52 protein-coding genes and 1 pseudogene (2 of these 53 running past the window's edge) are annotated in these 57,671 nt (G+C 65.6%); 10 read left to right on the plus strand and 43 right to left on the minus strand.

All coding sequences use genetic code 11. The annotated features are described in order from the left end of the window. The 7 genes from E3N85_RS10320 to hrcA all read right to left on the minus strand — a co-directional run. Positions 1–1,038, minus strand: the 5' portion of a protein-coding gene (locus tag E3N85_RS10320) for a hemolysin family protein (protein WP_134462890.1). Its footprint begins 300 nt before the window's first position; 1,038 of the gene's 1,338 nt are visible here — the first part of the coding sequence; the start codon lies at positions 1,036–1,038; its stop codon lies beyond the left edge, outside the window. Beyond that, complete coding sequence (ybeY, locus tag E3N85_RS10325) at positions 1,038–1,502, minus strand: rRNA maturation RNase YbeY (RefSeq protein ID WP_134462892.1); 465 nt, start codon at positions 1,500–1,502, stop codon at positions 1,038–1,040. The genes E3N85_RS10320 and ybeY overlap by 1 nt, the downstream gene beginning before the upstream one ends. Beyond that, positions 1,499–2,515, minus strand: a complete 1,017-nt coding sequence (locus E3N85_RS10330) for a PhoH family protein (RefSeq protein ID WP_134463160.1) — start codon at positions 2,513–2,515, stop codon at positions 1,499–1,501. The genes ybeY and E3N85_RS10330 overlap by 4 nt, the downstream gene beginning before the upstream one ends. Positions 2,516–2,621: 106 nt before the next feature. After that, positions 2,622–2,999 (minus strand): HIT domain-containing protein, encoded by a 378-nt coding sequence (locus tag E3N85_RS10335; protein ID WP_134462894.1) that lies wholly within the window; start codon positions 2,997–2,999, stop codon positions 2,622–2,624. 35 nt (positions 3,000–3,034) lie between these two features. Then, positions 3,035–3,775 carry a 16S rRNA (uracil(1498)-N(3))-methyltransferase gene (locus E3N85_RS10340; RefSeq protein ID WP_134462896.1) on the minus strand — a complete coding sequence of 247 codons (741 nt, stop codon included), beginning with the start codon at positions 3,773–3,775 and terminating at the stop codon, positions 3,035–3,037. Position 3,776: 1 nt separating this feature from the next. Continuing rightward, positions 3,777–4,880 (minus strand): molecular chaperone DnaJ, encoded by a 1,104-nt coding sequence (gene dnaJ / locus E3N85_RS10345; RefSeq protein WP_134462898.1) that lies wholly within the window; start codon positions 4,878–4,880, stop codon positions 3,777–3,779. Positions 4,881–5,004: 124 nt separating this feature from the next. After that, positions 5,005–6,024 carry a heat-inducible transcriptional repressor HrcA gene (gene hrcA / locus E3N85_RS10350; protein WP_134462900.1) on the minus strand — a complete coding sequence of 340 codons (1,020 nt, stop codon included), beginning with the start codon at positions 6,022–6,024 and terminating at the stop codon, positions 5,005–5,007. A gap of 226 nt (positions 6,025–6,250) precedes the next feature. Here hrcA and E3N85_RS10355 point away from each other — a divergent pair, with 226 nt between their 5' ends. Then, positions 6,251–6,736, plus strand: a complete 486-nt coding sequence (locus tag E3N85_RS10355) for a DUF4870 domain-containing protein (protein ID WP_174722477.1) — start codon at positions 6,251–6,253, stop codon at positions 6,734–6,736. A 91-nt stretch (positions 6,737–6,827) separates the two neighbouring features. Next, positions 6,828–7,199: a DUF4870 domain-containing protein gene (locus E3N85_RS10360; RefSeq protein ID WP_241978431.1), complete on the plus strand. Its 372-nt coding sequence runs from the start codon at positions 6,828–6,830 to the stop codon at positions 7,197–7,199. A gap of 18 nt (positions 7,200–7,217) precedes the next feature. Here E3N85_RS10360 and hemW read toward each other — a convergent pair whose 3' ends face one another. The 3 genes from hemW to lepA are packed head-to-tail and all read right to left on the minus strand — an operon-like array spanning position 7,218 to position 11,000. Further along, the gene (gene hemW / locus E3N85_RS10365; protein ID WP_134462904.1) at positions 7,218–8,441 is read right to left on the minus strand and encodes a radical SAM family heme chaperone HemW; all 1,224 of its coding nucleotides are present in this window, start codon (positions 8,439–8,441) and stop codon (positions 7,218–7,220) included. A 52-nt stretch (positions 8,442–8,493) separates the two neighbouring features. Continuing rightward, positions 8,494–9,144 carry a DUF1990 family protein gene (locus E3N85_RS10370; protein ID WP_134462906.1) on the minus strand — a complete coding sequence of 217 codons (651 nt, stop codon included), beginning with the start codon at positions 9,142–9,144 and terminating at the stop codon, positions 8,494–8,496. 5 nt (positions 9,145–9,149) lie between these two features. Beyond that, entirely contained in the window at positions 9,150–11,000 is a 1,851-nt protein-coding gene (lepA, locus tag E3N85_RS10375) for a translation elongation factor 4 (protein WP_134462908.1), read from the minus strand. A 198-nt stretch (positions 11,001–11,198) separates the two neighbouring features. Here lepA and E3N85_RS10380 point away from each other — a divergent pair, with 198 nt between their 5' ends. Beyond that, positions 11,199–11,924: an alpha/beta fold hydrolase gene (locus tag E3N85_RS10380; RefSeq protein ID WP_134462910.1), complete on the plus strand. Its 726-nt coding sequence runs from the start codon at positions 11,199–11,201 to the stop codon at positions 11,922–11,924. A 224-nt stretch (positions 11,925–12,148) separates the two neighbouring features. Then, positions 12,149–12,412, plus strand: coding sequence for a 30S ribosomal protein S20 (gene rpsT, locus E3N85_RS10385; RefSeq protein WP_092339797.1), 264 nt, complete (start codon positions 12,149–12,151; stop codon positions 12,410–12,412). 225 nt (positions 12,413–12,637) lie between these two features. Here the strand turns inward: rpsT and holA are convergent, their stop codons facing one another. From holA to E3N85_RS10410, 5 genes are all read right to left on the minus strand, one after another. Beyond that, the gene (gene holA / locus E3N85_RS10390) at positions 12,638–13,693 is read right to left on the minus strand and encodes a DNA polymerase III subunit delta (protein ID WP_134462912.1); all 1,056 of its coding nucleotides are present in this window, start codon (positions 13,691–13,693) and stop codon (positions 12,638–12,640) included. A gap of 68 nt (positions 13,694–13,761) precedes the next feature. Next, entirely contained in the window at positions 13,762–16,185 is a 2,424-nt protein-coding gene (locus E3N85_RS10395) for a ComEC/Rec2 family competence protein (RefSeq protein ID WP_134462914.1), read from the minus strand. Beyond that, positions 16,182–16,901 carry a helix-hairpin-helix domain-containing protein gene (locus E3N85_RS10400; protein ID WP_134462916.1) on the minus strand — a complete coding sequence of 240 codons (720 nt, stop codon included), beginning with the start codon at positions 16,899–16,901 and terminating at the stop codon, positions 16,182–16,184. Before E3N85_RS10400 ends, E3N85_RS10395 begins: the two co-directional genes overlap by 4 nt. A gap of 139 nt (positions 16,902–17,040) precedes the next feature. Further along, positions 17,041–19,641, minus strand: coding sequence for a leucine--tRNA ligase (leuS, locus tag E3N85_RS10405; RefSeq protein ID WP_134462917.1), 2,601 nt, complete (start codon positions 19,639–19,641; stop codon positions 17,041–17,043). Between the two features lie 82 nt (positions 19,642–19,723). Beyond that, entirely contained in the window at positions 19,724–21,157 is a 1,434-nt protein-coding gene (locus E3N85_RS10410) for an anthranilate synthase component I family protein (RefSeq protein ID WP_134462918.1), read from the minus strand. A gap of 99 nt (positions 21,158–21,256) precedes the next feature. Here E3N85_RS10410 and E3N85_RS10415 point away from each other — a divergent pair, with 99 nt between their 5' ends. Then, the gene (locus E3N85_RS10415; protein WP_134462919.1) at positions 21,257–21,892 is read left to right on the plus strand and encodes a DedA family protein; all 636 of its coding nucleotides are present in this window, start codon (positions 21,257–21,259) and stop codon (positions 21,890–21,892) included. Positions 21,893–21,961: 69 nt separating this feature from the next. Here the strand turns inward: E3N85_RS10415 and cydC are convergent. The 4 genes and pseudogenes from cydC to E3N85_RS10435 form a co-directional block, all read right to left on the minus strand. After that, positions 21,962–23,623 (minus strand): annotated as a pseudogene (cydC, locus tag E3N85_RS10420) (thiol reductant ABC exporter subunit CydC); the annotation flags it as partial. Next, positions 23,616–25,307 carry a thiol reductant ABC exporter subunit CydD gene (gene cydD, locus E3N85_RS10425; RefSeq protein ID WP_134462920.1) on the minus strand — a complete coding sequence of 564 codons (1,692 nt, stop codon included), beginning with the start codon at positions 25,305–25,307 and terminating at the stop codon, positions 23,616–23,618. The gene cydD and the pseudogene cydC, both read right to left, overlap by 8 nt. Positions 25,308–25,311: 4 nt before the next feature. Then, entirely contained in the window at positions 25,312–26,316 is a 1,005-nt protein-coding gene (gene cydB, locus E3N85_RS10430; protein WP_134462921.1) for a cytochrome d ubiquinol oxidase subunit II, read from the minus strand. A 23-nt stretch (positions 26,317–26,339) separates the two neighbouring features. Next, positions 26,340–27,752 carry a cytochrome ubiquinol oxidase subunit I gene (locus E3N85_RS10435; RefSeq protein WP_134462922.1) on the minus strand — a complete coding sequence of 471 codons (1,413 nt, stop codon included), beginning with the start codon at positions 27,750–27,752 and terminating at the stop codon, positions 26,340–26,342. Between the two features lie 107 nt (positions 27,753–27,859). Here E3N85_RS10435 and E3N85_RS10440 point away from each other — a divergent pair, with 107 nt between their 5' ends. Together E3N85_RS10440 and E3N85_RS10445 are read left to right on the plus strand one after the other, a co-directional pair. Next, entirely contained in the window at positions 27,860–28,246 is a 387-nt protein-coding gene (locus E3N85_RS10440; protein WP_134462923.1) for a BlaI/MecI/CopY family transcriptional regulator, read from the plus strand. 18 nt (positions 28,247–28,264) lie between these two features. Further along, positions 28,265–29,254: a M56 family metallopeptidase gene (locus tag E3N85_RS10445; RefSeq protein WP_134462924.1), complete on the plus strand. Its 990-nt coding sequence runs from the start codon at positions 28,265–28,267 to the stop codon at positions 29,252–29,254. An 11-nt stretch (positions 29,255–29,265) separates the two neighbouring features. On the opposite strand, the gene E3N85_RS10450 is transcribed toward E3N85_RS10445, so the two are convergent. The 5 genes from E3N85_RS10450 to E3N85_RS10470 all read right to left on the minus strand — a co-directional run bounded on the left by E3N85_RS10450 (position 29,266) and on the right by E3N85_RS10470 (position 33,368). After that, positions 29,266–30,189 (minus strand): ABC transporter substrate-binding protein, encoded by a 924-nt coding sequence (locus E3N85_RS10450; protein WP_134462925.1) that lies wholly within the window; start codon positions 30,187–30,189, stop codon positions 29,266–29,268. Next, entirely contained in the window at positions 30,173–30,928 is a 756-nt protein-coding gene (locus E3N85_RS10455; protein ID WP_134462927.1) for an ABC transporter permease, read from the minus strand. The genes E3N85_RS10450 and E3N85_RS10455 overlap by 17 nt, the downstream gene beginning before the upstream one ends. Then, positions 30,925–31,611: an ABC transporter permease gene (locus E3N85_RS10460; RefSeq protein ID WP_134462929.1), complete on the minus strand. Its 687-nt coding sequence runs from the start codon at positions 31,609–31,611 to the stop codon at positions 30,925–30,927. Before E3N85_RS10460 ends, E3N85_RS10455 begins: the two co-directional genes overlap by 4 nt. After that, positions 31,608–32,516 (minus strand): ABC transporter ATP-binding protein, encoded by a 909-nt coding sequence (locus E3N85_RS10465; RefSeq protein ID WP_134462931.1) that lies wholly within the window; start codon positions 32,514–32,516, stop codon positions 31,608–31,610. Before E3N85_RS10465 ends, E3N85_RS10460 begins: the two co-directional genes overlap by 4 nt. Before the next feature lie 174 nt (positions 32,517–32,690). After that, on the minus strand, positions 32,691–33,368 hold the full coding sequence (locus E3N85_RS10470; protein ID WP_134462933.1) for a TetR/AcrR family transcriptional regulator: 678 nt from the start codon (positions 33,366–33,368) through the stop codon (positions 32,691–32,693). A gap of 148 nt (positions 33,369–33,516) precedes the next feature. Here E3N85_RS10470 and E3N85_RS10475 point away from each other — a divergent pair, with 148 nt between their 5' ends. Continuing rightward, positions 33,517–34,539, plus strand: a complete 1,023-nt coding sequence (locus tag E3N85_RS10475) for an App1 family protein (RefSeq protein ID WP_134463164.1) — start codon at positions 33,517–33,519, stop codon at positions 34,537–34,539. A 27-nt stretch (positions 34,540–34,566) separates the two neighbouring features. On the opposite strand, the gene E3N85_RS10480 is transcribed toward E3N85_RS10475, so the two are convergent. From E3N85_RS10480 to hisD, 3 genes are read right to left on the minus strand one after another with little or no spacing between them, the layout of a single operon-like run. Next, positions 34,567–35,604, minus strand: coding sequence for a quinone-dependent dihydroorotate dehydrogenase (locus E3N85_RS10480; RefSeq protein ID WP_134462935.1), 1,038 nt, complete (start codon positions 35,602–35,604; stop codon positions 34,567–34,569). A gap of 6 nt (positions 35,605–35,610) precedes the next feature. Further along, positions 35,611–36,141: a transcriptional regulator NrdR gene (gene nrdR / locus E3N85_RS10485; protein ID WP_134462937.1), complete on the minus strand. Its 531-nt coding sequence runs from the start codon at positions 36,139–36,141 to the stop codon at positions 35,611–35,613. A gap of 12 nt (positions 36,142–36,153) precedes the next feature. Next, positions 36,154–37,482: a histidinol dehydrogenase gene (gene hisD, locus E3N85_RS10490; RefSeq protein ID WP_134462939.1), complete on the minus strand. Its 1,329-nt coding sequence runs from the start codon at positions 37,480–37,482 to the stop codon at positions 36,154–36,156. A 130-nt stretch (positions 37,483–37,612) separates the two neighbouring features. On the opposite strand from hisD, the gene E3N85_RS10495 reads away from it, so the two are divergent. Both E3N85_RS10495 and E3N85_RS10500 read left to right on the plus strand, forming a co-directional pair. After that, positions 37,613–38,134 carry a flavin reductase family protein gene (locus E3N85_RS10495; protein WP_370289238.1) on the plus strand — a complete coding sequence of 174 codons (522 nt, stop codon included), beginning with the start codon at positions 37,613–37,615 and terminating at the stop codon, positions 38,132–38,134. A 446-nt stretch (positions 38,135–38,580) separates the two neighbouring features. After that, on the plus strand, positions 38,581–39,147 hold the full coding sequence (locus E3N85_RS10500; RefSeq protein ID WP_241978443.1) for an alpha/beta fold hydrolase: 567 nt from the start codon (positions 38,581–38,583) through the stop codon (positions 39,145–39,147). Positions 39,148–39,228: 81 nt separating this feature from the next. On the opposite strand, the gene E3N85_RS10505 is transcribed toward E3N85_RS10500, so the two are convergent. From E3N85_RS10505 to murF, 16 genes are all read right to left on the minus strand, one after another. After that, positions 39,229–40,011 (minus strand): 1-acyl-sn-glycerol-3-phosphate acyltransferase, encoded by a 783-nt coding sequence (locus E3N85_RS10505; protein WP_134462945.1) that lies wholly within the window; start codon positions 40,009–40,011, stop codon positions 39,229–39,231. 98 nt (positions 40,012–40,109) lie between these two features. Beyond that, positions 40,110–43,577 carry a DNA polymerase III subunit alpha gene (gene dnaE, locus E3N85_RS10510; protein ID WP_241978444.1) on the minus strand — a complete coding sequence of 1,156 codons (3,468 nt, stop codon included), beginning with the start codon at positions 43,575–43,577 and terminating at the stop codon, positions 40,110–40,112. Between the two features lie 111 nt (positions 43,578–43,688). After that, complete coding sequence (locus tag E3N85_RS10515; RefSeq protein WP_241978432.1) at positions 43,689–44,639, minus strand: RluA family pseudouridine synthase; 951 nt, start codon at positions 44,637–44,639, stop codon at positions 43,689–43,691. Further along, positions 44,636–45,265, minus strand: a complete 630-nt coding sequence (lspA, locus tag E3N85_RS10520) for a signal peptidase II (protein WP_134462949.1) — start codon at positions 45,263–45,265, stop codon at positions 44,636–44,638. Before lspA ends, E3N85_RS10515 begins: the two co-directional genes overlap by 4 nt. Further along, positions 45,255–45,872 (minus strand): DivIVA domain-containing protein, encoded by a 618-nt coding sequence (locus tag E3N85_RS10525; RefSeq protein WP_134462951.1) that lies wholly within the window; start codon positions 45,870–45,872, stop codon positions 45,255–45,257. Before E3N85_RS10525 ends, lspA begins: the two co-directional genes overlap by 11 nt. A 156-nt stretch (positions 45,873–46,028) precedes the next feature. Next, on the minus strand, positions 46,029–46,322 hold the full coding sequence (locus tag E3N85_RS10530) for a YggT family protein (RefSeq protein WP_241978433.1): 294 nt from the start codon (positions 46,320–46,322) through the stop codon (positions 46,029–46,031). Between the two features lie 8 nt (positions 46,323–46,330). Then, entirely contained in the window at positions 46,331–46,888 is a 558-nt protein-coding gene (locus E3N85_RS10535; RefSeq protein WP_134462953.1) for a cell division protein SepF, read from the minus strand. Between the two features lie 32 nt (positions 46,889–46,920). Continuing rightward, positions 46,921–47,628, minus strand: a complete 708-nt coding sequence (locus E3N85_RS10540; protein ID WP_134462955.1) for a YggS family pyridoxal phosphate-dependent enzyme — start codon at positions 47,626–47,628, stop codon at positions 46,921–46,923. A gap of 108 nt (positions 47,629–47,736) precedes the next feature. Beyond that, a complete protein-coding gene (gene ftsZ, locus E3N85_RS10545; protein ID WP_134462957.1) occupies positions 47,737–48,945 on the minus strand; it encodes a cell division protein FtsZ in 1,209 nt (402 codons plus the stop codon). A 169-nt stretch (positions 48,946–49,114) separates the two neighbouring features. Further along, on the minus strand, positions 49,115–50,122 hold the full coding sequence (locus E3N85_RS10550; RefSeq protein WP_241978434.1) for an FtsQ-type POTRA domain-containing protein: 1,008 nt from the start codon (positions 50,120–50,122) through the stop codon (positions 49,115–49,117). Positions 50,123–50,222: 100 nt separating this feature from the next. Continuing rightward, entirely contained in the window at positions 50,223–51,632 is a 1,410-nt protein-coding gene (gene murC / locus E3N85_RS10555) for a UDP-N-acetylmuramate--L-alanine ligase (protein WP_134462959.1), read from the minus strand. Between the two features lie 88 nt (positions 51,633–51,720). Beyond that, complete coding sequence (locus tag E3N85_RS10560) at positions 51,721–52,794, minus strand: glycosyltransferase (protein WP_134462961.1); 1,074 nt, start codon at positions 52,792–52,794, stop codon at positions 51,721–51,723. Continuing rightward, positions 52,791–54,002, minus strand: coding sequence for a putative lipid II flippase FtsW (ftsW, locus tag E3N85_RS10565; protein WP_241978435.1), 1,212 nt, complete (start codon positions 54,000–54,002; stop codon positions 52,791–52,793). The genes E3N85_RS10560 and ftsW overlap by 4 nt, the downstream gene beginning before the upstream one ends. 164 nt (positions 54,003–54,166) lie before the next feature. Continuing rightward, positions 54,167–55,681, minus strand: coding sequence for a UDP-N-acetylmuramoyl-L-alanine--D-glutamate ligase (murD, locus tag E3N85_RS10570; RefSeq protein ID WP_134462965.1), 1,515 nt, complete (start codon positions 55,679–55,681; stop codon positions 54,167–54,169). Beyond that, positions 55,681–56,772, minus strand: a complete 1,092-nt coding sequence (mraY, locus tag E3N85_RS10575; protein WP_134462967.1) for a phospho-N-acetylmuramoyl-pentapeptide-transferase — start codon at positions 56,770–56,772, stop codon at positions 55,681–55,683. Before mraY ends, murD begins: the two co-directional genes overlap by 1 nt. Next, positions 56,769–57,671, minus strand: the 3' portion of a protein-coding gene (gene murF, locus E3N85_RS10580; RefSeq protein ID WP_134462969.1) for a UDP-N-acetylmuramoyl-tripeptide--D-alanyl-D-alanine ligase. The gene runs 507 nt beyond the window's last position; the window shows 903 of its 1,410 coding nt (coding positions 508–1,410); the start codon falls outside the window, past its right edge; its stop codon occupies positions 56,769–56,771. The genes mraY and murF overlap by 4 nt, the downstream gene beginning before the upstream one ends.

The following is a 57,671-nucleotide window of genomic DNA, read 5'->3' on the forward strand; positions in this document are numbered from 1 at the left end:
CACCCGAAAATGCCCGTCACCGAGGTCTTCGAATTCGACCACGTCGCGGTCGTATTCGTCGGAGATGTCGCCGACGAGCTCCTCGATCAGGTCTTCGAGGGTGACCAGTCCGGCGATGCCGCCGTACTCGTCGACGACCATGGCGAGGTGGTTGGACTCGAGTTGCATTTGCCGCAGCATGGCGTCGGCTTTTTTCGACTCGGGCACGAAAACGGCCGGTCGGGCCAGATCGGCCACGGTGAGTTGGAGGGCGTTGATCGGCCGTTCGAAGACCAGCCGGGCCACGTCGCGCAGGTACAGAATGCCGGCGACGTCGTCGACCTCACCGTCCAGCACCGGAACGCGGGAGGTGCCACTGCGCAGGAACAATCCCATGGCCGCGTCGATGCTCGCGTCGGCGTCGATGGTGATCATGTCGGTGCGGGGAATCATCACCTCGCGCACCACCGTTTCGCTGAACTCGAAGATGGAGTGGATGAGTTCGCGGTCGTCTTCTTCGATCACGTCCAGCTCTGTAGCCTCGTCCACCATGCTCAGTAGCTGGTCTTCGGAGGTGAAGGTGGCGAGTTTGGTGCGGCCGGGAGTGACCCGGTTGCCGAGGGCAACGAGGGCGTTCGCGATCGGGCCGAGCAATACGCGCACGAAGTGCACGAGCAGGGCGGTCGCTGTCAACAAGTTGACCGGGTGGGCACGGCCGACGCTGCGGGGGCTTGCGCCGACCAGCACAAACGAGACCGAGGTCATGATGAGTGCCGAGAGCAGAAGGGCCAGCCAGGGAGCGTCGATCGTGGTTGCGAAGACCAGGGTCACCAGCACGGCGGCCGTGGTCTCGGCGGTGATTCGGATGAAGTTGATCGCGTTCAGGTGTGCGCCGGTATCGTCGGCGATGGCCTGCAGGGACCGTTTAGCCCGATGACTCCCGGCCAGACTCGCGATGTCGGCGCGGGACTGAGTGGTGATCGCCGCGTCGACGGCGGCCATCAGCCCGGCGAAAACGACCAGAATCACGGCCGCATAAATAAACCCTACGCTGAGCATCAGTGGCGTTGTCGTTCCTGCATGGTGAAGCCGATGAGAATATCGCGCTGGATGCCGAACATTTCTTTTTCTTCGTCCGGCTCAGCGTGGTCGAAACCGAGCAGGTGCAGCACGCCGTGGGTGGTCAGGAGCAGCAGCTCATCGAGGGTGCTGTGGCCGGCGGTTTCAGCCTGCTCCTTGGCGACCTGTGGGCACAGCACGATATCGCCGAGCAGGCCGGGCGGGGTCTCCTGCTCCTCGGTGCCGGGGCGCAGTTCATCCATCGGAAAGCTCAGCACGTCGGTGGGGCCGGGCTCATCCATCCACTGCACGTGCAGCTGCTCCATAGCGCCCTCGTCGACGAGAACGATGGCGAGCTCGGCGTCGGCGTGCACGTGCATGGTGTCGAGCGCGAAAGCGGCCAGGCGCAGAATGGCGGCCTCATCGACCGGGATGGCCGACTCGTTGTTGATTTCGATGCTCAACTGGAACTCCGTTTCGGGTTGCGGCCGGGCGCATTGCCGGTGCGTTGGGGGCCACGGGTGGCAAATTCACGGGCTTCGGCACTCTCCTGTCGAAGGGCCTGCTTCTGCGCGTCGTACTCGGTGTAGGCGTCGACGATGCGGGCAACGAGCGAGTGCCGCACCACGTCGGCACTGGTCAGATAGGCAAAGTGAATGTCGTCGATCCCGTCGAGCACGCGGGTGACCAGTTTGAGGCCGCTCGAACCGGCTGGCAGGTCGACTTGGGTGACGTCGCCGGTGATGACCATCTTCGAACCGAACCCGAGACGGGTCAGGAACATCTTCATCTGTTCCGGCGTGGTGTTCTGCGCTTCGTCGAGCACGACGAAGCTCGCGTTGAGGGTGCGTCCGCGCATGTAGGCGAGCGGGGCCACCTCGATCGTGCCAGCGGCGAGCAGCTTCGGGATCAATTCGGGGTCGAGCATCTCACCGAGCGCGTCGTAGAGCGGTCGTAGGTAAGGGTCGATCTTGTCGGTGAGCGTTCCGGGCAGAAAACCGAGCCGCTCGCCGGCCTCGACGGCCGGGCGGGTCAGGATGATGCGCTCGACCTCTTTGTTCTGCAGGGCGCGCACCGCCTTCGCCATGGCCAGGTAAGTCTTGCCGGTCCCGGCCGGTCCGATCCCGAACACGATCGTGTTCACGTCGATCGCATCGACGTAGTCTTTCTGGCCGATCGATTTCGCTCGGATGCTCTTGCCACGGGCGGTCAGGATGGGGGCGCCGAGCTGGGCGGAGGGACTCACGGAGCTGTCAGCGGCGAGCATCCGTGCCGCCGTTGCGACCTCGGTCTCACCGAGGTCATGGCCGGTGCGCAGGGCTAGCTGCAACTCCTCGATCAAGCGGCGCACGGCCTCCACATCGTCGGCGCTGCCGCCGAGGCTGACATCGTTGCCGCGCACGTGCACGTCGACGTTCGGGTAGGCACCCTCGATGGTGCTGAGGTAGCGGTCATCGGGGCCGAGCAGGCGCACCATGGCGACGCCGTCGACGGTGAAGCGCAGCTCGGTGTTGGTGCTGGGTCCAGCGTTGCCGGGTTGAGCGTTGCCGGGTTGAGCGTTGCCGGGTTGAGCGTTGCCGGCTTTAGAGGGCGCCAAGCGAGTCCTCCCCCATCGAGTCGGAAGGTTCCTGGCTGCCCAGTACGTGGGCGTGCACGTGGAACACGGTCTGGCCGGCGGCCGCACCGGTGTTGAAGACGAGGCGGAACTGCCCGTTGGTTCGTTCGACGGCGATGCGCTCGGCTACCGCCACGAGTTCGGCCAGGAGGGCCGGGTTGCCCGCAGCGAGCTCTACGACGTTCTGAAACTGCGGGTCTTTGGTGGTCACGACCACGTGCACCGGCGCTTTGGGGGCGATGTCCAGAAACGCGATGATGTGTTCGGTCTCAGCCACGATCGTCGCCGGAATTTCCCGCGCGATGATGCGGCTGAAAATGGTCGGCTGGCCGCTGGTTGAAGACATGCCTCTATCTTAAGCGGCGCTACCAGCGGCACGCACTACCAACGGCCCAGGGTCGCATTGAGAATTGCGAGGGCGGCCGGTCCGGCGGTCGACGTGCGCAGCACGGTGTCGCCGAGGCGCACTGATCTCGCGCCGGCGCGCTCGAGCAGCAACAGTTCGGCCGGGGAGATTCCACCCTCTGGGCCGACGACGAGCAGAATGTCGCGGTCGTCGGTGGGCGCGGCCACCTCGGTGAGGCGACCGGTCGCGGTCGGGTCGAGCAGCAGCATCCGGGTGGCGGCGGCCAGCACGGCCAGTTGCTTCGTGCTGGCGAGAGGGGCGACGTCGGGCAGCCAGGCCCGAATCGACTGCTTGCTGGCCTCACGCACGATGCTGCTCCAGCGTTCGTGACCCTTGGCGATCTTGGGGCCCTCCCACCGGGTGATGGAGCGCGCGGCAGTCCAGGGGATGACGCCGTCAACGCCGAGTTCGGTGGCGGCCTGAATGGCCAGCTCGTCACGGTCACCCTTGGCGAGGGCCTGCACCAGGCGGATGCGCGGCGTTGCCGCCGCCGCCTCGCTCGCGTCATCGACGCGCACGGTCAACACCGCGGCCTCTGCCGACAGCACCGTACCTTCCAGGAGCAGCCCGGCCCCATTTCCCAGGCGGAGCCGGTCCCCGGGACGAACCCGGCTGACCGTGACCGCGTGGCGCGCCTCGGCACCGTCAACGACCACGACCTGCCCCGGACGACACTCGGCCGTCCGGAGCGTTTCCTGCAGGTAGAAATGGGCCACGTTAGCCGAGGAACCGGTCGCGCAGTTTGGCGAACAGTCCCTGCTGGTACTGGCTCAGGGTGGGCGCGGCGGTCGTATAGCGGGCGGCGAACTGTTCGATCAGGTCGCGTTCCTTATGGTCGAGTTTGCTCGGAGTGACCACGTGAATGCCGATCTTGAGGTCGCCACGACCGCTGCCGCGCAGCTTGGTGATGCCGCGGTCCCTGATCGTGAGGACCTCGGAACTTTGCGCGCCGGGGCGGATCTCCACTTCGATGTCGCCGTCGAGGGCCTTCACGGTGACGCTCGTGCCGAGGATAGCGCTGGTCATGGGCACGTCGAGGGAGCACATCAGGTCGTCGCCGTCGCGGCTGAACACGTCGTGGTGGCGCACCTTCATCTCGAGGTACAGGTCGCCGTTGGGGCCGGCGGCCGGGCCCGCCTCGCCGCTGCCGGGCATCTGCAGCCGCAGGCCGGTGTCTACGCCGGCGGGAATGTCGACCGGAACCGTGCGGCGGGCGCGCACGCGGCCCTGGCCAGAGCAGGTCATGCACGGCGTCGCGATGATGGTGCCGAAGCCGCGGCAGGAACCGCACGGGCTCGACGTCATGACGTTGCCGAGCAGCGAGCGCACGGCGCGCTGGATGCTCCCGGTGCCGTGGCAGATATCACAGGTGACCGGCGAGGTGCCGGGTGCACAGCAGGAGCCCTTGCAGGTGTCGCAGACGATCGCGGTGTCGACCTCAAGGTCGCGGTGCGTGCCGAAGATGACCTCGTCGAGGTCGAGCTCCACCCGGAGCAGTGCGTCCTGGCCGCGTTCGCGGCGTGAGCGCGGGCCGCGGGTGCTACCTCCACCGCCACCGAAGAACGTTTCGAAGATGTCACCGAAATTGCCGAAGTTCTGCTCGGAGAAGCCGCCGTTCTGGCCACCCTGGTCGTACTTCTGGCGCTGTTTGGCGTCGCTCAGCACGTCGTAGGCGTGGGTGATGCTCTTGAACCGTTCCGACGCTTCGGCGCCGGGGTTCACATCGGGGTGCAGTTCGCGAGCCAGGCGGCGGTATGCCTTCTTGATTTCGTCGGTGGTCGCGTCGCGGCCAACGCCGAGCGCTTCGTAGTGGTCAGCCAAAGGTGGCTCTCCTTGAGTTTTTGATGATTCTGGTTCTGATGATTGATCTGATGATGAGGTCTCTACCGCGGAGGCGGCAACAGGTTTAGGTCTCGCCCAGCAGGCGGGAGAAGCGGCAACAGGTTTAGGTCTCGCCCAGCAGGCGGGAGAGGTAGCGGGCGACGGCGCGCACGGCCGCCATGTTGTTGGAATAGTCCATGCGGGTTGGTCCGAGCACGCCGAGCCGGGCCAGGTTGCCGTTGGCGGTGTATCCGCTGGTCAGCACGCTCGCCTCGGGCAGTCCAAACGCCGCGTTCTCGCGGCCGATGCTCACCGAGACGCCGTGCTGGTCGGTTTCCATCTCGCCGAACAGGCGCAGCAGTACTACCTGCTCTTCGATGGCTTCGAGTACCGGGTAGATGCTGCCCGAGAAATCCTCTTCCGTGCGCACCAGGTTCGCAGCTCCGGCCATGACGAGTTTGTCCTGGCGGTTGGCGCCGACCTGTTCGGCGAGGGTACTCATGACCAGGTCGACAATCGGCTGCAGCGCGGGCGAGCCCGGCCAGACGATTGCGGCGAGGGCCACGGATGCCTCGGCCATGCCGAGCCCCACAACCGCCACATTGAGGCGGGCGCGCACCTCGCCGAGCGTCTGCTCATCGAGCGCACGGGGCAGGTCGATCACCCGCTGTTCCACCCCGCCGGAGTCGGTGATCAGCACCGACAGAATGCGTGTCTCGGTCAGCGGCACGAACTCGATGTGGCGCACCTTGGCGCGCGACAGCGACGGGTACTGCACGAGCGCGACCTGATGGGTGAGCTGCGAAAGCAGTCGCACGCTGCGCACGAGCACCTCGTCGAGATCGGCGGAATGGCCGAGAAAAGTTTCGATCGCCTGACGCTGGGCGGGAGTGAGCGGGCGCAGGTCGGCGAGGTGATCGACGAAAACGCGGTATCCCTTGTCGGTGGGAATGCGCCCAGACGAGGTGTGCGGCGCCGCAATCAGCTCTTCCTCTTCGAGCAGGGCCATGTCGTTGCGAATAGTGGCGGCGGAGACGCCGAAGGAGTGCCGGTCGACGATGGATTTGGAGCCGACGGGTTCGCGAGAGGCGACGTAGTCCTGCACGATGACGCGCAACACATCGAGGCCACGGTCGGAAACCATTGCGCCGCCTTCCTGATTCTCCGGTACAGCTATGGTCGAGCGGATGCCGCTCCCCTGGCGCGCCGGTGGGCACGCTCGAACGCAGGTTTGCCGGTGCGTCGTTGGCACTCGCATCCGCTGACTGCCAATACTATCGCGGCCGACTGTGAACGCCCATTGCCAGTATCGCGATGCAAGCGTTTAATTGTCGCTATACGCTCCACCATTTTGAGCGAAAGGCATGATTATGACCGATCCACAGGCGCAAGCACCCGGTGAGCCGAACTACCGTGAGCCGAATGTCGGCCAGCCGGCGAACGGCCAACAGCCAGGGACGGGGCAACCCGCCGGCAGCCCGTACGCCAACCCGGTGGTCGCGGCCCCCCTCTCGGAGGCCGATGACCGACAGTGGGCCTCCCTGGCGCACCTCGGCGGTATTTTGAGCTTTCTGCCGTCCCTGATCATTTGGCTGGTGTTCAAGGATCGCGGGCGCTTCACCAACACCGAAGCAAAAGAGGCGCTCAATTTTCAGATCACCTTGCTGATCGGTTATGTGGCGATCAATGTGATCTCGCTTATTCTCGCGATCGTTACTTTCGGAATCGGCGGGATGTTGGTCAGTCTGTCCTGGCTGCTCTGGGTGGCGGGTGTGATCTTTTCGATCATGGGCTTCCTGAAGGCCAAGGATGGGCAGAACTATCGGTACCCGTTCGCCCTTCGTCTGATCAAGTAGCCAGCACGCAGGTCACTGCAACCCGGGACGATTAGTCTGGAGGTCACTGGCACTGCCGTGCCAGTGACCGGCCGTACACCAGGAGGCCCCCATGTCTGAGCAGAACCCGTACCAGTCAACGTCCGCCACCCCGATGAGCCCCGCCGACGAGAAATTGTGGGCGACACTGATCCACGTCGGCGGCATCATCTTCAGCTTTCTGCCGGCGTTGATCGGCTACCTCGTGCTGCGTGACCGTGGCCCGTTCATTCGCGCGCACACCGCGACCGCGCTGAACTTTCAAATCTCGCTCTACATCTACGCGGCCGTTCTGGTTCCCATCACTATCGTCACGATCGGCTTCGGTGGCATTCTGTACCTACCGTTGGCCATCATCGCTCTCGTATTCATGATTCTGGCGGCCCTGGCCGCCAACCGTGGCCAGGGCTACAGCTACCCGCTGACGATCAAGTTCGTCAGCTGAGCACCGGTCGCCCGAGCACTAGTCACTCAGGCGCCGCACCACGGCGTCGGCCAGCAGCCGTCCGCGCAGGGTCAGTTCGATGGATCCGGCGAGGGCGGCTTTCGCATTGATGAGCTCGTCGGCGATGAGCCCGGCAACCTCGATGCGGCCCGCCGGCGACAGTGACGCCACCGGTATGCCGGTGCGGATGCGGCTCTGCAGCAGAATACGCTCGAGTTCGAGGGTCGGCGCGTCGAGCGTCTCACGGCCGGCCGCCGGCGACAGGCCGCCGAGCATCCGTTCGGCGTACGCGGCCGGATGCTTGACGTTCCACCACCGCACGCCGCCGACATGGCTGTGTGCGCCGGGGCCGACGCCCCACCAATCCTGGCCGGTCCAGTAGGCGAGGTTGTGTCGCGAACGGTGCGCGTCACTCGCGGCCCAGTTGCTGACCTCGTACCAGTGGTACCCGGCGGCGGCGAGGAGTTCGTCGGCCAGCTCGTAGAAATCGGCCTGCTGATCGTCGTCGGTCGGCGCGATCTCGCCGCGGCGAATCTGCCGGGCCAGCTTGGTGCCGTCTTCGACGATGAGCGAATACGCACTCAGGTGGTCGGGGTGCAGGCTGAGGGCCTGCTCGAGGCTCGTGTGCCAGTTTGCGAGGGACTCCCCCGGCGTCCCGTAGATGAGGTCGAGGCTCACGTCGAGCCCGGCGGCGCGGGCCCACTCCACGACGAGCGGTACCCGCTCGGGATCGTGGGTGCGTTCGAGCGTCGCGAGCACGTGCGGCACCGCGGACTGCATGCCGAACGACACCCGGGTGAATCCTCCCGCCGCGAGGGCACCGAGGTAGGCGGCGTCGACCGAGTCGGGATTCGCCTCGGTGGTCACCTCGGCGCCGTCTTGCAAGCCCCACTGCTCTCGCACGGCCCCGAGCATGCGGGTCAGGTCGGTGACCGGCAGCAGCGTCGGAGTGCCGCCCCCGAAGAACACCGTCGACACAGGGCGATCGGGCACGCCCGACGCGGTGAGGATGCGCGCGGCCGCCTCGACCTCGAGCACGGCCTGGCTGGCGTAATCGCTCTGTTTGACGCCGCGCAGCTCGGTTGCGGTATAGGTGTTGAAGTCGCAGTAACCGCAACGCACCCGACAGAACGGGACGTGCAGGTAGACGCCGAAATCGCGTTCGCCAGCGTCAACGGCCGCTGAGGCCGGCAGGAGGCCGTCGTCGGGTGCTGGGTCGCCGACGGGGTGGGGTCCGGCCATGGGAAATGCTCCAGTACGTTGAAAAATTGTTGATCAGTGGCGGATCGCGCCGCTAGTTGATGGCACCAACGGGGTGCAGGGCCCGCAGGTACAGCCTGGTGAACTTGGCCTGCTGAAAGCGCAGTACCGGCCAGGCCAAGCGGTAATACCAGGTGCTGGCCCGTGAGAACGAGCGAATCGTCAGCCAGACCGAGTCATCCTCGCGGTGTTCGACGATGAAGGATTCTTCGCCGCTTTCCGGGTGGCCGGCCATGGTGCCGTAGGCGAATCCGATGCGGGCGACCTCGTCGATCACGTAGACGACGCGTACCGGCGCGGTCACGCGCAGCAGCCAGACCTTCATTTTCAGCGTCGCTGTCATGCCGTTGGCGATATACGGCGTGCCGTCGTCAGCGAAGGTGGCTTCGTTGACCGGATGTTGCTGCTTGACTGCCGGGGTGCCGTCGGATTGAAAGGTGACCGGGGTGTACTGCACGCCGGTACCGTTTTCAAGATCGGTCACCTCCATGCCGCTGCCGCGCTGGATTCCCCACGTCATCAGCAATTTGGTCGCGGCTTCAAACCGTTCGTGGGAACTGCCGAGCTTCACGCTCTGTTCCATCGGCCGGTAGCCCTTGGGCGGATAGCTCATCAGGTCGGGAGCGAGCGTGCCGCCGATGGCGGCATAGCTGACGGCGGCGTCGGTGAAGGTGGATCTGCGCATCCGCTTTACTTCTTGTCTTTCGTCTCGATGTCCCCCGACAGCGCTGCGATGAAGGCCTCCTGTGGCACCTCGACCCGGCCGACCATCTTCATGCGCTTCTTACCTTCTTTCTGCTTCTCGAGCAGCTTACGCTTGCGCGAGATGTCACCGCCGTAGCATTTGGCGAGCACGTCTTTACGCATCGCCGAGATGCTCTCCCTGGCGATGATGTGGGCGCCGATCGCGGCCTGAATGGGCACCTCGAACTGCTGGCGCGGAATCAGTTTGCGCAGGCGCCCGGTCATGAGAGCGCCGTAGGCATAGGCCTTGTCCCGGTGCACGATGGCAGAAAACGCGTCGACCTGTTCGCCCTGCAACAAGATGTCGACCTTGACCAGGTCGGCCTCCTGCTCGCCGGAGGGTTCGTAGTCGAGCGAGGCGTACCCGGCGGTGCGGCCCTTGAGCATGTCGAAGAAGTCGAACACGATCTCGCCTAGCGGCATCGTGTAGCGAATCTCCACGCGGTCTTCGCCGAGGTATTCCATGCCGAGCAGCGTGCCGCGGCGGCTCTGGCAGAGCTCCATGATGACGCCGACGTAGTCTTTCGGCGCGAGGATGGCGGCCTTGACCATGGGTTCGAGGACCTTGGCGATTTTACCGGTGGGGTACTCGCTCGGGTTGGTCACCGTGATGGTGCGCTTGTCGTCGGTGGTGACCTCGTATGGCACGCTCGGCGCGGTCGTGATGAGGTCGATGTTGAACTCGCGTTCGAGGCGTTCGGTGATGATCTCGAGGTGGAGCAGGCCGAGAAAGCCACAGCGAAAGCCGAAACCGAGAGCGACGGAGGTCTCCGGCTCGTACCCGAGACTGGCGTCGGACAGCTTGAGTTTGTCGAGCGCTTCGCGCAGCGCCGGGTAGTCGCTGCCGTCGATGGGGTACAGCCCGGAGAAGACCATGGGCTGCGGTTCGTTGTAGCCGGGCAGCGCGTCGGTCGCCGGGCGCAGGGCGGTCGTGATGGTATCGCCGACCTTGGACTGGCGCACGTCTTTCACGCCGGTGATCAGGTAGCCGACCTCGCCGACCTTGAGCCCCTTGCTTTCGATCGGTTCGGGCGAGATGACGCCGATCTCGAGGATCTCATGGGTTGCCCTGGTCGACATCATCTGGATTTTTTCGTGGGCCTTGAGGTGACCATCGATCATGCGCACGTAGGTGACGACGCCGCGGTAGCTGTCATAGACCGAGTCGAAGATCATGGCGCGGGCCGCGGCATCCGGGTTGCCCTGCGGCGCGGGAATCATCGTGGTGGCGAGGTTGAGCAGTTCCTCCACACCGGCACCGGTCTTGCCGGAGACGCGCAGCACGTCTTCGGGGCGTCCACCGATGAGGCTCGCGAGTTCGCGGGCGTACTTGTCGGGGTCGGCGGCCGGCAGGTCGATCTTATTGAGCACCGGGATGATCGTGAGATCGTTTTCGAGGGCGAGGTAGAGGTTGGCGAGGGTCTGGGCTTCGATGCCCTGGGCCGCGTCGACCAGCAGGATGGCGCCCTCGCAGGCGGCGAGGCTGCGGGAGACCTCGTAGGTGAAGTCGACGTGGCCGGGGGTGTCGATCATGTTCAGCGCGTAGGTGACGCCGTCCATCTCCCACGGCATACGCACGGCCTGGCTCTTGATGGTGATGCCGCGTTCACGCTCGATGTCCATGCGGTCCAGGTACTGGGCGCGCATGGAACGTTCGTCGACGACGCCGGTGATCTGCAGCATCCGGTCGGCGAGCGTCGACTTGCCGTGGTCGATGTGGGCAATGATGCAAAAGTTTCGGATGAACTCGGGGGCCGTGGCGGCCGGTTCCAGCGCGTGAAGGGCTCTCGGTGACATAGTTCGTCCATTATTCCATGCTCGGTGCGGTTACCGGTCTCCGAGAGCTGCGCCGGGCTCGCAGGAAGCTCGGGGACGCGTGCGTGGTGGTATCGCAGGACGGCTGAGCCCGCCGTAGTCCCGCGCCGTCCATGCCCGGCGACTTGCGCAACGGGCGCGTCCAGCCACCTCGCGCGGCGGCTGGCTAGGCTCACGGGCATGAAGATTCCCGAGGCGCGTGTGCCGGTTCTGCTCGTGCACGGGATTCGGGCTTCGGCGACGATGTGGCGTCATCAAGAGCAGACGCTGCGTGCCGCCGGGTACCCGGTGCTCGCAATTGATCTGCCGGGCCACGGGAAACGGATGGGCGAGTCGTTCACGGTACCGGCGGCGCTCGCCGCCATCGATGACGGGGTCGCGCACCTCGGTGGTCGAGTTCTGCTCGTGGGACTCTCGCTCGGCGGTTACTACGCGATGGCGTATGCCGCCCAGCACCCCGATCGGGTGGCCGGACTCGTCGCCGCTGGCTGCAGCGCAGTACCGAAGGGTGTGCTGCTCGAGGGGTACCGCGTGCTTGCCCGGATGATTCACCGACTGCCCGATCGCGGCTTGTGGCTGCACGAAACCATGGCCCGCCGATTACTGCCGCCCGCCGGGGCGCGCGACGTACTCGCGGGCGGCGCCGCGCTCGACGTGATGGATGCCGGATTGCGCGCGACCTCCACGCTGACCCCCCTGGCCAGCCTCGCGGCGTACCCGGGGCCGATCTGGTTGGTCAACGGCGCCCTCGATCACTTTCGGCTGAACGAGAGGCGTTTTCTGGCCGCATGCCGCAACGGGGAGGTCGTCGTGGTTCCGGGTGCGACGCACCTGTCAAGCCTGGCCCAGCCGGAGCGCTTCACGACGATTCTGTTGCGGGTCGCCGGCCAGGTGTCCGCCGCCTGACCACAGCATCCGATGCGGTGTCCATTTTCGGGTCGGAAGCCTGCGACTATCGGCCTCTGGGCATCCGCGACCCGGGCGGGGCCGGTTTCGGGATGAAGGCACTTGCTGGTAGCGTTAGTGGTTGGCTTGCGTGTCGGGTCCCACCCCGCACGATTTTCGCCGCAGAAGCGCCCTCTACCGCTGAGCGGCTGTCCGTACCAGAATCTAACGAAAGCGTAAAAAACGTGGCAAATATCAAGTCGCAGATCAAGCGAATTGGCACCAACAAGAAGGCCCAGGAGCGCAACAAGGCTGTCAAGAGCGAGTTCAAGTCCGCAATCCGCGCGACTCGTACCGCAATTGCCGCTGGCGACAAGGACAAGGCCGTCGTCGGTCTCGCCTTTGCGTCCAAGAAGCTCGACAAGGCCGTCAGCAAGGGTGTCATCCACCAGAACCAGGCTGCGAACAAGAAGTCGGCCATCGCGAAGGCCGTTTCCGCCCTCGTCTGATCGACACTCGCTGCACCCGACGGGTGTGATCGCATCGGCTCGAGAGCGCGGATGCTGCTCCCTCGTTGCACAGAAACCCTCGCCCTCCCGGCGGGGGTTTTCTTGTTTGGCGGTAACCCGAGTTCATAGCCGCGCATGGCTCGCCCTGAACCGATCCACCATCAGGTCACGGCGGCCGGCTCTCTCTGACCTTCTGGAACGCGCTACTGGACCTTCCGGAACGCGCTACTCTTCGCCGCGGCGGGCGATGACGCCGATCAGGCGCTCAAGCGCGAAGACCGGGTCGCGGCCGGCACCCTTCACCGCCGCATCCGTTTCGGCGAGCACCAGGATGCAGCGGGCGAGACCTTCGTCGCTCCAGCCGCGGAGGTCTTTTTGCGCGCGTTCAACCTGCCAGGGGGCCAGTCCGAATTGGGCGCCGAGCTGGGCGGAGCCACCGCGGGCCCCGAATACCTTCGCCATGGTGCGAATCTTCATCGCGAAGGCCGCGACGATCGGCACCGGGTCGGCGCCGGAGGTGAGCGCGTGCCGGAGGGTGATGAGCGCCTCGCCGTTGCGGCCGGCGATGGCCCAATCGGCGACCTTGAACGCGTTGGTCTCGACCCGGCCGCCGTAGTAGCGGTCGACCGTGGTCTCGGTGACCTCGCTCGTTGCATCCGCGATGAGTTGTTGGCAGGCGGCGGAGAGTTCGGCGAGGTCGTCGGAGAACGCGGCGACGAGCTGACGCAGGGCACTCGCCGTGACGCGTTTGCCGGCCACCTTGAACTCGTTGGCGGCAAATTCGTACTTCTCGGTGTCTTTTTTGAGTTCGGTGCAGACGATTTCGATGCCGCCGCCGAGTCCGCTGCGGATCGTGTCGAGTAGTTTCTTGCCGCGCACCCCCCCGCCGTGCCGCAGCACGACGTAGGTGTCCTCGGCCGGGTTTTCGAGGTAATCGAGCGCCTCGGCCAGAAAGGTATCGCTGCATTTCTCGACGTTGCTGACGCGAATCAGGCGGGGCTCGCCGAACAGGGAGGGGCTCGCGAGGGTGAGCAGTTCACCGGGCGCATAGCTGTCGGCCTGCACGTCGCTGATTTCGAGGCTGGGATCTTCGAGCTTGAGAAAATCGCGCAGCTGACGAATGGCGCGTTCGGCGAGGAACGTTTCGGTGCCGGAGACGAGCACGATCGGCGCCGGGCGCACCTGATGCCAGCCAAGCTGGGGAATAACGGTGCCCTTGGCCGTGCGGGCGGGGGAAGCCTTACCGGCCCGGGAACCGGTCGTGGCGGGTCGTGCGGCCAAAGCGCTCTCCTTGGGTCTCGTGCGGGGGTAAATCAAGCCTAACCCGCACCGCTGACTCGCCCGGCGGCTTACGGTACATCGGTCTGCTGCGGGGTTGGGCTCGTTGGCGGACCGCGGTCGGTGACTTTCTCGGTCCAGAGCACGAGCGTGCCGTTGGTTCCGGGTGCGACCACGGCCAAACCCTCGAGGTCCGTTCGCACCGACATCGTGCCCAGAGACGCGAGAATACGGAGCAGCTTGTCGGTCGGGTGACCGTAGGTGTTCGTCACCCCGACCGAGATCAGCCCCACCCGCGCCCGCAGCTCCGCGTACAGTTCCGGGCTCTGGTCGGCCGAACCGTGGTGCGCAACCTTCACGACGTCGACCCGGCCGGGCGGTGACACCCGGCGCAGGGTGTCCTGCGCCTCTTGCCCGAGATCGCCGAGAAAAATCGAGCGGATGCCCCGCCCGTCGAACATGATCGTGACACTTCCCGGGTTGCCCACCTGCATCGTCGTCGCGCCGCGAATGGGCCAGAGAATTTTCCAGCGCAGCCCGCCGAGCGTACCGGCATCACCACGCGCGGCTTGGCGAACCGTGGCACCGCTCGCGGCGAGGCGCTCGTGCAGGCGTTCGTCCTCGGCGTTCTCTGGCACCCCGACCAGCGCGGTGTCGACCCGCCCGATGACGGCATCGACCCCGCCGATGTGGTCGAGGTCGTAGTGGGTGAGCAGGAGCAGGTTGATGTGGGTGATGCCGAGCGTGGCGAGGCAGGTGGCGAGTAGCTTCGGGTCGGGTCCGACGTCGACGAGTCCATACTGATCACCGTCCCGCACGACGACGGCGTCGCCCTGGCCGATATCGCAGGTGGCGATCTGCCAGTCGGGCGGAAAGGACACGACGCGCCCGATTCCCGTGCCGATGAGCGACCCGGCGTACCCGCCCAGACCGACGAGTAGTACGGCCAGTGCCGCCGCTGGCCAGCGGGCCGGCCGGGCGGCCGGCCCGCGCAGCACGACCACGAGCCCCAGCATCGTGACAGCCACGAGCAGCAGCACTCCCGGCGGACCGCCCGGCCAGGGCAGCCGGGTGCCGGGCAACGTCGACACTCCCTGGGCCACGGCGGCAATCCACGCAGACGGCAGCCAGGCCACGGCGAGCAGTCCTGCAGCAACGCCCGGCAGGACCGGCAGGGTCAGGCAGGCGACCAGCCCGACCACCGTCGCCATCGGCGCGGCGGGACCGGCGAGTATGTTGGCTGGAACCCCGTAGAGCGGCAGGCTCGGGTTCATCAGGATCAGCACCGGCTGGCAGGCCAGTTGGGCGGCCAGGGGAATGGCGATGATCGCCGCGAGGGCCGTCGGCATCCATTGGGCCAGCACACGAGCCAGCGGGCCGGCGAGCACGAGGAGCCCGGCCGTCGCGAGCACCGAGAGGGCGAAACCATAGTTGCGGGCCAACCAGGGATCGCTCACCAACAGGCCGATCACGACAGCGAGCAGGGTAGGTATACCCCGACCGGGTCGGCCGACGCCGATCGATACCAGGGTGAGCGTGGCCATGACCGCCGAGCGCAGCACGCTCGGCTCCGGCGTGACCAGAACGGTGAAGCCGAGTAGTGTCACGAGCGAGAACAGGATGCGCCAGGCCCGGAGCAGTCGAAGATAGCCGCCGAGCAGCATGATCGAGGCGATGACGATAGCGCAATTGGCCCCGGACACCGCCGTCAGATGGCTGAGCGAACTGGTTTTCATCGCGCTGTCGAGGGCGGGGCTGACCGCGCTCGTGTCACCGATGGCCAGTCCGGGTAGCAGGTCGCCCCCGTCGCCGGCGAGACTCGTCGCCGCTGTCTTGAAGCGTGCCCGCAGTTCGTTGGCCCACTGCAGCCACCACGGTGGCGCGGCGAGGCTACGCGCTGATTCAGTGGCGAACAGCAGGGCGACCGCGGCGTCTCCGGGCTGGGTCGTGCGCAGCGTGCCGCGCAGCTGCAGGCTCGACCCGATCTCTGGTTCGTGTCGGCCCCTGGCAGCTTCGGCGAACACCACGACCGGACTCGAGACGTGCGCCGTCTCGCCACGGCTGGCGATCTGGGTGAGGGTGGCCCGATAGCGCACCCGCCCAGAGGCTCCACTACCGATGAAGGCCTTCGCCGCGACGGGAACCGACCAGACGGTGACGGTGGCCGTGACCGTGGCGTGTGATTCTGCTGCGGCACGCACTTCTGGCGGCAGGCGCACCGGCGCCCAGACTCCGACGGCGGTCGCCACGAGCGCCGCGCCGGCGCAGCAGAGCATCAGGCTGCCGCCCATTTTCTGCCAGCTGCGAAATCGCGGCGGCGCAGGCGACGTCACGCACCGGGGAATCCGGCTGGCGACAAGCAGGGCGGCACACCCGCCGGCCAACAGCCAGAGCGTCATGGCAACGACCCCGGCTTCCGCGGGAGCGCCGATCAGCAGGCCCGCCGTCAACCACACGGCGAGCACCGGAAGCGCCAGCCGCAGGTCGAGGCTCATACCGTAATGAGGTCTTCGAGGCCCGCAAACGTTTTGTCGCCGATCCCGGCAACATCACGCAGTCCATCAACACTGCTGAACCGGCCATTCAACGTGCGATAGTCGATGATGCGCTGGGCCATGGTCGGGCCGATGCGCGGCAGGGAATCCAGATCGGCCACCGTGGCCGTGTTGAGGTTCACCTTGGCCGCTGGCGCGCTCACTCCCCCGGAGCCGGTGGCCGCTGCGGGGATCCCTGGCGGGATCTCGCCCTGGCGCGGAACATAGAACTGCTCGCCATCCGTCACGATGCGCGCCAGGTTCACCCCGGCGGGATCAGCCTCGGCCGTCAAACCGCCGGCGGCGGCAATCGCATCCATGACCCGCGCACCGTCGCGCAGCTGAAAAAGCCCGGGCCGAGCAACCGCACCGAGAACGTGCACGAACATCATGGCGCCAGCGTCTGCACCGGGCCTCCCCTCGGGCGCAGCACTCGCACCGGCATCAAAAGGCTTTAGAGTGGCGCTCTCGAACGCACCGCCCGAGGGGACCGACACCGATCCGGACCCGACCGTGCGCTGCCCGGCCTGCTGCCCGATGGCCGACACGACCACGGCAACGACGAGGGCGAGCAGCAGTAACACGACCGCCGCACCAACACCGACCCGCAAGCGAGGGCGAGCCCGGGCGGCGGGAGCGAGTCGCTCCAGGTCGAGGGGAAAACGGTCGGGCTGCATGCTCGCAGGCTAGGCCGCGCGGAGCATCCGCTTGTCGTTGGCTGAACCATCTGTGCGCCGTGAGCCGGCAGACGACCTGTGGAGGAAGGCCCCGACCGTTCCCTCAGGGAAGAGACCGGGGCCCGTCTTGCGTGGGTCGTCAGGCTCGCGTGACAAACGAGACGAGCTTGGGCACGCGCACGATCACCTTGATGATCTCGCGGTCACCGATGGAACGGATCACCGCAGCCGCCTCCCGCGCCATCTTCTCGAGGTCTTCACCGGAGATTTTCGGTGAGACCTCGAGCAGGGTACGCATTTTTCCATCCACCTGCACGACCGCGGTGACGGACTCCTGCACGAGCAGGGTCTGCTCGGCCTTGCGCCACGGCACGAGAGCGATGCAGGGCTCATAGCCGAGGTGCTCCCACATGTCTTCGGCGGCATAGGGCGCGAACAGGTTCAGCGCCATGGCGGTGACCTCGGCCGCTTCGCGCACGGCGGCATCCGCGGGGCCTGCACCGGTGTCGATGACCTTACGGGTGGCGTTGACCAGCTCCATCAGGCGCGCGACGACGACGTTGAACTTGAACGATTCGACCAGGCCGGGCGCATCGGCGAGGAACCGGTGGGTGACGCGACGCAGGGTCACGTCGCCGCTCTTCCACTCCACGTCGGGTGCGCTCGTGACGTCGCGGGCAACGCGCCAGGCGCGGGCCAGGAACTTGGCCGAGCCGACCGGGGAGACGTCAGCCCAGTCGATGTCATCTTCCGGCGGGCCGGCGAACGCCATCGTGAGGCGCACAGCGTCGACGCCGTGGGTCTCGACCTCCTCGGTGAAGTAGACAAGGTTGCCCTTGCTTTTGCTCATCTTGGTGCCGTCGAGAATGACCATGCCCTGGTTGAGCAGCGCGGTGAACGGTTCGGTGAAGCTCACATAGCCCTCGTCGAACAGGAACTTGGTGATGAAACGTGCGTACAGCAAATGCAGGATGGCGTGCTCGACACCTCCGACGTACTGGTCGACGGGAGCCCACTTTTCGGCTTCCTTCGGATCGAAGGCCCTGGTGTCATCTTTCGGGTTCAGGAACCGCAGGAAGTACCACGAACTGTCCACGAAGGTGTCCAGGGTGTCTGCGTCGCGTCTGGCCGGAGTGCCGTCGATCGGGTTCGGCACGTTGACCCAGTCTGCGGCACCGCCCAGCGGGGAGGTTCCCCTGGGCTTCAGATCGAGGCCCGCTGCGGGCGGAAGCAAGACCGGCAGCTGGTCTTCCGGCACCGGAATCTCGGCGCCATCGGCACCGTGGATGATCGGGATCGGAGCACCCCAGTAACGCTGCCGGGAGACCAGCCAGTCCCGCAGGCGATAGTTCTTCGCGGCGCGGCCGAGCCCGTCGGCGGCGAGTTGTTCGATGATGCGCTTGATGGCGGTGATCTTGCTCAGGCCATTGAGCGGGCCGGAATTGATCAGGCGGCCTTCGCCGGCCAGCGCTATGCCGGTGTTGAGCGGATCGAGCTCCGGCAGATCTTCGGTTCCGTCCAGCATGCCCTGCGTGATCACCGGGATCATGCCGGTGGCCGGCGAGTTGGTGTCGACGACGATCCGCACGGGCAGGTCGAAGGCGCGGGCGAAGTCGAGGTCGCGCTGGTCGTGGGCAGGCACGGCCATGATCGCACCGGTACCGTAGTCGGCGAGCACATAGTCCGCCGCCCAGATGGGCAGGCGTTCGCCGTTGACCGGATTGATCGCGTAGCGGCCGAGGAACACGCCGGTCTTGGGCCGATCGGTCGCCTGACGCTCGATCTCGGTGCTGCGTTGTACTTGCAGGAGATAGTGCTGGAAGGCTTCCTGTTCCTTCGGGGTGGCCTCGGCGACGAGTGCAGCGGCGAGATCGCAGTCCGGGGCCACGACCATGAACGTCGCTCCGAACAGGGTGTCTGGCCGGGTGGTGAACACGGTGACGCGTTCGGCGCGTCCCTCGATCGCAAAGTCGACATCCGCTCCTATGGAGCGTCCGATCCAGTTGCGTTGCATGTTGAGCACCTTGGCCGGCCAGGTGCCTTCGAGCTGGTTGAGGTCGTCGAGCAGGCGGTCGGCGTAGTCGGTGATCTTGAAGTACCACTGGGTCAGTTTCTTCTTGACGACGACGGCGCCGCTGCGGTCGCTCGTGCCGTCGGCCAGGACCTGTTCGTTGGCGAGTACGGTCTGGTCGATCGGGTCCCAGTTGACCCAGCTGTCCTTGCGGTAGGCGAGGCCCTTTTTGTGGAGCTGCAGGAACAGCCACTGGGTCCACTTGTAGTATTCGGGGTCGCTCGTGTGCAGTTCGCGGTCCCAGTCGAAACTGGTCGCGTAGAGCTTCATGCTCTTCTTCTGCTGGGCGATGTTGTCGTAGGTCCAGCCGCGCGGGTCGATGCCTCGCTTGATGGCGGCATTCTCGGCGGGCAGCCCGAAGGAGTCCCAGCCGATCGGGTGCAGCACGTTGAAACCCTGGTGGCGCCAGTAGCGGGCCACCACGTCGCCGAGCGCGTACACCTCGGCGTGCCCCATATGCAGGTCGCCGGACGGGTAGGGGAACATGTCGAGCACGTACTTGCGCGGCCGGCTGTCGCCGCCCGCGCTCGTCTTGAACGGCGCCAGCTCTTCCCAGATGGGTTGCCACTTCGCCTGGATCGCCGCGAAGTCATACACTTCTTCGTCGCTCTCATCGCGCGCGTCGATGCGGACGCTTTCGTGCTCGTGTGCCACGTGACTCTCATTCATTGCAGGGATTGAACATGATCGATGCGGGAGCATCCGCTCGGGTGCACGCGCGACAAAGCACACGTCTACACCCATTAGATTACTAGGGCGCGGTGACACCGAGGCTCGTAAGCAGTGCAGCCGCCTTGATTCGGGTCTCCTCGATCTCTTCGGCAGTGTCGGACAGGGCGGTGATTCCGCCGCCGGTTCCGATGCTGGCCCCGGCTGGATCGAGCACGATGCTGCGGATCACGATGGCCAGGTCGGCGCTGCCACCGTGCCCGATGTACCCGAACGCTCCGGAATAGATGCCCCGCGGCCCCTGCTCGAGCGAGTCGAGGATTGTCATCGCGCTCTGCTTCGGAGCGCCCGTCATGGAACCGGCCGGAAAGCACGCCTCAATGGCATCGATCACCGTGACACCCGGTGCGAGTTGTGCCTCGATGGTGCTGACCAGCTGGTGCACGTGCGGGTAGCTCTCCACCGCGAGCAGGGTGGAGACAGCGACCGTTCCCAGCTTCGCGATGCGCCCGAGATCGTTGCGCATGAGATCGACGATCATCAGGTTTTCGGCGCGCTCCTTGTCGCTGTGCTGCAGCTCGAGTTTCAGCCGGTCGTCCTCGACCGGGTCGCTCGAGCGCGGACGGGTGCCCTTGATCGGTTTGGTCCGGATGCGTCGATCCCGGCCGACGTGCAGAAACTGCTCCGGGCTCGCACTGAGCAGCGCGACGTCCCCGAATCGCAGCAGACCGCCGTGATGGCTCGGGCTGCCGGCACGCAGCACGCCGTAGGTATCGACCGGATGCCACCGGCCCGGCACCCGTATCTCATTGGTCAGGCACAGTTGGTAGGCGTCGCCGTCATGGATGGCAGCCAGACAGGTCTCAATCAGTGCGGCATACGCGGTGGGACGGTGACGCCAATGCGAGGCAGCGGATGCCCCGGGACGGGACGGGCCGGCCGGCTCGGGTGCCGCCGTCGTCGTCGTCGCAGCCAGTGCCTCGGTCATCTGCTCGAACCAGTCGGTCACGAACGAGCGGGGCGCGGTTGCCGGTGCGCGTGCCACCAGTGTCACGGTGCGCTCACCGTGGTCGAACCGGATCATGCGGTCTATCTCCAGCAGAGCCGCATCGGGATACCGCGACTCGTACCCGGGTGCGCCGACGGTTTGCGCGCCCAGTTCGTAGCCGAGCCAGCCGACCCAGCCGAGGTCGAACCCGTCACCCTCGGGGTTGTCGCCGCCAGCACCGTGCGCGGCCAGATCGCGACGCAGGAACTCGAAGACGGTCTCGTGCGTGACCCGGGGCGGCGCAGGATGCCTCGCGCGAACGTATCTGCTGGTAATCGTGCCCTCCGCCACCGAGGCGGTAATGAAACGGGAGGTGGGCGAGGCCGCGCCGAGGTAGCTGACGCCAGTGCGCGCGCCCGGGCCGGCATCGAGCCAGAAGGTATACCGGTCGGCTCTGTAGAGCGCGGCAAAGACTGCCGCGGGGTCCGACCAGCCGGCCAGGAGTTTGCTCTGCACGGCGCCGGTCACCAGAACAGCCTAGCTTTTCGCCGCGGGCACCCGTGTGCTCGAGCCGTGCCCGCTCGCCGCGACCTTGTTGAATCGCGCGCACCACGTAGGCTGGGAGAGATGAATGACATCCTCACCTGGATCCTCGACACCGTCTCCGCCGTCGACCCGGTCATTCGAACGCTTCTGGCCTTTGTGGGCATGCTGCTGGAGACCTCGGTGCTGGTGGGCTTAGTCGTTCCCGGCGACACGATCGTCATCGTGGCCAGCACGGCGGTAGCCAGCCCGGTCGAGTTCGTGACCCTCGTTCTGGCCGTGATCGTGGGCGCACTGGCCGGGGAGAGCATCGGTTTTGCCCTCGGACACCATTTCGGTCCGTTTATTCGGGGCAGCCGACTGGGCCGGCGCATCGGCGAACACAACTGGATTCGCGCCGAGATCTATCTCGACCGGCGCGGCGGTGTCGCCGTATTCATCTCCCGGTTCTTACCGGTCTTGCACTCGCTCATTCCGGTCACTGTGGGTGCGAGTCGCATGCGCTATCGCACCTTCATGGCCTGGACCGTTCCCGCCAGCATCCTCTGGTCCCTCGCCTACGTGAGCGTCGGGTCGGCGGCGGCCGGCGGTTACCGCGAGCTGAGTGGCCAGCTGCATTTTGCCGGTTATCTGTTCGTCGGGGTGATCGCCTTGTTCGTGCTCGCCGTGTTTCTGATCAAGAAATGGCTGCACCGCCGCGAACTGCGGCACATGGACTGACCCGCTGGGTCGGGCCGATAATGTCACCCGCGCGGTCACGAGCTCGTCGGGCACCGGTGTGTGCGAAATGAGCAGTACCGCGCGGCGGGCGTCGGCCGCCGCCGCGGTGAGGATATCGCGCACGAGGGCGTCCGCAGCGCCACTATCGACGTTGGCGGTGGGTTCGTCGACGATGAGCACCGGAAAATCGGCCAGCAGGGCACGCGCCAGCGCGATGCGCTGGGCCTGACCGCCGGAGATGAGCGCACCGCGCTCCCCCACACGGGCGTCAAGGCCGCCGCGCTGGGCGACCCAGTCGGCCAGTCCGACGCGGGCCAGCACAGCGTCGAGTTCGGCATCGGTGGCGGTATCGCGGGCGAACAAGAGATTCTGACGGATGCTGTCATCAAACAACCAGGGGCGCTGCTCGCACAATCCGACCACCCGACGCACCTCGGTCTGGGTGAGCAGCCGCGCTTCGACCCCATTGAGCCGGTATGAGCCGGAGTAGTCGAGAAAGCGCACGAGGGTCTGGGCGAGAGTGGTCTTGCCGGCGCCACTCGGGCCGGCGAGGTGCACCCGCTCCCCCGGCGCCAGGCGCAGGGTCACGCCGGCCACGCCGGGTTCGGATTGCCCCGGCCAGCGTGCGCCAAGATCGGTCAGTTCGAGCACGACTGGCAGTGGGGCTGAGGCTGGCACCGCATCCTGATCGGCGAAAAGGAGCGCTTGCGGGTGCCCAACGTCGACGGGAATCTCGGCGGGCGGCGACGCCGGAACGACGCCGGCGACGCGCCGTGCGCTCACCCGCACTTGACGCCAGGCAGAAGCGGCGAGGGGAATCATGCCGAACACCTCGAACACGGCCATCGGCACGAGCACGGCCACGACGAGAGTCGGGCCGAGCAGTACCGAGCTGAGCAATCCGCCACCACTGGTGAGCGCGGGGATACCGAAGTAGAGCGCGCCGAGCGTCGCCGCACCGGCGAACAGGGACACGACGGCCGATTGCACGCCGACCCCGACCGAGCGGCGCAGGGTGGCCCGGCGCAGGCGCGCATCGGTGCGCGCGAGCGCCACGAGACGCGGGCTGAGGGCGTCAAAGGCAGTGAGCACGTCGAGGTTCTCGACGATTTCGAGTACCTCGTCGGCGAGGGCGCCACGCAAGGGTGCGAGCTCGCGGTCGGACCGTGCGGCCAGAGTTCCGGAGAAGACGGTGCCGAGAACTCCGGCCAGGAGCAAGCAGACGAGGAGGGTGAGCCCGGCGGCCGGGACGATCAGCCAGATGCCGACCACGCTGAGCAGGGCGGTGATGCCAGCCACCAGGAGTGGTTGCACGACGCGCAACGGCAGGTCCTGCAGGTCATCGACATCGCGCACGAGGCGGGTGAGCAGGTCGCCGCGCCCGGTACTCGCGAGCCCGGCCGGGGCCACCGGAACGATGCGACGAAAGATTCCCAGCCGCAGTTCGGCGAGCTGCCGGAACGCGGCATCGTGGCTGGTCAGCCGTTCCAGGTAGCGGAGCGCGGAGCGCCCAATCGCGAAGGCGCGCACCCCGACGATCGCCATGCCCAGAAACGCCAAAGACGGCATATCGGCCGCGAAGGTGATCAACCAAGCCGAACAGGCCAGCAGCCCCACCGCCATGACGGCGCTCCCGATGCCGGCCAGCAGCCCGGGAACAAACCAGCGCTGCCGCGGCTGGGCGAGGCGCAGCACGTCTCGGGCAGCGCTGTCGAGCGTTGCGTCAGACATGACTCATCTCCTGCAGTTCCACCACGTGGTCTGCTGCGGCCACGACGGCCGGCCGGTGACTGACGACGATCACGACGCGTCCCTGGTCGGCCAGATTGCGCAGCCCCGCGAGAAGACCGGCCTCAGCGTCGGAGTCCAGCGCTGAGCTCGGTTCGTCCAAAATCACCACGTGGCAATCGGTCGCGAGCGCACGGTAGATGGCCCGCGCGGCGGCGACGCGTTGCGCCTGACCCCCGGAGAGCCCATTGCCGTTCACGCCGAGAACCGTGGCGGGTGACACCTCGGAGGCGCCCGCCCAGTCGAGCGCCTGCGCGACGAGGCCGTCGTCACGCAGGCCCTGGTTGGCAAAGACTGCTCCTAGCGCCACATTCTCGGCCACCGTTCCTCGAAAAAGGCCAGGGCGCTGACCGGCCCAGGCCAGCCACGGCCTGGTCGCCCCGGCCGTGGCGGCCACGCCACCAAGCGTCAGCTCACCGGTCATCGGGACGAAACCGAGCAGGGCGCCCACGAGGGTCGACTTGCCAACCCCGCTCACTCCGCGCACCACGCTCAGTTCCCCGGGTGCAAATTCCGCGTGCAGCTGGTCGATCACCACGGTGTTGCCACGTCGAACGGACACGCCGGCCAGGCGAAGCGTGCCCGAACCGGAGCCGGGTTGCCCGGCGGGCTCCGTTTCACGTCGTGGGCCTGGTGCGAACCCGGCGGCATCCGCTGTCGCTGAAGCCGGTGTCGTGTCGTCGTCGAGAATGGCGAACAACTCTTCGGCGGCGGCCAGGCCGTCGGCGGCGGCATGAAATTGGGCGCCGACCTGGCGCACCGGCAGAAATGCCTCCGGCGCGAGCAGCAACACGAACAGGCCCACACCGAGCAGCAGCGCGCCGTCGATGAGCCGCAGGCCGATCGACACAGCGATGAGCGCGACCGAGAGGCTCGCTGCAAGCTCGAGCACGAAGCCGCTCAAGAACGACACCCGAAGCACCTTCATGGTGCGGGCGCGGTACTGCTCGGTAATCGAGCGGATCAGCACGAACTGGCGTCGCTCCCGGCCATAGATCTTGAGGGTGCCCAGGCCACCGACCAGGTCGAGAAAACCGGTGGAGAGGCGTTGGAGCGCCTGCCATTGCTCCCGCTGCACCGATTGGGTGGCCCGGCCGATGAGAATCATGAACACGGGAATGAGTGGAATCACGATGATGACCGTGAGGCCGCTGGCGAGATCCTGCGAGAGGATGACCGCAATCAAAATGGGCGTCGCGATCATGGTCAATAACAGTTGCGGCAGGTACCGGGCGAAGTAGTTGTCGAGAGCGTCAAGACCGGTGGTCACCACGGTGGACAGGCCCGCGCTCTGCCGGGAGGCGACCCAGTCGGGGCCACGCTCGGCGAGCTTGGCCAGAACTCGGGCCCGCAACTGGCTCTTGACCTGGGCGGCGCCGCGGTTGGCCGAGACCTCGAGCAGCCAGATGAGCGTGGAGCGAAGCACGATCACCCCGGCCAGAGCGACCAGGGTCGGCATGATCTCAGCGAGTGGCTGCCCCGCCACCGTCAGGGTGACGGCCCGGGTCAGCAGCCAGGCGAACGCGATAACGACGAGGGTTTGCGCAAGACCCAGCAGTGCGCCGATCAGAAGAAACCGGCGCGCTGCGTGAGCATATCGAAGAAGGCGAGGATCCAGAGGGCGCACTGCCCTAGTGTACGGCGAGGTCAATGTGGGCCCGGCCGATGCGCTTGCGGAACACCCAGTAGGTCCAGCCCTGATAGAGCAGAATGACGGGCATACCGATCAGTGCCGTCCAGCTCATCACGCCGAGCGTGTAGGTCGACGAGGAAGCGTTCGCGATCGTCAGGCTGTTGGCCGGGTCGTTGCTGGCCGGCATGACGTCGGGAAACAATGACGAGAACAGGGTCAGTACGACGAGACCGATCGTGCCGGCCATCAGAGTGAATGCGAGACGTTCGGCGCCGCGCAGGTTGGCCAGGAACGATGCGATCAGCAGGGCAGCGGCCAGGGCGGCGAACAGAGCGGATACCACGGTGCCGTAGGCGAGCGTCGTCCAGGCCAGGAATGTGGCCGCGGCGACGATCGTCGCGATTCCAGCTTTCGTCGCTAGTTTGCGGGCCCGCATCCGGATGTCCCCCTCGGTCTTGAGCGACACGAACACCACCCCGTGCACGAAGAACAGCAGCAGCGTCGTGACGCCGCCGAGCAGGGCATACGGGTTGAGCAGGTCGAAGATCGTTCCGACGTAGTCGTGGTTGGCGTTGAGCTTCACGCCTTGCACGATGTTGGCGAAGGCCACACCCCAGAGCAACGCCGGAACGGCCGAACCGACGATGATCAGGCCGTCGAACCATTTCTTCCACACTGATTCGGGGCGCTGGTGCCGATATTCGAACGAGACACCACGCAGGATCAGGGCCACCAGAATGAGCAGCAGTATCAGATAGAACCCGCTGAACATCGTCGCGTACCACTCGGGGAATGCCGCGAACAGCGACGCCCCTGCCACGATGACCCAGGTTTCGTTGAGGTCCCAAACCGGACCGATGGTGTTGATGAGAACGCGGCGATCGGTGTCGTCTCTGCCGAGGAAAGGCAGGGACATACCAACCCCGAAGTCGAAGCCGTCGAGTACGAAGTACCCGATGAACATGAAAGCGATGATCCAGAACCAAAGAATTGTGAGATCCATTGTGTATTCTCCGTAATCCCGTCCTAGTAGACCGTGACAGCGTGCTGGTGTGCACCGGATTCGGCGTCTTGAACCGGCGCATCGTCCGGGCCCTTCTGGACGGCCTTCAGAATGAGTTTGACCTCGACCACCGCGAGAGCACCGTACAGCAGGGTGAAGACGATCAACGAGATCAAAATCTCCAGTCCGCTGACCCCGGGCGAGACGCCGTCCGCGGTGCGCATGAGTCCGAACACGAGCCAGGGCTGACGGCCCATCTCCGTGAAGACCCAACCGACGCTCATCGCGAGCAGGGAGAACGGGAAGCTCCAGATCGCGACCTTCCACACCCAGGTGCGCTTCGGGCTGCGCCCCCCACGGGTCAGCCACAGGCCGACGACGGCGACAAGCATGTGCGCGAGTCCGAGGCCGATCATCCAGCGGAACGCCCAGTAGGTGATCCAGATCGTGGGGGTGTAGTCGCCAGGGCCGTAGAGAGTGACGTACTGCGCCTGCAGGTTGTTGATGCCCTCGACCGTGCCGTCAAAGGTGTGGGTCGACAGAAAGGAGAGCAGGTACGGAATACGCACGGAGAACAGCTCTTGCACGCCGTCCGGCGTGCCCAGAGTGAAGACTGAGAAGCTTGCGTTTGCCCCGGTTGCAGTGTGATAGAGCGCCTCGGCCGCGGCCATCTTCATCGGTTGGGCGTCGACCATGGCCAGACCGAGCTGGTCTCCGGCGAGCGTGGTGAGCACTCCGGCGATGACCATCATCCAGAGGCCGAACTTGAGTGCGGGACGCATCGTGTCGAGGTGCTGGTTGCGATAGAGGTGCCAGGCGGCTACCGAGATGATGAGTCCGGCAGACACCATGAAGCAGGCGAAAATCGTGTGCGGGAACGCGGCGAGAGCAATCGGGTTCGTGAGCAGGTCCCAGATGCTCGTGAGTTCGGCACGCCCCTTCTCCTCGTTGATCGTGTAGGCGACCGGGTTTTGCATGAACGCATTCGCGGCAAGAATGAAGTAGGCCGAGGTGATCGAGCCGATCACGGTCAACCAGATCGTGCCCAGGTGAATCTTTTTGGGCAGTTTGTCCCAGCCGAAAATCCACAGTCCGATGAACGTCGCCTCGAGAAAGAATGCGACGATGCCCTCAAAGGCGAGCGGAGCGCCGAAGACGTCACCGACGAAACGCGAGTAGTCCGACCAGTTCATGCCGAACTGAAATTCCTGAACGATTCCGGTCACAACGCCCATGGCGACGTTGATGAGAAAGATCTTGCCGAAGAAGTGCGTCAGCTGCAGGTATCTCGCCTTGTCCGTGCGCACCCAGGCCGACTGGAAGATCGCGACAGTGAGCGCCAAGCCGATCGTCAGTGGGACGAAAAGAAAATGGTACATGGTCGTGAGACCGAACTGCCACCGTGAGAGGAGTAAAGGATCCAACCACTCGTTCATATGCCCTCCAGCATTGTTAATACCAGCGCACACTTTTCTACGCTGTGTAGAAGATTACGCTTCTACGCTGTGTAGAAGTCTCAGTTTCGGGGCGTACTATGGTCTACATGGGATCTTTGGGTGTGCTCGAGAGGCTGATGATGGATGTCCTGTGGGACTCCCCGACATCGTTGACGGCCAACGAACTCAAGCAGTCCCTGCTCAATCGCGACATTACGTCCGCGCGACCGAAGCCCCTGGCGACGACGACCGTCTTAACGGTGCTGTCCAGGCTCGAAACGAAGGGCTTCGTCACCCGCGACCGCAGCGTTCGGCCCCACGCTTATACCGCCCTCATGACCCGGGCCGCTCACACGGCCGGCCTGATGCACGACGTGCTCGAGCAAGTACCCGACCGTCAAGCGGCACTGGTGCGCTTCATCGGAGGCGTCAGCCCCGAGGAGGCAGAGACCCTTCGCCAGCTGCTCGGCGTCGCAACATCCGACAACGCCTAACCCCGCTCCAGCCGTGCCGTGATCACCGCCTCCGCCCTGCTCGGGGCCATCGCCGTGCTGCTCGCCTGGCCGGTGCCGCTGGCGCTGGCCCGATCACACTGGCCGGCCCGCTCCCCCGGCGTGGCACTCGTGCTGTGGCAAGCCATCGCCCTGTCCGGCGGTATTTCGATGATCGGCTCATTGCTGCTCTATGGCCTCATTCCCTTCGGCAGCCCCCTAAGCCAGGGCATCGTCGCCCTCGGCGGCGATCTTCGAACCGGCACTCTTCCGTCCGGCACGAGTTTCACCCACGTGCTCGCCCTGGGCGCTGCCCTCTTGCTCGGCACTCACCTGCTGCTGAATCTGCTCGCGACCTTCGTTCGCGCCGAACGGCAACGCCGCCGGCACCACACCCTCATCACCCTGCTCAGCGATCCCCTGAACGGCCAGCCGGGAATGCGGGTCATCGACCATCCAGCGCCGGTCGCCTATTGCCTTCCCGGAGCCGGGCATTCGGCAACGGTTCTTTCGAATGGGCTGCTCCGACTGCTCGATGCCGACCAACTGCGCGCAGTGATTGCGCACGAACAGGCCCACCTCGTGCAACAGCACCACCTGGTATTGCTCGCCTTCAAGAGCTGGCACAGCGCGCTGCCGTGGTTTCCCATCGCCAATCGCGCCGAAAACGCCGTCGCCCTGCTGGTGGAGATGCTCGCCGACGATTACGCCCGCCGAGTCGTCGACGATCACACCCTCGCCCGCGCGATCGCGCTGGTGGGCTTCGCCCTGGCCGGTTTTGCCCCGAAACGCACGAGTGAAGCGGATGCGCTGGCTCCCGCCGCCGCATCCGCTTCCCTCACCCACGAAGTAGTGTCTGCCAAACCCGAGCATCCGGCGTATCAAGTGATGCCCCGCGTGGCACGGCTGGTCAACCCGGCCCAGCCGCTGCGCCACGCGGCCACGGCCGGAGCTCTCACCGTGTCGGCGATGCTCCTGGCCGGGCCGGCGCTCATTCTGTTCGGTGCATAGAACCGTTTCAGCTAGAGCAACTTCTCCTTGGTCAGCCAGGCCGTCGCGATCTTGTCGGCCGAGAGCTGGTCGTTGACGCTCTGCGAATTCAACTCGACCAGAGAGTCGGCCGTCAGTGCCGCACTGACCTTGTTGAGAATCCCCGCCGCGCTGTCATCGACCTTCTCGGAGACGACGGGCACGACGTTGTCCGGAAAGAACAGTCCGTCAGGGTCGGAGAGGGCGACCAGATTGTTGGTCTTGATGTTCGGGTCGGCCGTGTAGATGTTAGCGAGCTGGATGTCGCCGTCGACGAGGGCCTTCACGGTCAGCGGTCCACCGCTGTCCTCCACCGGCACGAACCCGGCGATGTCAATTCCGTATTTCTCCTTCAAGGCAGTCGGCCCGTACGGACGGGTCTCCAGCTCCGAGTTACCGCCGACGGTGATCGGTTCGGTGACGTTGGTCAGGGAGGCTACGTCGGTGAGGTTGTACTTGCTCGCGAAAGCACCGGTCACGGTCCAGGAGTTCTGATCGGAGGCGTCCGCCTTGTCGAGAACCCGGAGGTTGTCGGGCAGGGCCGCCTGGAGTTCTTCGTAGGCCGCGTCGCTGGTGCCACCGACGGCGTTCTTATCGAGGGCCTGCAGAAGGCTTCCGGTGTATTCCGGGAAGACATCGATCTTGCCGCTTTCGATGTCGGGCAGGTAGACCTCGCGCTGACCGATCTGGAACTGTCGATCGACGGTGAAGCCACCGGCTTCAAGTGCCTGGGAGTAAATTTCGGCGATGATCTCGTTGGAGTAATACGCCTGCGACCCGACCACGATGGTCGACTCGGCGGCACCACTCGACGGTTCCGCCAGGGGATCCCCCGACGCACACCCTGCGAGGGCTACGACGGCCCCAACCGCGACGGCGCCAATGAGCGTGAGTCGGCCTCTATGTGCTGTGAACATTGCTGTTTCCTTCCTTGATGGTGGATTCCATCACCGGTCGGGATCGGGATGACCCGCCCGGGATATCTGTGGGGAGCCCCGCTGTCACACCGCGGGGAACGACCAACTTTTGCACGAGGGCGAACACACCCTCCAACACGATAGCGAGCAGGATCACCAGAATCGAGCCGCCCAGCATTTCGCCGTAGTCGCGGGTGCGCAGACCGGCGAACAGATAGCGGCCGAGGCCGAAATCGGCGACATACGCCGCGAGGGTGGCCGTTGCGACCACCTGCAGGGTCGCGGAGCGAAGGCCTCCAATGAGCAGAGGCAGCCCGAGCGGCAACTCGACCTTGAGCACGATCTGTGCCTCCGACATGCCCACGGCCCTGGCCGCATCGATAACTTTGCGATCGACGGCCTCGAATCCGGTATAGGCACCGGCGAGAATGGGCGGAATGGCGAGCACGGTCAGCGCCACATAGGGGGCGTTCAAGCCGATACCCACCCACAGTGCGACGAGGGTGAGCAGGCCCAGAGTGGGAATGGCCCGGAAGGCGCCCGAGGTTGCCACGGCGAATCCCCGGCCACGACCGGTATGCCCAATCAAGAACCCGATCGGCACGGCGATCGCCGCTGCGATGACGGTGGTCACCAGTGTGAACAACAGGTGTTGGGCCAGACGCGTGGGAATGCCGCCGGCCCCGACCCAATTCGCGGGGTCGCTCAACCAGGCCAGAGTGTCGATGAGAAAGCTCATATGGCTACCCCCGCGACGACGGCATCGCGTCGGGTCCGTGCGCCGATCGCGGAGCGCCGGGTCCACGGCATCAACAGCCGTCCAAGCAGAACGAGCACCGCATCCAGGGCGAGGGCGAGCAGCACGGTGGCAACGATGCCGGCGATGATCTCGGCCTGGATTCCCCGTTGGAACCCGTCGGTGAACAAGCTGCCGAGGTTCTGAGCGCCGATCACCGCGCCGACCGTGGCGAGACTCACCGTGCTGACGGCCACCACGCGCAGGCCAGCCAGCAGAACGGGGCCGGCCAGAGGCAGCTCAACCTGCCAGAATGACGTCCATCCCGAAAAACCGACGGCCGTCGCCGACTGTTGCACGTCTCGGTCGACGGAACCGAGACCATCCGCGACCACCCGCACCATCAGGGCGACTCCGTAGAGAGTGAGCGCAATGATCAGGTTCAGTGGCGAGCGGATGCTGGTGCCCACGATAAAGGGCAGCACGATGAACAACGGCAGCGACGGAATCGCATAGAGCAGCCCGACCGCCGTGAGAATGACCGCCCGGCTCGTGCGGTAGCGATGCGCCAGCCAGCCAAACGGGAGGGCGATGACGAAGCTGAGAAAGATCGAGGGCACGCTGAGCACGAGGTGATCGATCGTGCGATCCCAGATGAGGTCGAGATTTGACCAGATCCAGGTCACCGCGAATCCCCACCCTGCGCCGGAGCACCCGGCCCACGCGGACCGGCCTTTGATTCTCCAGTACCGACCGTTGAGGATGCGGTCGACGAGCGGGAGCCGACGAGCACTCCGGCCAGGCGCCCTGTTCCGTCGACCACGATGTCGCCATCGCCGCGATTTTCGACGTGCAAAGATCTTTTGCCTCGATCCGCGCCGACGAACGTCGCCACGAACTCGTCGATCGGATTCGCCAGGATCTCGGCCGGGGTACCCACCTGGGCGACCTTGCCGCCGGTGCGCAGGATGACCACCTGATCGCCGAGCAGGAAGGCTTCGTCGATGTCGTGGGTGACGAAGACAACCGTCTTGCCGAGTTCGCGTTGCAGCCGCAGTAGCTCCTGCTGCAATTCGGCGCGCACGATGGGATCCACCGCGCCGAATGGCTCATCCATGAGCAGGATATTGGGATTGACAGCGAGCCCGCGTGCAACGCCAACGCGTTGCTGTTGGCCACCGGAGAGTTGGCTGGGATACCGATTGGCGAGGGATCGGTCCAGACCCACCGTGTCCAGGAGCACGAGTGCCTCTTCGCGGGCTTTCCTTTTCGGCGTTCCCCGCAGCATCGGCACGGTGGCGACGTTGTCGACGACCTTGCGATGGGGAAGCAGCCCCGAGTTCTGCATGACGTAGCCGATACCGCGTCGCAGCTGGACCGGCTCAAGGGTAGCGATGTCGGCTCCATCAATGTCAATGGACCCGCTGGTCGGATCGACCATCCGGTTGATCATGCGCAGCAGGGTCGTCTTGCCCGACCCCGAGGTTCCGACGAACACGGTGGTTTTGTGCGAGGGCAGCGCGAGGCTGAAGTCGTCGACGGCGAGGGTGCCGTCGGGGAACCGTTTGGTCACCGAGTGGAAATCAATCATCTTGGTGGCTCGCTCCTCGCATCATGTCAACACAAAGCAGATGTTAACCCAATCACTATTCGCCGCAACTGGCAAAACCGATTACACACCGAGATTCATCCAGAAGCGAACCGGCCAGGCCCGCAGACCAAAAAAAGCCGAGCGCCCGGTGGGTCGCTCGGCTCTCAGTGGACGCTAGGACAACGCAGCGAGAAGGTGGAGCGCCTGCGGGCTGTAGAAGCGGTCGAGGTAGTCACGCAGCACCAAACGGCACTCGGTGATAAAGCGCTCGTCACCGACCGGGTCGGTGTGGAAAGCGCGGGCGAGCAGCGCGTCGGCCATCTCGACGGCGACTTCGAGTCGAAAGATCAGTTCCGCGCCGGCCGGCAGATTGAATTCGTTCACGAGCACATCGGCGAGCCGTCGGGCGAAGAAATCAGCATCCGCAACGGCGTCGGCGGTCGGAGCGCCGTGGCGGTCGTCGAAATTCACAATGCGAAAGCCGGGCTCCGTGCGGTACAGGCCCACAAATGCGGTGACAACACAGTCCACCGCGTCCCACCAGGAGGTGAGGGTGCTGGCGCCGAGCTCATCGACGACACGCTGCCGAAAGCGCACCACGGCACGCTCGTGCAGGGCATGCAGAACGGCCACGCGGTCGGGGTAGTAGCGGTAGACCGTACCGATGGAGGCACCGGCGCGTTCCGCAACCATCGCGGTCGTGATGCGGTCGAAACCGACCTCGTCCACCACGGCGGCAGCCGCGTCGAGCAGACCGGACAGACGTGCAGCGCTGCGCTGCTGAATCGGCTCCGTGCGCACCTGCTGGAGTGCTGCACCGGTCTCATTACTTAGTAAGCCACCATGCGGCATTTATCCCCCTTGAAGATACGCCACCATCCTACGGGGTAAAACCCTATTCCCTCAGACTTGACGGGGGGATGCACAGCAAGCATGGCAGAATAAGGGAGTGCCACAGTCCCCAGACGCCAAGCCGAACGCGCCCAGTCCCGTGCGAATCATGCACCGGGCGGCCCGCATCGAAGACTGGCTGCACGACCGCCGCGAATATTCCGCCCGCGGCCGCGGCTACCAGCCGACCGTCATTCCCTACACCGGGTATGGCTCGACGGCGTGGGTGCGCATCCTCTGCCGAGTTCTCCTGACCAAACCAGACAAGCCCGCGAAACGCCAAAAACGTCCCCGAGCGGATGGCCGTGACGCCGGCATTCGAGGCTGGCGCAGTTTCACGAGCGTGCCCGTCAATGATGTCACCGTCACGATTGAGATCGGTGGTCAGACGCATCACGTGCAGGCGGATCGCGGAGGGGTCGTCGATACCGTGGTCGCAGTGTCACTGACAGCCGGCTGGCACCTGGCCCGACTGCACACGGAATTCTCGGTCGTGGTCGAAGCCCCACTATTCATCGTGGCACCCACGGTCGGCTACGGCGTTGTTTCCGACGTCGACGACACCGTGATGGTCACCACTCTCCCCCGTCCGCTGCTGGCAGCCTGGAACACGTTCGTGCTCGACGAGCACGCCAGGGTCCCGACCCCCGGAATGGCCGTGTTCCTGGAACGATTGGCGTCGTTCACCCCCGGCGCTCCGGTCATCTACCTCTCCACCGGGGCCTGGAACGTGGCCCCCACGCTGTCGCGCTTTTTATCACGCAACCTCTACCCGGCGGGGGCACTGCTGCTGACCGACTGGGGGCCCACCCACGACCGCTGGTTCCGCAGTGGCAGTGCGCACAAACGAGAGAACCTGCGTCGGCTCGCCGAACAGTTTCCGCACATGCGCTGGATCTTGATCGGCGACGATGGCCAGCACGACGAGGCCATCTATAGCGACTTTCAGCGCGACTATCCGAACAGCGTCGCGGCCGTGGCCATCCGTCAGCTCTCTCCGAGCGAAGCAGTGCTCGCCGGTGGGCGTTCGCGAGACGCCGTCTTAATCGAGGGCGGCACAGCCGCCCCCTGGGTCTACGGTCCCGACGGATCGAGCCTCGCCAACCAACTCGCCGAGCACGGGCTGTTGTAGCCCCGCTGACGGGCTCGGACAGCGGGGCTAACTGGCCGGTGCCAGGATGCGGTCGAGCCCACGGTTGATCTGGCGGGCCCAGAGCGGACCGCGATAGAGGAACGCCGTGTAGCCCTGTACCAGGGTGGCGCCGGCAGTGAGGCGCTCGGCCACCTGGGCGGCCGTGTCCACCCCACCGACCGAGATGACACAAAATTCGGGCGGCACAACGGCGCGAATAAGCTGCAGGATCGCCAGGGACCGGGCGTGCAGCGGGGCGCCGGACAGGCCGCCGGCTCCGGCGGCGGCGATGGTGGCGGCATCCGTTCGCAAACCGGTGCGGGAGATGGTGGTGTTGGTGGCGATGATGCCATCGAGGCCGAGCTCGACGGCGAGAGTGGCGATACGCGCGACTTCGGCATCGTCGAGGTCGGGGGCGATCTTGACGAGCAGTGGAGTGGCGCCCGCGGCACGCTTGACCGCGGTCAGCAGCGGGGCGAGCTGGTCGAGTTCCTGGAGTCCGCGCAGTCCCGGCGTGTTGGGTGAGCTCACGTTGACCACGAGATAGTCGGCGAGGGCGGCGAGGGTCTCAGCGCTTCGCAGATAGTCGGCCGTCGCGTCCTCGACGGCTGTCACGCGGCTCTTGCCGATGTTGATCCCGAGTACGGGGCGCCCGGCCGCGGCACGCACCCGGGTCAGTCTGGCGACGGCCGCGGCAGCGCCATGGTTATTGAAGCCCATCCGATTGATGACCGCGCGGTCGGCGACAAGCCGAAACAGGCGTGGGGAGGGGTTACCCGGTTGGGCGACGGCGGTGAGCGTGCCGACCTCGACGTGTCCGAACCCGAGCTGGCCGAGGCCGAGCACGGCCTCGCCGTCCTTGTCGAAACCGGCGGCGACGCCGAACGGGGACGAAAAGTGCAGCCCCAGGGTGTTCACGCCCAGGTCAGTGCTCGGACGAGTGAATCGGTGCACCAGACGCCCGATCCCCCAGGATGGCAGTAGCCGAATGACGGTGAAGGCGAGGTGGTGTGCGCGCTCGGGATCTATCCGGGTGAGCACGTATTTGAACAAGAGCGGATACATCGAACCCTACGGTTTGGTGGAGCTGGCGGGGGCGGTGCCGATCGGCGCGTCGCCGGCATCCGCTGCGGCGCCGCGAACTTTCGACCGGGCCGAGTGCTCGCGGCGCAGCTGCGTGATGGCGACCTCGAAATCGTCGAGCGAGTCGAAGCCCTGGTAGACGCTCGCGAACCGCAGATACGCCACCTCATCGAGGTCCCGCAGCGGGGGCAGGATGGCCAGTCCGACGTCGTTGGCGTCGACCTGGGAGGCACCGGTCTGGCGGATGGTCTCCTCAACCTTCTGGGCCAGCATGGCGAGGTCGGAGTCGGTGACGGGTCGGCCCTGGCAGGCCTTGCGCACGCCGGAGACAATCTTCTCGCGGCTAAACTGTTCGACCACGCCGCTGCGCTTGATGATGTTCAAGCTGGCCGTCTCGGTGGTGCTGAAGCGGCGACCGCATTCCGGGCACTGCCGGCGGCGACGAATCGACAGTCCGTCGTCGCTCGTGCGCGAGTCGACGACTCGGGAATCGGGGTGGCGACAGAACGGGCAGAACATTATGGAACCAGCTTAGCTGTCGGCACTGAAGCGAGCGGCCTGGAACCGAGCAGCCACGGCGTCTCCGTGCGCCGGCAGTGCCTCGGCATTGGAGAGCGCCGCAATGTGATCGGCGACAGCTTCGAGCGCCTCCCTGCTGTAGCGCACGACCTGCTGCGGCCGCAGAAACGTGTAGGCACCAAGGCCCGACGAGAACCGGGCCTGTCCCCCGGTCGGCAGTACGTGGTTGGATCCGGCAACGTAATCGCCGAGGCTCACCGGCGAATATGGGCCGAGAAAAATGGCTCCGGCGTTCTCGATCTGTGCGAGCACGGCGTCTGGATCGCTCGTCTGGATCTCGAGGTGCTCCGGCCCGAACGCGTTGCTGAACGCGGCCGCCACCTGCAGGTCGTCGACGAGCACGATCGCTGACTGGCGCCCCCGAAGCGCTGCAGTCACCCGCTCGCTGTGGGTAGTGGATGCTGCCAGCACGGCCAGGTGCGCCGCCACGGCCTCGGCGAGCTCGGGAGAATCGGTCACCAGCACGGCCGCAGCGAGTTCGTCGTGCTCGGCCTGGCTGACCAGATCGGCGGCGACGAGCAGCGGGTCGGCGGCGGCATCCGCTATGACGAGAATGTCGGTGGGGCCGGCCTCGGAGTCGATGCCGGCCTGCCCGCGAATGAGTCGCTTGGCCGCGGCGACATAGACGTTGCCCGGGCCGGTGACGATCTGCACCGGGTCGAGGCCGATGTCTTCGACCCCATAGGCGAGGGCGCCGATGGCCCCTGCCCCGCCCATTGCGTAGATCTCATCGACCCCGAGCAGTCCGGCGACAGCGAGAATGGTCGGGTGCACGCGCCCGTCGAACTGGCTCTGCGGCGGCGAGGCAAGGGCGATCGACCGCACGCCCGAGACCTGCGCGGGTACGACGTTCATCACAACGCTCGAGGGGTAGACGGCCTTGCCGCCGGGAACGTAGAGACCGACCCGGTTCACCGGCTGCCAGCGTTGCGTGACGGTGGCCCCGGCTTCGATGGTGGTGGTCACGTGCGGCGGCACCTGAGCGGCGCTGGCCAGGCGTACGCGGTGGATGGTCTCGGTGATGGCCGTGCGCACGGCCGGGTCGAGCCCGGTGACCGCGTCGGTAATGTGGCTCGGCGGAACCCGCACCTGGCCCGGGCGCACCCGGTCGAGCCGTTCAGCCTGGTCGAGCAGGGCCGCCCCGCCGCGCGCGCGTACGTCGGCGATCAGCTCGGCCGCGACATCGGCGGCGACGGCAACGCTCGTCAGGGCGCGCGGAACGGAAGCCAGAAGCGCGGCCGGTGTCGGCTCGCTCCCGCGAAGGTCAATAGTCTGAATCATCGTCACCCAGCCTATCCGTCAACGCGACTAAACAATCAGTGCGCGGGAATAGGGTGGTGCTGAAACAGATTGTTGGTTGAGTATGCAAAGCAACGTTGAACCCCCAGTGACTACTCTGCCCGTCATGACCGTGCCTGCCAGCCCGCCGCTGGCCACCGATCTCAATGCCCCCGACGACCTCGCCGCGTTCAAACATGCGTTCCGTCGTCATGCGGCGGGGGTCGCCGCGATCACGACGCTCGCGCCCGACGGCTCCCCGGTCGGCTTCACGGCCACCTCGTTGGCGTCGCTCTCCGCGGTTCCGCCACTGGCCACGTTCAACATGGCCCGATCGGCCAGCTCGTGGTCTGCGCTCGCTGTCGCCGACCGCGTGGTCATTCACATGCTGGGCGCCCACAATCGTGCTGTCGCTGAGAAACTTGCCGGTCCCCACGCGGATCGTTTCGTGGGAGATCACTGGCAGCCGGGGCCGTACGGACTCCCGGTGCTCACCGGCGTGACCAGCTGGATGATCGGTCGCATCGTCGAACGGGTGTCGGTACACAATAATGCCGTTGTGGTGGTGCAGATCGAGGGCGGCGGCATGGGCCCCGACGACGACGCCCTGCTCTACCACGAGCGCACCTACCGGGTACCGGGCGCCGCCGTCTAGACCGACGCTTTGGGCTGGCAGCTCCACACGGCACAGAACGACTCGGCGACCTGCGCCTCCACGGTCGTCCTTCAGGGATGGGAGGCGAGCCATTCGTCGCAACGTACCGAGAACAAGGGCCCCATCGAGCAAGGCCCGACCCACGGTCGGAGCTGCTCCCGTACCCTGTCGAGATGAGCCGCGAACTCTGTGGCACGCCCCACCTCGAAGGGCCGAACTTCATCAACGATGATGTGAACGGAGGAGATCGTGGCTGAGCGGGATGCACACCAACGAGGCCCATCATCGATGTCCTAAAAAGCGAACTGTTCGTATGGTTGTCCCATGACGGCCCTCTGCACGTACATTGTGACCTTCGACGAAGTCGAGCTCTGCGTCGAGATGTACGGAGAGCGACGTGACCCTCCCGTGCTTCTGATCGCCGGGATGTCAGCCTCTATGCTGTGGTGGCCGGGCGAGGTCTGCGAGGCGATCGCATCCTCTGGGTTCTTCGTGATCCGTTACGACCAGCGGGACACCGGTCGTTCGACGAGTTTTCCACGCGGGCGCCCCGGCTACTCGACACTCGCGCCTGCGATGGCCTATCACCCCGGTTTGACGAGGATCGGATCCGCCAGTTCATCACCAGCGACGTAGATCGAGCCGACGATATCGCCGCCACGATCTCCAATCCTCCTGCCATGGAGTTCTTACACCCCAGACGCGGCGACCTCGGCACCGTGTCTGCCCCGTCCCTCGTGATGCACGGCGAAATGGACTCAGTTTTTCCGGTGGCTCACGGCGAGGCCGTCGCACGTTTGATACCCGATGCCGCATTCGTGGTGCTCCCCGGCGCCGGGCACACATTACTCACCATCGATCAAGCAGATTTCACGACCCCCTCATCCGTCACCTCCGTGCGGCCGAGCGCCGCTGCTAGCGGCGGTCTGGTCACCTCATCGACGGCTTCGCCGCCGTCGTCCGCGTCCTTTCGATTCCTGACCAGCGCCCCCCTCGATTTCGATCTGGATTAAGGGTGCGGGTGCGGGTGCGGGTGCGGGTGCGGGTGCGGGTGCGGGTGCGGGTGCGGCAACTGATCACGCCATGGCCTGGGGTTAGGCTCTCAGCTTCTTCCGGTCCGCTTTGCGGCGCCGGCGTTCAGCCTCGACGACCGCGGCCTCGGCCGGTGTCGGCGCGGTTCCGCCGAGATGGGCGGGTTGCCACCACTGGCCGACTCCGGCAACCGGATACTCCGCCTGCACCGCGTCGACGAGTCCCTGCAGGATGTCGTGCAGCTGCAGCGTGGCCGCCGCAACGTCATCGTCGGCCGGGTCAACGGCATCCATTGAAAACGACTCGCCAAAGCGGATGCTGACCGGCACGCCGAGCCGCTCCCGCAGCGTCGACCGATGGTTCTTGGTCATCAGCCGATGCCCGCCCCACACGACGACCGGAATGATCGGCACGTTCGCGGTCAGCGCCATGCGCACCGCGCCGGTTTTCAGCTCACGCACGGTGAATGAAGCGTTGACGCCGCCCTCGGGAAACACGCCGAGCAGCTCACCCGTGCCGAGGGCCGCCACAGCCTGGTCGTAGGCCGCACGGCCGCTCTCCATGTCGACCGAGATATGTTTCATGCCGCGCAGCAGACGCCCGACCAGCGGCTGGTCGAAGGCGCCCTTCTTGGCCATGAAACGGATGTGCCGGCGGTTGTGCAACCAGGCGACCCACTCGACCAGGGCGAAATCGAGGTAGCCGAAATGGGTGATCGCCAGCACGGCGCCGCCGGTGGCCGGCAGCTGATTCAGCCCGGATGTGGTCTGGCGTACCCGGAGCAAGCCGAACAGAGCGCGACCGGCGCCGATAGCGGTCGAATAGATCGGCTCTCGCGTGTGCATGGTGCCAGCCTAGGCGCACCCGGCTGGAACGTGAGGAACTTACCGGGGCGACAAGGGAAAGGCATCCTGACAGTGCAACGACCGCCCGACGGCCGGGATCAGGTCAGGCAGTTCGGCCCGAGGATGCTCTTGAGCTCACCGAACAGGTCGGCGCTCACCTTCACCCGGTGTGGCAGCTCGAACACTCGTGCCAGGTCACCCTTGACCAGTTTCAGCCGGACCTCGGCATCTCCGGCGTGACGCTGAAGAATCTCACCGAGCGTACTCACGGTGTCGGTCGTCGCGCGGGCCTCCCCCACCGTGATCGAGACCATGCTCTGGTCGGACCCTTGCCCGAGTTCGGGCTGGAAGACACTGAACGCGTGCAGGTTCATGCCGTCGTCGCGCAGGCTGACCCGACCACGTACCACGACCACCGCGTCGCTGATCAGCTCGGGCGCGAATTCGAGGTACGCCTTGCCCATGAACATCGCGGTGATCTCACCGCCGAAGTCTTCGACCTGGATCATGCCGTACTGGTTGCCCGATTTTTTAGCAATACGGTGCTGCACGCTCGTGATCAGTCCCGCCACGGTCACCGTGTCACCGTCTTCGGTCGATTCCGACGCGATCAGGTCGGCAATCGTGGTACTCGCGTGTTTGGCGAGCGGAATCTCCAGCCCGGCGAGCGGGTGGTCGGACACGTACAGCCCGAGCATGTCGCGTTCGTAGGCGAGCTTCTCCTTCTTGCTCCATTCGGGCCGGTCGGGCACCTGCTCCGTGTCCTGCGGTTCGTCAAACAGGCTGTCGAAGTCGAAACCGATATTGCCGTTGCTCTCCTCCCGCTTGATCTTGACGGCCGACTCGACGGCCGATTCGTGTATTTCGACCATGCCGCGCCGGGTCGCGCCGAGCGAATCGAACGCCCCAGCCTTGACCAGCGACTCGATCGTGCGCTTGTTGGCGACCGGCAGCGGCACCTTGCGCAGAAAATCGTGGAACGACTCGAAGCGGCCTTTTTCCTCGCGGGCACCGCGGATGGCCTCGACCACGTTGAAGCCGACGTTGCGCACAGCGCCCAGGCCGAAGCGGATGTCGGTACCCACGGCCGCGAAGAACCCGATCGACTCGTTCACGTCGGGGGCCAGCACCTGAATGCCCATGCGGCGGCATTCATTGAGGTAGAGCGCGAGCTTGTCGCGGGAGTCGCCGACGCTCGTGAGCAGGGCGGCCATGTACTCAGCCGGGTAGACGGCCTTGAGGTAGGCGGTCCAGTAGGAGAGCACGCCATAGGCGGCCGAGTGCGCCTTGTTGAAGGCATAGTCGGAGAACGGCAGCAGGATATTCCAGACCGTGGTGACGGCATCCATCGAATAGCCGCGGTCCTGCATGCCCTGGGCGAAGCCCTCGAACTGCTTGTCCAGTTCGGACTTCTTCTTCTTACCCATCGCGCGGCGCAACAGGTCGGCCTCACCGAGCGAGAAGCCGGCGAGCTTCTGCGCGATCGACATGACCTGCTCCTGATACACGATCAGGCCGTATGTCGTGCCGATGACGTCTCGAAGCGGCTCCTCAAGCTCTTTATGAATCGGGATGATCTCTTGCACGCCGGTTTTACGCAGCGCGTAGTTGGTGTGCGAGTTGGCGCCCATGGGCCCGGGACGGTACAGGGCGATGACGGCCGAGATGTCTTCGAAGTTGTCGGGCTTCATGAGCCGCAGCAGGGCCCGCATCGGACCGCCGTCGAGCTGGAAGACACCGAGGGTGTCACCGCGCGCGAGCAGTTCGTAGGCGGCGGGGTCTTCGAGCCCGAGGTCTTCGAGCACGGGGCGGTGGCCGCGGTTCACCGCGATGTTGTCGAGGGTGTCATCGATGATGGTGAGGTTGCGCAGCCCCAGGAAGTCCATCTTGATCAGTCCGAGGGCTTCGGAAGCCGGGTAGTCGAATTGCGTGACGACCTGACCATCCGCTTCACGCTTCATGATCGGAATAATGTCGATCAGGGGGTCACTCGACATGATGACGCCGGCGGCGTGCACGCCCCACTGGCGTTTGAGGTTCTCCAGGCCCAGGGCGGTGTCGAAGACGGTGCGCGCTTCGGGGTCGCTCTCGATCACCGCACGAAAGTCGGCCGCTTCCCGGTAGCGCGGGTGGTCCTTGTCGAACATGCCGGTCAGTGGCACGTCCTTGCCCATGATGGCCGGCGGCATGGCCTTGGTGAGCTTGTCCCCCATGCCGAAGGGAAAGCCGAGTACGCGCGAGGCGTCTTTCAGGGCCTGTTTCGCCTTGATCGTGCCGTAGGTGACGATCTGGGCAACGCGTTCCTCACCGTACTTCTCGGTGACATATTTGATGACCTCACCGCGACGACGCTCGTCGAAGTCGACATCGAAGTCGGGCATGGAGACGCGGTCGGGGTTGAGAAAGCGTTCGAAGATGAGTCCGTGCACGAGCGGGTCGAGGTCGGTGATGCCCATCGCATAGGCGACCATCGAGCCGGCACCGGAGCCACGGCCAGGGCCGACGCGGATGCCCTGCTGCTTGGACCACATGATGAAGTCGGCGACGACGAGAAAGTAGCCGGGGAAGCCCATCTGCACGATGATGCCGACTTCATAGTCGGCGCGCTTGCGGACGTCGTCGGGGATGCCCTTCGGGTAGCGCTTGGCCAGCCCGATCTCGTTCTCCTTGATGAACCAGCTTTCCTCGTTCTCACCTTCCGGGCAGGGAAAGCGGGGCATGTAGTTGGCTTTGGTGTTGAATTCCACCTCACAGCGCTCGGCGATGAGCAACGTGTTGTCGCAGGCTTCGGGGTGGTCGCGAAACAGGTGACGCATTTGCGCGGCGGTTTTGAGATAGAACTCGTTGGAGTCGAACTTGAACCGGTTCGGGTCATCGAGGGTGGACGCCGACTGCACGCAGAGCAGCGCGGCGTGGGCGGTGGCGTCGTGGGCGTGCGTGTAGTGCAGGTCGTTGCTCGCCAGCAGGGGCAGATCAAGCTCCTTGGCAAGCTTGAGGAGGTCGGTCATGGTACGGCGCTCGATGTCGATACCGTGATCCATGATTTCGCAGAAGAAGTTCTCCTTGCCGAAGATGTCCTGAAAATCTCCGGCGGCCTTCTTGGCCTCCTCGTACTGGCCTAGGCGCAAGCGGGTCTGGACTTCCCCACCGACGCAGCCGGTCGTGCCGATCAGACCCGTCGAATACTGGCTGAGCAGCTCGCGGTCCATGCGCGGTTTGAAGTAGTAACCCTCGAGGCTCGCCTTCGACGACAGCCGGAACAGATTGTGCATGCCGGCGGTGTTCTCGGAGAGCAGGGTCATGTGGGTGTACGACCCGGCGCCACCGACGTCATCCCGGTTTTGTCCGCTCGTGCCCCAGCGCACCCGGGTCTTGTCGCGGCGATCGGTGCCGGGGGTGATGTAGGCCTCGGTGCCGATGATCGGCTTGATGCCGGCGTCGGTCGCGCTCTTCCAGAAGTCGAAGGCACCGAACACGTTGCCGTGGTCGGTGATCGCCACCGCCGGCATCCCCTGCTCGACGGCGGCTTTGATCAGGGGTTTCACCCGGGCAGCACCATCCAGCATGGAATATTCGCTGTGCACGTGCAGGTGGACGAACGAATCCGTGGCGGTTTCCGGGTTACTCACAATGACTCCGACGAGTTGATGAAACGGTTATGGAAGAGTCGGCAGCGGTCAGTCTCCGCGCAGCACCGCAAGGGCGTGGGTGAGATCGGCCGGGTAGTCGGCGTTGTAGCTGACCCACTCCTGACTGTCCGGGTGGGTGAACGCCAGCTGCTTGGCGTGCAGCCACTGGCGTTTCAATCCGAGCCGGGCGGTGATCGACGGATCGGCGCCGTACATGGCGTCTCCGACACACGGATGCCGTTGGGCGTGCATGTGCACCCGAATCTGGTGGGTGCGCCCGGTCTCCAGGTGCACCTCGAGCAGCGAGGCGGACGGAAAAGCCTCCAGGGTCTCGTAGTGGGTGATCGAGTGCTTGCCGTCGGCCATGACCGCGAACTTCCAGTCCGACCGCGGGTGGCGTCCGATGGGTGCGTCGATGGTGCCGGTGAGCGGATCGGGATGGCCCTGCACGACGGCGTGGTAGATCTTCTCGACCTCGCGGTCGTGGAACGCTTTCTTCAGCGCGACGTAGGCCGTCTCCGACTTGGCGATGACCATGAGGCCGCTCGTGCCCACGTCGAGGCGATGCACGATCCCCGCGCGTTCGGCTGCGCCCGAGGTCGCGATCCGGTAACCCGCCGCCGCGAGGGCGCCGGGAACGGTTGGACCAGTCCAGCCGACGCTCGGATGAGCCGCGACCCCGGCCGGCTTGTTGATGACGACGATGCTCTCGTCGTCGTGCACGATGGTCAGGTCGGGAACGGCGATGGGAATGATGCGCACCGGCTGCTTGGGCTGCCAGGTGACTTCGATCCAGCTGCCGGCTCGCAAACGGTCAGATTTGCCCACGACGGTACCGTCGAGCACGACGCCTCCGGCCTCGGAGACCTCGGCGGCGAAGCTGCGGGAGAATCCGAACAACTTGGCCAGTCCGGCATCAACGCGCACACCTTCCAAACCGTCCGGAAGGGGAAGCGATCGCCGCTCCGGGGGGTTGGTCAGGTCGAGGGAACCCGTCACGGCCGGGCCTCGGCCCCGGGTGTCGGCCGGTCGCTGGTCGACACGTCCGGGGTCACAGCATCCGTTTGATGCCGGGGTGACTCCACGCTCGGGCTGGCGGTCTTGCTGACAGCTTCGGCCTTATTGCCGTCCAGGCCGATGCCGCGAATCGTCAAAATCATAAAGATAACCATGCTGGTCACGATGGCTATGTCGGCGACGTTGTAAATCGCCGGCAGCAGCCACGGAGTTGAGATGAAATCGACGACGTGCCCTACCCCGAAGCCGGGTTCGCGCAGCAACCGATCCGTCAGGTTTCCGAGCACGCCACCGAGCAGGAGCCCAAAGACGAGGCCCCAGGCCAGTGAACGGATGCGCCGGGCGAACCAGACGATGAACACCACGACCGCGGCGGCGATGATCGAGAAGATCCAGGTGGATCCGCTCGCGAGCGAAAAGGCCGCGCCCGGGTTCCGAACGAAATGCCATTGCAGCACATCGTTCAGAACCCGAATCACGGAGCCCTCGGTCATCGAGACGACGACGAGGTACTTACTGAATTGATCGAGCGCGTAAACGCCCAGCGCGACGAGAGCTAGAACGATGAGCGCTCGCGAACGCTTCTTCGTTCTTGCGCTAGGCTCCAAAGCCCTGGAAGCTGGGCTTCGGCGCGTTCCCGGCGTCAACCGAGCTCGCGTCGAGGTCGTGGAGCTGGCCCTCGATGTAGCTCTTCAGCTTGAGGCGGTACTCCCGCTCGAACGTGCGCAGCTCGTCGATCTTGCCTTCGAGGGTGGAACGTTCCTGATCGAGCTTCTGCAGCTGGACGCGCTGCTGGGTCTCGGCTTCGGCGATGACGCGTGCCGCGGTCGCATGGCCCTCGGCGATCAGGGCGTCGCGCTTCTCGGCGCCTTCCTTGACGTGCTCTTCGTGCAGGCGGCGAGCCAGCTGCAGCAGATTGGTCGTGCCGGCGGTCTCGTCGATCGGCGCGGCGACGACGGCAGCAACCGGAGCGGCCACGACCGGTTCGACCACTGCAACCGGCTCGGCAACTGCGGCAGCGACCGGAGCAGACTCGGCTGCCGGGGCAGCATCGGAGCCGACCTGGCCGCGCAGTTCCTCGTTCTCCTTGGTCAGACGACGCAGTTCGACGACGACTTCGTCGAGAAAGTCATCGACCTCGTCCTGGTCGTATCCCTCGCGGAACTTGGTCGACTGAAACCTTTTGTTGACTACATCTTCCGGAGTTAACGCCATGGCTTTCCACCCTCAAAACTTGTGTGTGTTATGAACATTTGACTGACTCGAGACGAATATCGCCCAAGTGTTGGATTGACTACGGGCGGCCAACGAGCGAGTACGGGCTCGCGGCGAACCAGCCATCCGATAAGGATACATGCCCCGGTCGAACGTTTAGATTAAGCCCGACAGGGACATGCCGACGATGGTGCAAAGCATCGTCAGGGTGAAGCCGAAATCCAACGCGATAGGCCCGATGCGAAGCGGCGGGACCAGGCGACGGAAAAAACGTACCGGCGGGTCGGTCAGCGTATAGACGAGTTCGACGAGCACGAGCAGGAAGCCCTGCGGACGCCAGCCCCGGTTGACGCCGCGCACGAGGTCGACGATGAAGCGACCCCAAAGCACGAGGAAGTACATAAAGAACAGGAAATAGAGAAGATTTCCCAGAATCGGTATACCAGTCACGCTTGAGTCTAGCCTTGCGCGAAGAAGGAACTGTCCTCAGCGCCCTCTTCGGTGGTGCTGTCGCCCGAGACGACGACATGGGACGGCGACAGCAAGAAGACCTTGGCGGTCACGCGCTCGATTTTGCCATACAGGCCCTGCGACAGGCCACTTGCGAAGTCGATGAGACGGCGGGCATCGCCGTCGCTCATCTGCGACAGGTTGATGATCACCGGAATGCCATCGCGGAAGGATTCGGCAATGACCTGGGCATCTTTGTAGGCGCGCGGGTGAACCGTGAGAATTTCATTCATTTCAGACGCAGCCACATTCTGGGGAGTCGAAGTCGTACGCAGGGGGGTGACCGGTGCCCGACCGGCAGAGTTCTGGGCCGCGCTGGAGTGTGCGGCACTGCCGTGCGGCACGTTCTCGTGTGCGCGTGACGGAACAGCACTCATGTGATTGGTGGCGCCGTGGTTGGCGGAGCCATTGTTGGCAGCGCCCTGGGTGCCGGCGGGCGCCTGGTACTCCAGCTCTTCGTCTGCCAGACCCAGGTAGACCATGGTTTTCTTGAGCGGGTTGGACATGTCGACCTCCGTGTTGGTTTGCTACTTCGAGATTAACTGAGCACCGGACGAATGCCGGTGATTGCCGTGCCAATTCTTAGGTGTGTCGCCCCTTCGAGCACGGCCGCCGCGTAGTCCTGGCTCATTCCCATGGACAGTGCGGTCGCCATCGGCGCCTGCGTACGCAGCTCGACACTGAGTTCGCGCATCCGGGCGAAGGCTCGGCGCGGTTCCTCGCCGAGCGGAGCCACAGCCATCAGCCCGAGCAGGCGCAGCCCGGGCGCGGCCAGGAGGCTGTCGACCAGGGCCGACAGGTTCAGCGGATCCACGCCGCCGCGCATAGCGTCATCGGTGAGATTGACCTGAATGAAGCAGTCAAGACTCGATTCCTCCGAGCCCAGAGCGGTCACCAGGGACTCCCGATCGACCGAGTGGATGACGTCGGCGTAGGCCCGAACCTGGCGCGCCTTCTTGCCCTGCACCTGTCCGACGAAGTGCCAGCTGAGGTCGAGATCGGCCAGCAGCGCAGCCTTGGATTGCGCTTCCTGGTGCCGATTCTCTCCCACATGGCGCACGCCGAGGGCGTAGAGCTCCTCAATGAGTGACACCGGGTGGAATTTGGTGACCACGATTGTCGTGATTCCGGCGGGGTCTCGACCGGCCTCGCGTGCAGCGTCAGCGACGCCGGTACGTACTGCGCCCAGCCGGGTGGCCAAATCGCTCGAGGATAACTCGGAGGGTGTCGCGTCAGGAAGTGCCATGCTCAGGCTGCTCTGTTCGTTACGTGCAAAGAAGGCGCTGCCCCCGGGCTGACCCGACTGGCGTCGGCCCGGGGACTGCTGCTCATCGACCTGCTGAAGAGGTCGGGTCTACTTGAGGAAGTCGGGGATGTCCAGGTCATCGGCCTCTTCTTCAAAGGCCGGGTCGGCCACGGTTACGCCATTGGCGGCGTCGGAGCTCCCCCAGACGGCCGCGAGCTCGCCATCGCTGTAGCTTCCCGAGCCGGTCGCCGGTGCGCCGTTGGCGCTGCCGGCGGATGCCAGCGCACCGGCCGTGGCCGTTCCGGCGCCTGCTGCAATCCCAGCAGCGACGAGGTCGGCACGCCGCACCTCGACCGCTTTGGCGCCAGGCTCACCGCCGTCGAAACCGGCGGCGATGACGGTGACCCGCACCTCGTCGCCCAGGGTGTCATCGATGACGGCACCGAAGATGATGTTGGCTTCGGGGTGCACGGCCTCCTGGACGAGGCGAGCCGCATCGTTGATCTCAAAGATGCCGAGGTTGGATCCGCCCTGAATCGACAGGAGGACGCCGTGGGCGCCGTCGATGCTCGCTTCGAGCAGGGGCGAGGCAACGGCCAGTTCAGCTGCCTTGATCGCGCGATCGGCACCACGAGCAGAACCGATGCCCATGAGGGCGGAGCCGGCGCCCTGCATGACCGACTTGACGTCGGCGAAGTCGAGGTTGATCAGGCCCGGGGTGGTGATCAGGTCGGTGATGCCCTGCACACCGGCCAGGAGCACCTGGTCGGCGGTGGCGAAGGCTTCGAGCATGCTGATGCCGCGGTCGCTGATTTCGAGCAGGCGATCATTGGGCACGACGATGAGGGTGTCGACCTCATTCTTGAGTGAGGCGACCCCGGTCTCCGCCTGGGCCTGGCGACGCTTGCCCTCAAAGCCGAACGGCTTGGTGACCACACCGATAGTGAGGGCGCCAATCGACTTGGCGATGCGGGCGACGACAGGCGCGCCACCGGTTCCGGTACCGCCACCCTCTCCGGCGGTGACGAAGACCATGTCGGCACCGGCGAGGGCCTCCTCGATCTCTTCAGCGTGGTCTTCTGCGGCGCGGCGACCCACCTCGGGGTCAGCGCCGGCACCAAGACCGCGGGTGAGGTCACGACCGACGTCGAGCTTGACGTCGGCGTCGCTCATGAGCAGAGCCTGGGCATCCGTATTGATGGCGATGAACTCGACACCGCGGAGGCCCAGCTCGATCATGCGGTTGACGGCATTGACGCCGCCACCGCCGATGCCGACAACCTTGATGACGGCTAGATAATTTTGATTGTTTGACACGTCCGGCCTCCGGGTGGAACCTTAAACCTCTTGTCGAAGTTTAAAGTTATGCTGAGTATGCAATTCCTGTTTACGAAAGTATGCGCGGGTGACGCGTGGATGGGGAGGCGCGCCCGCGTGTCGCGAAGAACTCGCCGAATCCGTGGTGAAGACCCCGTGGGTGCGCGAACTAGCGCAGTACGGCGCTGTCGGGTGATGAGACGTCGTACTCGTTGACCGTGCCGGCCGGGTGTCCGATGAATAGGGCGGCCAGCACGACGGCCTTGTATTCCGACTTCTCCGCACTGCCCCAGACGACGCGTTCACCGCCGAGCAGACTCAGGGTGACGTCGTCCGTGGTTGCGGCGGTCACCGCATCCAACTGGGTGCGGATGCTGTCCGGGAGCACGGTGAGTACGGCGGCTGCGGCGGTGAACCCGGCACTGTCGATTCCGTTCGGGGCGTCGATGAGCGGGTAGCCCGCCGTGCGTACCGGCGTCGTCTCGATGACGACGCCCGCGGCATCGACTAGGTCGAAACCGGTCGGACCGGCCAGCACGCCCACCGGAACCCGCTCGATGATGCGCACCACGAGCGTGCCGGGCGGGCGACTCTCGGTGACGTAGCTCTGGATGAGCGTGAACTGCGACAGTTCGCTCTTGACCAGGTCGGTCTCGATCAAAGGAAGGGGCGTTCCGATCTGGCCGGCCAGGGCCGCCGACACGTCGGTCGCCGGAATGCGGCTGGTACCCACGACCTCGATCGTACGGAGCGCCATCAACGGTGAGTAGGCGGCACCGATAATCAGTCCGAAGGCGACAACAACAGAACCGGCACCGAGAATCCAAGCGGTACGCCGGCGCCGAGTGCGCCCGGTGAACCGGCGTACCTCGGCCCGTTCGAAGCGTTTACGGGCACGCTGAGCGGCTCGGAGCACTGACCGGGCCGCACGGGCTCCCGCTGTGCCGCCGGACGACCCCTCGGTCGTGTTCGCCGACGCCAGAGAAGTCACACCCGGCACGGGGATCACCGTGTTCGCCGCCACGGATGCCGTGACCCCGGCGTGGATGATCGGTTCTGTCGTCGTATCGGAAGCGTCGAACGGCTTCGACGAGCGCTTCAGGGGCCCAACGGCGCCCCGGGTGCTTGTCGACTCTGTCGGATGCGGAGTCTGCTCGTCTGAACGAGCCGTTGTCACCCTGTTGCGGTGTGCTTTTGTGCCCAAAGTCGGCTTGCCGGCCGGCTCGGGAGCCGGCTGGGCCGGATGCTGGAAGCCGCCTGGTCGCCTCACCGCCGCCTCATCCGCGTGCCTTTTCCAACGAGGCGAGCAGCTGGGGCACGATGCGGTTGACGTCGCCGCAACCGAGGGTCACGACGAAGTCGCCGTCGCGGGCGATGCTGGCCAGGTAGTCGGCAGCATCCTGCCAGTCGGGCACGTAGGCAACGTGCGACGGGTCGCGGAACCGTTCGGAGACGAGTGCGCCGGTCACGCCGGGCTCTGGATCTTCGCGGGCGCCGTAGACGCCGAGCACGATGGTCTGGTCGGCGAAGGTCTCGAGAGTCTCGGCGAATTCCTGCGCGAACATGCGTGTTCGGCTGTACAAGTGCGGCTGGTGCACCGCAATGATGCGGCCCGCGCCGACGACCGTGCGGGCTGCAGCGAGAGCGGCGGCGACCTCGGTCGGGTGGTGGGCGTAGTCGTCATAGACGCTCACGCCGCCGACCGTGCCGTGCAGCTCGAACCGGCGCTGCGTGCCGCCGAACCCGGCGATCGCGTCAAGGCTTGCTGCGGGGTCGAATCCGAGGCCGACCAGAACGGCAAAGGCGCCGGCCGCGTTGATGGCGTTGTGCTTGCCGGGGATGCGTAGGGTGGCGCTGTAATCCTGGCCCCGCCAGGAGACGCTGAAGCTCACCGGTCCGGTCGTGGTGATGGAGTGCACGCGCACGGTGGAATCGGGATGCTCCCCGAAGGTGATCACCCGCGCGGCGACATCCGCTTCGGCAATCGTGGCGGTGACCCGCACGGCGCCGGCGTCGTCGGACGAGATGACGACCAGCTCGCTCGCGTTGCGGCTGAACTCCACGAAAGCAGCCTGGAAGGCTTCGAGCGAGCCGTAGTGGTCGAGGTGGTCGGGGTCGACGTTCGTGATCAGGGCGACCGCCGTGTGGTAGAGCAGAAAGGAGCCGTCGGATTCGTCAGCTTCGACCACGAACAGGTCGTCGCCACCACTGGCCGAGCTCACGCCGAGGGATTCGATCACACCGCCGTTGACGAAGCTCGGGTCCTGGCCGAGGCCGAGGAGTCCGGTGACGATCATTCCGGTGGACGTGGTCTTGCCGTGGGCGCCGGCGACCGAGACGAGGCGGTGCTCACGGATGAGCCAGGCCAGGGCCTGCGCCCGGTGCAGCACCGGGAGCCCGCGTTCGTTGGCGAGCACGTACTCGGGGTTGTCCAACCAGAGGGCGCCGGTGACCACGAGCGTGTCGGCGTTGCCGACGTTGGCCGCGTCATGGCCGATGAAGACGCTGGCACCCAGATCGCGGAGCGCCTGCACGTTGGGCGACTCCTTCGCATCGGAGCCGGTCACCGTGTAGCCGCGGTTCAGGAACAAGCGTGCGATGCCGCTCATGCCGGATCCGCCGATCCCCACGAAGTGCACCACTCCGAGGTCGTCAGGAATGGTCAGAGTGAGGTCTGGTTTGATCACGGCGGTGCGCTCTTCTCGGTTGCAGCTGATGAGGTGTAGCAAATAAAACAGATCGTGCGGGCACTACGTTACGCGTGCAGCCTGACGATCACGACGGGAGGGCCCCGTGGATCAGGTCGAGCATTCGGGCCGTTCCGTCGAGTGCGCCAACGGACGCCGCCCCCCGCGCCATCGACGCCAGCCTCGCGCGGTCACCCAGCAGTGCCACCAACTCACCCTGAACCCAGGTCGGCACGAAATCGGAGTCGGCGATCAGCACTCCCCCGCCGGCTGCCAGCACGGGCGAGGCGTTGAAGCGCTGCTCGCCGTTGCCGACCGGGTAGGGCACATACACGGCAGGAATGCCGAGCGCGCACAGTTCGCTCACCGTCGCCGCTCCCGCCCGAGTCACGGCGAAATCGGCCGCTGCCAGGGCGAGATCCATGCGGTCGCAATAGGCGACCAGGTGGTAATCCGGCAGCTCGGGGTCGACGACCTCGGCCGTGGTCCCGGTGATGTGCAGCACCTGCCAGCCCGCGGCCACGAGGTCGCCCGCCGCTGCGACCATCGTGGCGTTGAGCCGGCGGGCTCCGAGCGACCCACCGGTGACGAGCACCACCGGTCGGTCGGGGTCAAGCGAGAAGAAGGCCAGGGCTTCGGGACGAGCCGCCGAGCGGTGGAGTTCTTCGATCTCGGGCCGAAGTGGCATCCCGACGAACCGGGCATGTCGAATCGGTGTGCCGGCGAACGCAACGCCGACGTGCCGGGTCAGGCGGGCGCCGAGCTTGTTGGCCAGGCCCGGCTTGGCGTTCGCCTCGTGGATGACGATCGGCACCCCGGCACGCCGGGCCGCGAGGTAGGCCGGGGTGGAGACGTAGCCGCCGAAGCCGACGACCACGTCAACGTGACGCAAACGGATGACGTCGGTCACCGCCCGCACGGCCGCGCCAAAGCGCGGCAGAAAGCGCAGGGCCGCCCGATTCGGTCGGCGTGGAAATGGCACTCGGGGGACGACGATGAGCTCGTAGCCGCGGGCGGGGACCAGGCGCGCTTCGAGACCCTCAGACGTTCCGAGCACGAGCACCGTGGCATCCGCTTCGGTGCTGCGAATGCGGTCGGCGACGGCAAGCAGGGGGTTGACGTGACCGGCGGTTCCGCCGCCTGCCAGAAGGTACGTGGTCATGCCCGGTCAGCCTCGATGGGGTCAGGAGCGGGTTCGCTCGAACGGTCGCCGCGCGCAAAGGAGAGCACGATTCCGATCGCGACGAGGGTGGTGAGCAAAGCGGTACCACCCGCCGAGATCAACGGCAGTGGAACGCCCAACACGGGGAACACTCCGAGCACGACGGCGATGTTGACGAAGGCCTGGCCGATGATCCAGACCATGACAGCGGCCGTGGACACCTTGCCCTGAACCGTCGTGGCCGAACGCATGATGCGGAGGAAGGCGAAGGCCAACAGAATGAACATGCCGAGCACGACGATGCAGCCGATCAGGCCGAGCTCCTCGCCGATGATGGCGAAGATGTAGTCATTGTCGGCCGCCGGCAGCCAGGACCATTTGGCCTTTGAGTTGCCCAGGCCCACGCCGAGGATTCCGCCGTTGGCCAGCGCCCAGGTGCCGTGCAGCGGCTGCCAGCAGCTGCTGGAGATCTCCCCGCTCAGCTGGGTACAGCTCTCGCTGAGAAAGCTCGTGATGCGGGTCATGCGGTTGGGACTCACAATGGCCAGCACGATGGCGGCGCCGACGCCGATCAGCACCGGCACGGCGAGGAGCCGCATTTTGACTCCTGCGAAGAACAGCGCGCCAAAAAGTATGCCGGCCATGATCATGGCGGTTCCGAGGTCACCGCCGATCATGACGAGCAGCACCGCGCCGCCGCCGACACCGAACACGGGAATGAACACGTGCTTCCAGTCGTCGAGCTGGTTCTGCTTTTGCGAGAGAATCATGCCGAGCCAGACGACCAGGGCCACCTTGATGCCCTCGGACGGCTGAAATTGGATGCCGCCGATGTTCAGCCAGTTGGTGTTGCCGCCGGTTCCGACGCCGAGCCCGGTGGCCACGACGAGAAACTGCAGAAAGCTGGTGATCAGCAAGGACGGCCAGGCCACGCGACGCCAGAAGGCGAGCGGCAGCCGACTCACGACGAGCATAAGCGGAAGACCGATCAGGGCGAACATGCCCTGACGCAACAGTCCACCGAAGAACCCCATGTCGGCCAGAAAGGAGTCCACCGACGACGACGACAGCACCATGACGAGGCCGAAAATGACCAGGAACAGGGTCGTACCGAGCAGCAGAAAGTAGTTGCCGCCCTCAGCCTTGAACACGCGACCCAGGTTGATCCGAACCGATGGCCCGCCCGCCGCTTCCGGTGCGGCTGGCACGGCCGCGCCCCGCGATGGCCGCAGGGCCGCCAGGCGAGCACTGGGCGCCTGGCGCGCACCGGTCGACGGGTGTGAGGTCGGGAGAGAAGTCGGTGCGCTGGGCTGGACCTGAGCGGCCGGCCTGGTGCGGGAAGCGGGGTTACGCGGCACCTGTACCATCCGCGTCACCTGCCCAAGAAGTCGTGTACTGCCTGATTGAAAAGCCGGCCCCGTTCGGCATAGCTCTCGAACTGGTCCATCGACGCGGCTGCCGGTGCCAGCAGCACCGTGTCACCAGCCAGAGCGAGTTCGGCGGCACGTCGCACCGCTTCCGTCATCACCTGATCAGTGTCGTCCGAGTCGATCTCGAACACGGTCAGGTCGGGGGCGTGTCGCGCGAATGCCTGCCGTAATACCGTTCGGTCGACGCCGATGATGATCGCCCCCCGCAGACGGCCGACGTGCTTGTGCACGAGGGCGTCGATGTCGACCCCTTTGAGCAGCCCGCCGACCAGCCAAACGACCGACTCATAGGCGGCCAATGAGGCGTCGGCGGCGTGCGGGTTGGTGGCTTTGGAATCGTCGATCCACTCGACGCCGTCTCCGATGGCGACGGTCTCGATGCGGTGGGCGTCGAGGTGGAAAGTTTCCAGCGCCGTATGGATGGTCGCCGGGAGCACGCCGAACGACCGGGCCAGGGCGCTCGCGGCGAGCACGTCCGCGATCACGTGCGGGGCGCCGAGTCCGGCGGCGACGAGGTGCGGCACCGTGGTCAGCTCGAGCGCGCGTTCAAACCGGTCCTCCAGAAAAGCCCGATCGCAGACGATGCCGTCGACGATGCCCAACTCGCTCGGTCCGGGCACGCCGAGTCCGAAACCGATCGCCCGGGCGCCATCCTGCACGTCGGCGTTCTGCACCATGGTGAGGGTCGCGTCATCCGCCTTGTTGTAGACGCACGCCACGGCGGTGTGCAGGTAGACGGTCGCCTTGGCGGCGCGATAGGCCGCAGCCGTTCCGTGCCAGTCAAGGTGATCGTCGGCAAGGTTGAGGCAGACGCTCGCCCAGGGTTTGAGGGCACCGGGGCCGCTGTGCGGCAGGTGGTGCAGCTGGTAGCTCGACAGTTCGACGACCAGCACGTCCCAGCCCTGCGGGTCGCGGATGGCGTCGAGCACTGGCACGCCGATGTTGCCGCAGGGGGCGACGCGGCTGCCGTGGGCGGCGAGCATCGTGGCGGTTAGTTGCACGGTCGTGGTCTTGCCGTTGGTGCCGGTGACGAGCATCCACTCGGCGGGAGGGCCGACCTTGTCACGCAGCCGCCAGGCCAGTTCTATATCGCCCCAGACCGGAACCTCGTGTGCGGCCGCCCAGAGCAGCAGCGGGTGGTCCGGGTGAAAACCGGGCGACACGATCATCAATTCCGGATGCTGCGCCGCGAGTTGGGCAGGAACCTCGCGCAGGTCAGCCTGCACGAACGGCACCCCGAGCACGGTAAGTAGATCGAACCGTTCGTCGGGGCCCGGCGACGCCAGCACGAGCACGTCGGCGCCGAGCTCTGCCAGGGTGTCGGCGGCGGCGAAGCCCGTCACGCCGAGGCCCAGCACGCTCACGCGCAGGCCCCTCCAATCGGCGTGCCAGCTGGTGAGCTCATTCAGGCGGTCGTTGGTGCCGGCGTCTCCATCAGCATTAGTGTCAGCACCCATTAGCGCGACAGCCACTCGAGGTAGAAGGAGCCGACACCGGCAGCGACGAGCAGGCCGCCGATGATCCAGAATCGCACGACGACCGTTACTTCGGCCCACCCTTTGAGTTCGAAATGGTGATGGATCGGACTCATCAGGAAGATGCGTTTACCGTGCGTGATCTTGAAGTAGGCGCGCTGCACGATCACCGAACCGGCTTCCATCACGAACAGCCCGCCGATGAGCACGAGGAGTAGTTCGGTGCGGCTGAGAATCGCGAGGGCGGCGAGGGCGCCGCCGAGGGCGAGCGATCCGGTGTCACCGAGAAATATCTTGGCCGGAGAGGTGTTCCACCAGAGAAATCCGATCAAGCCGCCGACGATGGTCGCAGCGACAATGGCGAGGTCGAAGGAGTCGGGCCCGAGATAACACTTGTATTGATCGGCGGCATCCGCTCCCCCGAAGCAGCTCTGGTTGGACTGCCAGAAACCGATCACGACGAAAGACCCGATGGCGAAGATCAGTGCCCCCGTGGCGAGGCCGTCGAGGCCGTCGGCCACGTTGACGCCGTTCGAGGTCGCGGCGACTATCAGGCAGATCCAGATCAGGAACACGCCGATCCCGATGAAGGTACCGAGCTTCATGAAGTCGAGCGGCAGGTCGCGAATGAAGGAGATGCTGGTCGACGCGGGTGTCTGGCCGTTGCGGTCGGCGAATTGCAGCGACAAGACGCCGAAGGCACCGGCGACGATGACCTGCCCGAGTACTTTCGACCAGCCGCCGAGCCCGAGGCTGCGCTGATTGCGGGTCTTGAGAAAGTCGTCGAGAAAACCGACGAGTCCCAGGCCGACCATCATGAACAGCACGAGCAACGGCGACGGGGTGAAGGGCCGTTGTTCGATCAGCATGGTGGTGAAGTAGCTGATCAGCACACCCAGAATGATGATGATGCCACCCATGGTGGCGGTGCCGCGCTTGGCGTGGTGGCTCTTGGGGCCGTCGTCGCGAATGAACTGGCCCCAGCCGAGCTTCTTGAACAATCGAATGAACAGCGGAGTCAGGAACAGGGTGAACGCGAGCGAAAACGCACCGGACAGTAAAAGGACTCTCACGAGAACAAGTCTCCCAGTCGATCGCCGAGGAATCGCAGACCCGCGGAGTTCGATGACTTCACCAGCACCGTATCCCCCGGATTCACGCTGCTGCGCACCAGATCGAAGGCTTCGTCCGGCGTGTCGACATAGGCCGACTCACCGTCCCAGGATCCCTCGTTGATCGTGCTGATGTGCATGCGGCGGGCCGCGGGGCCCACCACGATCATCTGGGAGATATTCAGGCGCACGGCGAGCAGTCCGATCCGATCGTGCTCGTCGCCGGCCAGTTCACCGAGCTCGGCCATCTCCCCGAGCACCGCGATGGTGCGTCGGCCGGGGGTGCCGATCTGCGCGAGTGTCTTGAGGGCAGCGCTCATCGAGTCGGGGCTCGCGTTGTAGGCGTCGTTAATGACGGTGATGTCGTCTTTGCCGCCGAGTACCTCCATGCGCCATCGTTCGGCTCGCGTGGTGGCTTGCAGTGCGGCGACGATGTCGCCAAGCGATACTCCGAGCACCTCGGCGGCGGCCGCCGCGGCGAGGGCGTTCATGACGTGGTGCTCACCGAGCACGCGAAACTCGACCGTGGCGCTCTGCCCGCTCGCGAGGTGCAGGGTAAAGGTCGTTCCGGTACGGCCGGAGTTCAGGTCGCTCGCGCGCACGTCGGCCTGGCCATATTCACCGAAGCGGACGATGCGCGCGGGGGTGATCGCGGCCATCTGCGCGACCCGTGGATCATCGGCGTTGAGCACCGCGACATCCGTTTCGAGCAGATCGGTGACCATCTCGGATTTCGCCCGCACGGTGGCGTCGAGGTCGCCGAATTCGCCGGCATGAGCCAGACCTACGATGAGCACAATGCCGATGTCGGGGCGGACCAGACGCACGAGGTTCGCGATCGCGCCCTCGCTGCTGGCCCC

Origin of the sequence: Cryobacterium sp. Hz9 (genome assembly GCF_004402825.1) — a bacterium.
Taxonomy (GTDB): Bacteria; Actinomycetota; Actinomycetes; order Actinomycetales; family Microbacteriaceae; genus Cryobacterium; species Cryobacterium gelidum.

Coding starts and splice junctions, on each gene's coding strand:
- E3N85_RS10330 (WP_134463160.1), bottom strand. CDS start 2,515: ATGGTGCGCCTGCTCGGCCCCGATGACCGCTACCTCAGCACCATCGAG.
- E3N85_RS10335 (WP_134462894.1), bottom strand. CDS start 2,999: ATGTCTTCAACCAGCGGCCAGCCGACCATTTTCAGCCGCATCATCGCG.
- hrcA (WP_134462900.1), bottom strand. CDS start 6,024: ATGGTTTCCGACCGTGGCCTCGATGTGTTGCGCGTCATCGTGCAGGAC.
- E3N85_RS10355 (WP_174722477.1), top strand. CDS start 6,251: ATGACCGATCCACAGGCGCAAGCACCCGGTGAGCCGAACTACCGTGAG.
- E3N85_RS10360 (WP_241978431.1), top strand. CDS start 6,828: ATGTCTGAGCAGAACCCGTACCAGTCAACGTCCGCCACCCCGATGAGC.
- hemW (WP_134462904.1), bottom strand. CDS start 8,441: ATGGCCGGACCCCACCCCGTCGGCGACCCAGCACCCGACGACGGCCTC.
- E3N85_RS10370 (WP_134462906.1), bottom strand. CDS start 9,144: ATGCGCAGATCCACCTTCACCGACGCCGCCGTCAGCTATGCCGCCATC.
- lepA (WP_134462908.1), bottom strand. CDS start 11,000: ATGTCACCGAGAGCCCTTCACGCGCTGGAACCGGCCGCCACGGCCCCC.
- E3N85_RS10380 (WP_134462910.1), top strand. CDS start 11,199: ATGAAGATTCCCGAGGCGCGTGTGCCGGTTCTGCTCGTGCACGGGATT.
- E3N85_RS10395 (WP_134462914.1), bottom strand. CDS start 16,185: ATGAGCCTCGACCTGCGGCTGGCGCTTCCGGTGCTCGCCGTGTGGTTG.
- E3N85_RS10400 (WP_134462916.1), bottom strand. CDS start 16,901: ATGCAGCCCGACCGTTTTCCCCTCGACCTGGAGCGACTCGCTCCCGCC.
- leuS (WP_134462917.1), bottom strand. CDS start 19,641: ATGAATGAGAGTCACGTGGCACACGAGCACGAAAGCGTCCGCATCGAC.
- E3N85_RS10415 (WP_134462919.1), top strand. CDS start 21,257: ATGAATGACATCCTCACCTGGATCCTCGACACCGTCTCCGCCGTCGAC.
- cydB (WP_134462921.1), bottom strand. CDS start 26,316: ATGGATCTCACAATTCTTTGGTTCTGGATCATCGCTTTCATGTTCATC.
- E3N85_RS10435 (WP_134462922.1), bottom strand. CDS start 27,752: ATGAACGAGTGGTTGGATCCTTTACTCCTCTCACGGTGGCAGTTCGGT.
- E3N85_RS10440 (WP_134462923.1), top strand. CDS start 27,860: ATGGGATCTTTGGGTGTGCTCGAGAGGCTGATGATGGATGTCCTGTGG.
- E3N85_RS10450 (WP_134462925.1), bottom strand. CDS start 30,189: ATGTTCACAGCACATAGAGGCCGACTCACGCTCATTGGCGCCGTCGCG.
- E3N85_RS10455 (WP_134462927.1), bottom strand. CDS start 30,928: ATGAGCTTTCTCATCGACACTCTGGCCTGGTTGAGCGACCCCGCGAAT.
- E3N85_RS10465 (WP_134462931.1), bottom strand. CDS start 32,516: ATGATTGATTTCCACTCGGTGACCAAACGGTTCCCCGACGGCACCCTC.
- E3N85_RS10470 (WP_134462933.1), bottom strand. CDS start 33,368: ATGCCGCATGGTGGCTTACTAAGTAATGAGACCGGTGCAGCACTCCAG.
- E3N85_RS10475 (WP_134463164.1), top strand. CDS start 33,517: ATGCACCGGGCGGCCCGCATCGAAGACTGGCTGCACGACCGCCGCGAA.
- E3N85_RS10480 (WP_134462935.1), bottom strand. CDS start 35,604: ATGTATCCGCTCTTGTTCAAATACGTGCTCACCCGGATAGATCCCGAG.
- nrdR (WP_134462937.1), bottom strand. CDS start 36,141: ATGTTCTGCCCGTTCTGTCGCCACCCCGATTCCCGAGTCGTCGACTCG.
- hisD (WP_134462939.1), bottom strand. CDS start 37,482: ATGATTCAGACTATTGACCTTCGCGGGAGCGAGCCGACACCGGCCGCG.
- E3N85_RS10505 (WP_134462945.1), bottom strand. CDS start 40,011: ATGCACACGCGAGAGCCGATCTATTCGACCGCTATCGGCGCCGGTCGC.
- dnaE (WP_241978444.1), bottom strand. CDS start 43,577: ATGCTGGATGGTGCTGCCCGGGTGAAACCCCTGATCAAAGCCGCCGTC.
- E3N85_RS10525 (WP_134462951.1), bottom strand. CDS start 45,872: ATGGCGTTAACTCCGGAAGATGTAGTCAACAAAAGGTTTCAGTCGACC.
- E3N85_RS10535 (WP_134462953.1), bottom strand. CDS start 46,888: ATGTCCAACCCGCTCAAGAAAACCATGGTCTACCTGGGTCTGGCAGAC.
- E3N85_RS10540 (WP_134462955.1), bottom strand. CDS start 47,628: ATGGCACTTCCTGACGCGACACCCTCCGAGTTATCCTCGAGCGATTTG.
- E3N85_RS10560 (WP_134462961.1), bottom strand. CDS start 52,794: ATGACCACGTACCTTCTGGCAGGCGGCGGAACCGCCGGTCACGTCAAC.
- murD (WP_134462965.1), bottom strand. CDS start 55,681: ATGGGTGCTGACACTAATGCTGATGGAGACGCCGGCACCAACGACCGC.